The sequence below is a fragment of the Isoptericola sp. NPDC056573 genome, assembly GCF_042793335.1.
In the GTDB taxonomy this organism is placed as follows: domain Bacteria; phylum Actinomycetota; class Actinomycetes; order Actinomycetales; family Cellulomonadaceae; genus Isoptericola.
Window position 1 is genome coordinate 298,672 of the sequence record NZ_JBHTUY010000005.1, and the last position, 55,247, is coordinate 353,918.

A 55,247-nucleotide genomic window follows, 5' to 3' on the forward strand; every position below is an offset into this window, starting at 1 on the left:
CTTCGGGGCTTACTCGGGGGTCCCCGCCCCCGCCCCGCGGGGGGGGGGGGTCCCCGCCGCCCTCGTGGGCTCCTTCAACACCTCACCCCCCCCGCCGGCGGGCCCCCCCGCCCCGCCCGGCACCCGCACCACCCACACCGACGTGAAGGGCAACCCCCATGGCTGACTACGTCCTCGCCATCGACCAGGGCACGACGAGCTCGCGTGCCATCGTCTTCGACCACTCCGGCCGGATCGTCTCCACCGGCCAGCTCGAGCACGACCAGATCTTCCCCAAGGCGGGATGGGTCGAGCACAACGCCGAGCAGATCTGGAGCAACGTGCGCGAGGTCGTCGGGCTGGCGCTCACGCGCGGCAACCTGGCGCACACCGACCTCGCCGCCATCGGCATCACCAACCAGCGCGAGACCGCCGTCGTGTGGGACAAGAACACCGGCAAGCCGGTGTACAACGCGATCGTGTGGCAGGACACCCGCACGCAGGCGATCGTCGACGAGCTCGGCGGCTCCGAGGGCGCCGACAAGTACAAGTCGATCGTCGGCCTGCCGCTGGCGACCTACTTCTCCGGCCCCAAGGTGAAGTGGATCCTCGACAACGTCGAGGGCGCGCGCGAGGCCGCCGAGAAGGGCGACCTCCTGTTCGGCAACACCGACACCTGGGTGCTGTGGAACATGACCGGCGGGCCCGACGGCGGCGTGCACGTCACCGACGTCACCAACGCGTCGCGCACCATGCTCATGGACCTCGACACCCTGAGCTGGCGCGAGGACATCGCCGCGGACATGGGCATCCCGATGTCGATGCTGCCCGAGATCCGCTCCTCCTCCGAGGTGTACGGGCAGGGCCGCCCCCGCGGCCTCGTGCCCGGCGTGCCGATCGCCGGCATCCTCGGCGACCAGCAGGCGGCCACCTTCGGCCAGGCGTGCTTCGAGACCGGCACCGCCAAGAACACCTACGGCACCGGCAACTTCATGCTCCTCAACACGGGCACGGAGAAGGTGCCGAGCAAGAACGGCCTGCTCACCACCGTCTGCTACAAGATCGGCGACGCCCCCCAGGTGTACGCCCTCGAGGGCTCCATCGCCGTCACCGGCTCCCTCATCCAGTGGCTGCGGGACAACCTCGGCATGTTCGAGGACGCCCCCGACGTCGAGTGGCTGGCCCGCAAGGTCGAGGACAACGGCGGCGCCTACTTCGTGCCGGCGTTCTCCGGCCTGTTCGCCCCGTACTGGCGCCCCGACGCCCGCGGCGCGCTCGTGGGGCTCACCCGGTACGTCAACCGCAACCACATCGCCCGCGCGGCGCTCGAGGCCGTGGCGTTCCAGACCCGCGAGGTCGTCGACGCCATGAAGCTCGACTCCGGCGTCGACCTCACCGAGCTCAAGGTCGACGGCGGCATGGTCCAGAACGAGCTGCTCATGCAGTTCCAGGCCGACCAGCTCGGTGTCGACGTCGTGCGGCCCAAGGTCGCCGAGACGACGGCGCTCGGCGCCGCCTACGCCGCCGGCATCGCCGTCGGGTTCTGGAAGGGCGAGGAGGACGTCACCGCGAACTGGGCCGAGGACAAGCGCTGGTCGCCGGCGATGGCCGAGGACGAGCGCGAGCGGCTCTACCGGTCCTGGAAGAAGGCCGTGACGAAGACCTTCGACTGGGTCGACGCCGACGTGCAGTAGTCCGTAGACCGAAACCTCGGTGCTGGCGCTGAGGGGACGGCATCGCTTCGCCCGGACGCGTTCACGGGCGCCAGGGCGCCCTCCACTTCGGGAGGGATACGTCCGGGCGAAGCGATGCCGTCCCCTCAGCTTGTCGTTTCGGTCTCCTGCACGTGGGGATGCTGCCTGCTGGTGCTGTGGACCGTGCGCGGGTGGTCGTCAGGGGCCGACGACGAGGAGCGAGGCGGCGAGGGCCAGGGCGAGGCCGAGGGCCTGGCGGCGGGTGAGCCGTTCGTGCAGGAGGGTGAGGCCCACCAGGACCGGGACCACCGGGTAGAGCGCCGACAGGGTCACCGCCACCGCGACGAGCTCGGTCCGCGCGGCGAGCAGGTAGCAGACGAGGGCCGCGGCGGCCAGGACGCCGCTGGAGGCCGCCGCGAGGCGCAGGGCCGGGGTGGGCGCCGGGCGCGGTTCTGCGGGCGGGCGCCGGAGCGCCAGGAGCGCGAGCCCACCGACGCACGCGACCGCCGTCACCCGGCCCGCGGCCACGGGCCAGACGCCCGAACCTCCTCCGGCCTGGGCGAGGGCGAGGTACTGCACGCCGATGCCGACGCTCGCGGTCAGGCCGTCGCGCACCGCCAGGGCGTCCCCCGCCGGCGCGCCCGGGCCGCCCCGCGCGACCAGCCAGAGCGCGGGCAGCGCCAGCAGCACCCCGGCCCACGTCCACGCCCCGGGACGCTCCCCGAGGACCAGCGCCGCGGCGACGGCCGGCAGGGCGAGGCCGCCCACGGCGCTCACGGGCACCACCAGGGACATGGCGCCCCGGCTCATCCCCCGGAACAGCGCGACCATCGCGACCCCGGTGCCCATGCCGGACAGCCCGCCCCACAGCAGGTCGGCCGACGCCGGCCCCGTACCGCCCGCGAACGGCGCCGCGAGGAGCGTCGCGACGAGGCCTCCCCCCTGGCCCCAGAGCGCGACCCGGACGAACGGCATCCGCCGCGAGACGACGCCGCCCACCACGTCCGACACGCCGTACAGGAGCGCCGACGCGAGCGCGAGCAGGACGCCCACGTTCACCGGGGCGGACGGAGGGCGGGACGACGGCGGTGGCCGGGCACCCCTCCTGCCTAGCGGCGCGGCCCCGTGGTCGCATCCGCGGCTCCCCTGGGGTCGGCCAGGAACGCCCGCGCCGTGGCGAGCAGGAGGTCCCGCTCGCCGTCGACGGTGAAGCCGGGGTCGGTCGCGACCCGTTCGAGGAAGCCTCCGGAGAGCAGGGCGAGCCATGAGGCGATACGGGCGGGCGGGAGGTCGGCGCGGACCTCGCCCGTGGCCTGGCCGCGCTCGATCCACGGCAGGAGCAGGTCGCGCTGGGCGCGGTCGTCCGCCGCCAGGGCGTCGGCGACGGCGGGCAGGTGCATGACTCCCGCGACGGCGCGGACGAACCCGGGGATGCGCGGGTCGGCGGCGTCGTCGGCCCACGAGCCCACGAGCTCGAGGAGGACGGCGAGCGGGTCGGTGCGGCCCTCGAGGGCCGCCGCCTTCTCGACCGTGTCGGCCGTACCGAGCTCGAGGATCGCCAGGACCAGCTCCGTCTTGGTCGCGAAGTAGTGGAAGAACGTCCCCGACCCGATCCCCGCCTCGCGGCAGATCGCCGCCGTCGTCGCGCCCTCGTAGCCGCGCTCGGCCAGCACCGTCAGCCCGGCCAGGACGATCTGCAGACGGCGCGCCTCGTGCCGCTCCGGGTCAACCCTGCGCGCCACGGGCGTCCTTCGCGGGCACGACGCCGACCCTCCGCACCTGGAGCCGGTCGTCGCGGACGCGCGCCGCGAGGCCGTGGGCGGCGAGCGCCTCGTCGATCTCCGCCACCGCCGCGGCGTCCTTGCGCTCGGCGAGCCGACGGCGCAGCAGGGCGTGCTCGGCGGCCGAGAACCCGGGCCGGCCGTCCATCCACCGCTCGTACGCGCGCTCGTGCGGGTCGGCGTCGCGCCACGGCCATCCGTGCCCCTCGAACGCGGCCCGGAGCTCGTCGGGCCGCAGCGTGTCCGCGTCCAGGCGTTCCCGGGGGGCGCCGGTCGGGCCGAGCAGGACGAGGTACCGGCCGTCGCGGAAGACGTCGCCGACGTCAGCCCGCTCGACCCAGCCCTCCCGGTCGTCCGTGCGGTGCTCCAGGTGGTCGTCGGCGACGGTGAGCCGCAGCGCCTCCCCGACCGTGCTCAGCGCCAGGAGGACACCCCCCACCACGCCCAGCCCGCCGAGGACGGGCACGGACCAGACGAGGGGCAGGCCCGCGAGGAGCTCGACGGGGCCGAGGCTCGGCAACGGGGTGCTCTCGAGGACCCCGTGCAGCCACCGGGCGAGCGGCGGGAGCGCGAAGCCCAGCCCGACGCCGACGGCGACGGTCGCGAGCAGCAGGAGCAGCGGCACCCAGCGGGGCTGGCGCACCTCGGACGGAGCGGTGATCGGCACGGCACAATTGTTGGAGCACGCACTCCAATAATGCAACCCGGCCTACCCTTGCCCCCGTGAGCATCACCGGCACCGCGACCACCACGACCGCCTCGGCACCCACCTCGGTGCGCGCGTACACGCTCCCCGGCGTCCACGTCACCGACCGCACCCTCACGGTGCCGCTGGACTGGGCGCACCCCGACGACGGCCGCACGATCTCCCTCTTCGTCCGCGAGCTGGTCGATCCGCCGCGGAAGGCCGACGACCTGCCGCTGCTCGTCTTCCTCCAGGGCGGCCCGGGCGGCAAGGGACCGCGCCCGACCGGCCCCGACGGCTGGGTGGGCGAGGCCCTCAAGCGGTTCCGGGTGGTGCTGCTCGACCAGCGCGGCACCGGCCGCTCGACGGCGGTCCGGGCGGGTGCGCTCACCGCGCTGGGCCCGGCCGAGGCCCAGGCCGAGCACCTGGCACACTTCCGCGCCGACTCGATCGTCGCCGACGCCGAGCACGTGCGGACCACCGTCTACGGCGGCCGACGCTGGTCGACGCTCGGCCAGTCCTACGGCGGGTTCCTCACCCTCACGTACCTGTCGCGGGCCCCCGAGGGGGTGGCGGCGTCGTACGTCACCGGCGGCCTCGCCGGGCTCACGGCGAGCGCCGAGGACGTCTACCGCCGCACCCAGCCGCGCGTCGTCGCCAAGAACGCGCTCTACCGCGAGCGCTACCCCGACGACGTCGATCGCGTGGCACGCATCGCGGACCGGATCGCGGCGGGCGACGTCCGCCTGCCCGGCGGGGACCTGCTCACGGTCGAGCGGTTCCAGACCCTCGGGATGGCGTTCGGCATGGGGCCGGGCTTCGAGCGCGTGCACTGGATCGTCGACGAGGCGTTCGACCACGGGTCGGACGACCTGAGCGACACGTTCCTCGCCGAGGTCGAGGCCGCCACGGGCTTCGCCACCAACCCGATGTACGCCGTCCTGCACGAGTCGATCTACGCGCAGTCCGGCACCGGTGCCACGGCGTGGGCGGCGCAGCGGGTGCGCGAGGACGACGCGGCGTTCGACGCCGGCGCCCGCCCCCTGCTGTTCACCGGCGAGATGATCTACCCCTGGATGTTCGAGCAGCTCGCGGAGCTGCGCCCGTTCCGGCCCGCCGCCGAGGCGCTGGCGGCGCGCACCGGCTGGGACGACCTGTACGACCTCGACGTCCTCGCCCGCAACGACGTGCCGCTCGAGGCCGCCGTCTACCACGACGACATGTTCGTCGACGCGGGCCTCTCCCTGGAGACCGCAGCGCACGTCGGGAACGCGCGCGCCTGGGTGACCAACGAGTTCGAGCACGACGGCCTGCGCCTGGGCGACGTGTTCGGCAAGCTCCTCGCCCGCACGGACGCCCGCGGAGGCGCGCGCCCGTGACCGTGCGGGCGGGACGGCGTGGCGCCGCTCAGGGCGACGCCGTCCAGGCCTTCCCCGGCCAGTACGCCCACTCCTCGAAGTCGGTGACGCGTCCGTCGTCGGCGAAGCGCAGCACCCACAGGTCGCGGTACTCCTGCTCGTCGGGCGCGGTGTAGCGCACCTCGAGCCGGACGACGGCGACGTCGCCCTCGACGGCGAGCGGCTCGGCCGTCATCGTGAACGCGGCGTCCTCGTCGACGGTCCAGAACCCGCGGATCGCGTCGTGGCCCACGAGCTCCTCGGCGTCGTAGGGCGAGCGCGCGTACCGCGCGTCGGGCGTGAACAGCCGCGCGACGGCGTCGGCGTCGCTGTCGCGCCACGCCGTCTCGTACCCGGCGACCCACCTGCGTACCGACTCCCGGTCCACCATCCACGCAGTATGACCTCCGCGCGGGTCGCTCACCCGAGCGGGACGTCGCTGCAGGTGGAGGGACATTTTCGCTACCGTGCGGTGCGTCGACCCCGAACCTCAGGAGCTGATCGCCGATGACCCACGACCCCGTGCCCACACCCCCTGCGCCTGAGGACCTGGTGCTCGAGGACCCCGTGCTCGAGACCGACGTCCTCGTCGTCGGGACCGGCCCCGCGGGCGCCTCGGCGGCCCTCTTCCTGGCGACGTACGGCACGCGCGTCATGGTGGTGACCAAGTACGGCCGCCTCGCCGACAGCCCCCGCGCGCACATCACCAACCAGCGCACGATGGAGGCGCTGCGCGACATGGGCCTCGAGGACGCGCTGCTGGCCGAGGCGACGCCGTGGGACTCGATGGGCAACACGACGTTCTGCACGAGCCTGGCGGGCGAGGAGCTCGGCCGCATCCCGTCCTGGGGCACCGACACCGCGCGCCGCGCCCGGTACGAGCTGCAGAGCCCGTGCCCGATGGTCGACGCCCCGCAGACCATCACCGAGCCGATCCTCGTGCAGGCGGCGCAGGAGCGCGGTGCCACCGTGCGCTTCGACACCGAGTACGTCGACCACGTGCAGGACGCCGACGGCGTCACCACCACCGTCCGCGACCGGCTCACCGGGGCGACCTACCGGGTGCGCTCGCGCTACCTCGTCGGCGCCGACGGCGCCCGGAGCCGGGTGGCCGAGCACCTGGACCTGCCCTACGAGGGCCCCGGAGCGGTCGGCGGGTCCCTGAGCATCGTGTTCGAGGCGGACCTCTCCCGCTTCGTGGCCCACCGGCCGTCCGTCCTCTACTGGATGCTCCAGCCGGGCGCGGAGCGCGAGGGCGTGGGGCTGGGCGTGCTGCGCATGATCAAGCCCTGGAACGAGTGGATGGTCATGTGGGGCTACGAGGTCGCCGCCGGGCCGCCGGAGCTCACCGACGAGTTCGTGCGCGAGCTCGCCGTGAACCTCGTGGGCACCGACGACTTCGAGATGCGCGTGAAGTCGGCGTCCCCCTGGACCGTGAACCACCACTACGCCACGACCCTGGCGAAGGGGCGCGTCTTCTGCGTGGGGGACGCCGTCCACCGGCACCCTCCGACGAACGGGCTGGGCTCCAACACCTCGATCCAGGACTCCTACAACCTCGCCTGGAAGCTCGCCCACGTCGTCGCCGGGACGGCGGACCCGGCGCTGCTCGACTCCTACGACGCCGAGCGGGCCCCGGTCGCGAAGCAGATCGTCGAGCGCGCCAACCAGAGCATCGCCGACACGGGCCGCATCCTGGCCGCGCTGGAGCTCGAGGACACGAGCGACCCCGCGCGGCTCGAGGCCCAGCTGGAGCTCCGCAAGGCACCGGGCGCGGACGGCGAGCGGGTGCGCGCCGCGCTGCGCGAGGCGATCGCGTACAAGCAGTACGAGTTCGACGCGCACGGCGTGGAGCACAACCACCGGTACGCCTCGGGCGCGGTCCTGCCGGACGGCACGCCGGAGCCGGAGTACGCGCTCGACCCCGAGCTCTACGCCCAGCCCACCACGTGGCCGGGCGCGCGGATCCCGCACACCTGGGTGACCGTCGACGGCGCCCGGACGTCGACCCTCGACCTCGTCGGGCAGGGCCGGTTCGCCGTCGTCACCGGGATCGGCGGCGAGGCGTGGGTCGACGCCGCACGGGAGCTCGGCACGGAGCTCGGGCTCGACCTCACGACCGTCGCGGTCGGACCCGGCCGGCCCGTCGAGGACCCCTACGGGACGTGGGCGGACCTGCGGGAGACCGAGGACTCCGGGGTGCTCCTGGTCCGCCCGGACCTGCACGTCGCCGCCCGCCGGGCGAGCGCGCCCGCCACGTCGGCCGAGGCGCGGGAGTGGCTCGCGCAGGCCCTGTCCGCCGTCCTCGGGCGGGGACCGGCCGTGGCGCCCGAGGGTCCCGAGGAGCCCGCCGAGGCGGTGCTGGCCGGCGTCTGACGATGCCGTCGTGACCACGCCGTGAGCAGTCCCGCCGCCCTCGGTCGCCGAGGGCGGCGGGAACCGCGGGGTACCGTCGTTCGTCGGACAACCGGGCCGGCCCCGTCGTCCGGCGCACGCACACACGAAGGTGACACCAGCATGAGCTCGACCTCCCCCACCCCGATCCTGCGCGCGACCGACCTGGTGGTCGGCTACGGCGGCCCCGCGATCCTGGAGGGGATCGACCTGGAGCTGCTGCCCGGTGCGGAGCCGGTGGGCGTGGTGGGCGAGTCGGGCGCCGGGAAGTCGACCCTGGTGCAGGCGCTGCTGGGGCAGCTGCGCATCCGCGAGGGGCACGTGACGTTCCAGGGCCGCACGGTCGCCAAGCTCGGCCGGCGGGACAAGAAGAAGTTCCGCGCGGCGGTGCGCACGGTCGCGCAGAACGGGCTCGACGTCGACCCGCGCTGGACCGTGGAGCGCGCCGTCTCCGGCGCCCTGACCGACGCCCGCAAGGCCGGCCGCGCCAGCGGCCGCACCGTGGCGGACCTGCTGGACGACGTCGCGCTCGAGCCGCAGCTCGCGAGGCGCGCCGTCTACTCCCTCTCGGGCGGGGAGAAGCAGCGCCTCGCGCTCGCGCTCGCGCTGGCCACCCGCCCCCAGGCGCTGCTCCTCGACGAGCCGCTCACCGCCGTCGACCCGGCGATGCGCGGCGAGATCGTGCGCCGGCTCACCGACGCCACCCGCGCCGAGGGCACCGCCGTGCTGCTGGTCTCGCACGACGTCGAGCTGGTCGGCCGGCTGTGCCCGACAGTGCACGTGCTCGCGGACGGCACGTTCGTGGCGTCCGGCCCGATGAACGACGTCCTGGCCGGCGGCACCGACGACGACGCGCACCCCGCCGTGCGCGGCCTCGCCGAGGCGGCTCCCCTGGCGGCGCAGCGCTTCCGCTGACCCGCCCGCCCGGTCCGTCGGAACCGGGCCGCACCGCGACGCGTTCACCGGGTGACGACACCGGGGCGACCGTCGGCGCCTCGGCCGGCGACCGACAGAGAGGACCCCGGTGGACGCGGACACCTGGTGGAACATCGCGCTCGTCCTGCTCTTCGTGCTCCTGGGCGGTGTGTTCGCCGGGACCGAGTTCGCGCTGGTCTCGCTGCGGGGCACGCAGATCGACCAGCTCGAGCGCAGCGGCCCGCGGGGCCGCCGGGTGGCGGCGATCGCCCGCGACCCGAACCGCTTCCTGGCGGCCGTGCAGATCGGCGTCACGGTGGCGGGCTTCTTCTCCGCCGCGTACGGCGCGTCCACCCTGGCGCCCGACGTCGCCCCCGCGCTCGAGTCCGCGGGGCTCCCCGAGGGCGCCGCGGCGACGGTCGCGCTCGTCGGCCTCACCCTCGTCATCGCCTACCTGTCGCTCGTGCTCGGCGAGCTCGTGCCCAAGCGGATCGCGCTGCAGCGCACCGCGCAGGTCGCGCTCGCCGTGGGCCCGCCGCTGGACCGCTTCGCCGTGCTGATGCGGCCCGTCATCTGGCTGCTGTCCCGGTCGACCGACGCCGTCGTCCGCCTGCTGGGCGGCGACCCGAGCCTGCGCTCGGAGGAGATCAGCGAGCAGGAGCTTCGCGACCTCGTCGCCGCCCACCCGGGCCTGCACGAGGACGAGCGGCGCATCCTCTCGGACGTCTTCGCCGCCTCGGAGCGCACCCTGGGCGAGGTGATGCGGCCGCGGGGAGACGTCGTCTTCCTCCGGGCGGACCTGTCGCTCGCCGAGGCCGAGGAGCGCACGCGCGACCTGCCCTACTCGCGGTACCCCGTCGTCGGCGAGGACGTCGACGACGTGCTCGGCTTCGTGCACGTGCGCGACCTCGCCCGCGGCGCGGGGGCGCCGACCGGCACCCGGCGCACCGTGCGCGACGCGGCACGCCCGGTGCTCGACCTGCCCGCGACCGGACGGCTGCTGCCGACCCTCGCCGAGATGCAGCGCACCCGCACGCACCTCGCCCTCGTCGTCGACGAGTACGGCGGGACCGACGGGATCGTCACGCTCGAGGACCTCGTCGAGGAGCTCGTCGGCGACATCCGCGACGAGCACGACCCGCTCGCCGCGGTGCACGTGGCGGGGACCTACGACGCCGGCCTCACCATCGAGGACTTCGCCCGGCTCACCGGCGTCGAGCTGCCCGACGGCCCCTACGAGACCGTCGCGGGCTACGTCCTCGCCCGGCTCGGACGGCTCGCAGACGAGGGCGACAGCGTCGTCGTCGACGGCCGCGACGACGGCCATCACGACGGCGAGGACGACGGGCACGTCCTGCTGGTCACGGCGGTCGAGGATCGTCGCATCCGCGAGGTTCGCCTCGACTGAGCCGCACGGCTACGACAGCACGCGCCGGAGGAATCTGCGCAGGTAGCCCGCGACGACGTCCAGGTGGCTCTCGAGCAGGAAGTGGCCGCCGTCCACGAGGTGCACCTCCGCGTCCGGGGCGTCCCGGGCGAAGGCCTCCGCCCCGGCGGGACCGAAGATCTCGTCGTCACGGCCCCAGACCGCGAGCACCGGGATCATGCCGGTGCGCAGGAGCTCGTGCAGCCGCGGGTAGAGCGGGGGGTTGGTGGCGTAGTCGCGGAAGAGCGCGAGCTGGACGCGGTCGTTGCCCTCGCGGGACAGGAGCGCGAGGTCGTGCTCCCAGGTGTCAGGGCTGACGAGGCTCGGGTCGGGCACGCCGTGCAGGTACTGCCAGCGGACGGCGTCCGCGCCGAGCGCGGCGCGCACGCCCGGCTCGGTGGCGGGCCCAGGGTCCGCCGCGTAGGCCCAGAGGTCGGCCCAGAACGACTCGACGAAGCCGTCCTCGTAGCCGTTGCCCGACTGGGTGACGACGGCGGTCACGCGCTCGGGGTGTGCGAGCGCGAGGCGCCAGCCGACCGGCGCGCCGTAGTCGTGCACGTAGAGGGCGTAGCGGTCGAGCCCGAGGAGGTCGAGCAACCCCGACGTGAGCCCGGCGAGAGCGTCGAAGGTGTAGTCGAACTCCTCCGCCGACGGGGCGTCCGAGCGACCGAAGCCGAGGTGGTCCGGAGCGACGACGTGGTAGTCGTCCGCCAGCAGCGGGATGAGCTCGCGAAACATGAACGAGCTGCTGGGGTAACCATGCAGCAGCACGATCGTGGGCGCGTCGGCACGGCCCGCCTCACGGTAGAAGATCTCGTGGCCGTCGACGACGGCCGTCCGGTGGTGGACCGCGCTCATACCTAACCCCCTTGAAGGACTGATCTGGTGAGCGACAGGCAAGCACGGGTGCGCTAACCTGTCAACGGCAACGATCCGGTTAGGGGGAGCCATGGACGCGCTGCTGGACCTGCTCAACAGCAGACCGGTGCTCGACGGCGTGGAGCACGACGCGCTCGCGGAACCGGGGGCCGGGAGCCGCTGGGCGCGCGAGCACGGGGGCGACGGCAGCGCCGCCGAGCTGGCGCGACTGCGCGACGTACGGGACGCCCTCGACGGCATCGTGCGCGGCGGGCTCGCCCCCTCCGCGCTGAGCCCGCTGCTCGAGGGGGTCCACCGGATCCCGGAGCCCGCGGCCGACGGCCTCCGGTGGACGCTCGAGACACCCCGGCACGCCCGGCTCGCCGTCGAGCTCGTCCTCGCCTGGGCGGAGACCGAGCAGCGGACGCCTGGCCGGTTGCGCCCGTGCGCCAACGACGAGTGCCGGCTGTTCCTGCTCGACCGCAGCCGCGCCGGACGCGCCCGGTGGTGCTCGATGGCGACCTGCGGCAACCGGGCGAAGGCGCGCCGCCACTACGAGCGCACGCACTGACCCGTCGCCACGGTCGTCATCGCACGACCTCGCCGGCCGGGGCGTGGCGCTGCAGGAACGCGAAGACGTCGGTGTCGTCGACGCCGGGGAACGCGCCGCGCGGCAGGGCCGCGAGCACCTGCTGGTGCATCCGCGCGCTGGGCCAGGCGACGCCGTCCCACCGCTCCGCGAGCTCGGCCGGCGGCCGCTGGCAGCACGCCGGGTCGGGGCAGGTGGAGGCGTGCCGCACCTGGGTGTCGCGGCCGCGGAACCACTTCGCGTGCGCGTACGGCACGCCCACGGTGACGGAGAACTGCCGCCCGTCGGCCCCGGTCCCGGTCTGGACCGAGTCCCAGAACGTGCCCGCCGGGGTGTCGGTGTACTGGTAGGACTCGGTGGCGCGGTCGCGGCGCGTGAACGCCTCGCGCCCGGCCCACCAGCGGCACACGAGCTGCCCCTCGATGGCTCCCGTCACGTCCTGGGGCAGCGGCAGCCCGTCGTTCGCGTACCCGCGGAACAGCGCGCCGTCGTCGCCCACGCGCAGGAAGTGCAGCGGGATGCCGAGATGCACGGTGGCGAGGTTGGTCAGGCGCATGGCGGCGGCCTCGTGCGTGACGCCGAACGCGTCGCGGAAGTCCTCGACCGCCAGGTCCTTCTCGCGCTTGCGGCGCTGCAGGAACTCCACGGCCACCGACTGGGGGATGAGGCAGCTCGCCGCGAAGTACGTGATCTCCACCCGCTGGCGCAGGAACTCGGCGTAGCTCCGGGGCCGCTCGTGCCCCAGCACGCGGTGCGCGATCGCCTGGAGGGCGAGCGACCGCAGCCCGTGCCCGCCCGGGATGGACGCCGGCGGCAGGTAGATCCGGCCGTTCTCGAGGTCCGTGACCGACCGCGCCGAGCGCGGGAGGTCGTCCACGTGCAGGAGGGTCAGGCCCAGCTGCTCGGCCATGCGCGCCACCGTGCGGTGCGTGAGGGCGCCCGCCCCCGCGTACCCGGCGCGGTGGGTCAGCTCCTCGCCGAGCGCCTCGATCTGCGGCAGGTAGTTGTCCCGCTCCTGGCGTTCGTGGCGCAGCTCGGTGTTGGCGCGCCGCGCCTCCTCCGGGGTGGCGATCGCCTCCTCCTCGCGCCGCGACAGCTCGGTGTGGAGGCCGACCAGCTGCTCCAGCACGGGCATCGGCAGCTTCTGGCTGGGCTTGACCGACGGCAGGCCGAGCGCCCCGAAGAGCGGGCCGCGCTGCGCGCGCTCCAGGGCGATCTCCAGCTCGGCACGGCGCGACGGCGGCTCGTCGGCGAGCAGGTCGGGCACGGCCACGCCGACGGCGTCCGCGATGGAGCGCAGCAGCGACAGCCGCGGCTCGCGCCGACCGTTCTCGACCAGGGACAGCAGGCTCGGCGCCGAGCCCACCCGCTCCCCCAGCGCCTCGAGCGTGAGCCCGCGCGCCGTACGCGCGTGCCGGATGCGCCGGCCGAGGGTGATGAGGTCCGGGGAGTCCGCCCCGGCGGCGTCCTTGGCAGTCATGGTTTGACGCTACGTGAAGATCGGCAGATCTTCACGGCCGATCCGGTGGAAAGTAGGCACGGGCGGGAGGGACGCTGGAGGCAGCCCACCCGGCAGCGCTCGCCGGGGCCTCGATGGACGGAGCACCCGATGACCTTCACCGCGAACCCGCGCCGCACGCGACTCGCGATCGCCGAGCTCGCGCCGGACGCCCTGGCCCCCAGCACGACGACGCCGCGCGGCCAGGTGGGCGCCGGGCCTGCGTCCGGGGCGCCCGGGGCGCGCGGCAAGGACTTCCGCGCCTGGGTGCGCCAGGTCGCCGAGCTCACGCAGCCCGACGAGATCGTGTGGTGCGACGGGTCCGCCGCCGAGAAGCAGCGCCTGCTCGACGAGATGGTCGAGGCCGGCACGCTGATCAGGCTGGCCGAGGCGAAGCGGCCGAACTCCTACCTCGCCCGGTCGAACCCGTCGGACGTCGCCCGCGTCGAGTCGCGCACCTTCATCTGCTCGGAGCGCGAGGAGGACGCCGGCCCGACGAACAACTGGCGCGCCCCCGCGGAGATGCGCCAGGAGCTGACGGGGCCGGACGGGGTCTTCGCCGGGTCGATGCGCGGCCGCACCATGTACGTGGTGCCGTTCTCCATGGGCCCCGTCGGCGGGCCGATCTCGCAGGTGGGCATCGAGATCACCGACTCGCCGTACGTCGTCGTGTCGATGCACGTCATGACCCGCGTCTCGCCGCAGGTCCTGGACCTCGTCGACGCCGGCCGGCAGTGGGTTCCGGCCGTGCACTCGGTGGGCGCCCCCCTGGCGGACGGCGAGGCCGACGTGCCGTGGCCCTGCAACGACACGAAGTACATCGTCCACTACCCCGAGACGCGCGAGATCTGGTCGTACGGCTCCGGCTACGGCGGCAACGCCCTGCTGGGCAAGAAGTGCTTCGCGCTGCGCATCGCGTCGGCGATGGCGCGCGACGAGGGCTGGCTCGCCGAGCACATGCTGCTCATCCGCGTCACGTCGCCGGAGCAGCGCCGGTACCACCTCGCGGCCGCGTTCCCGAGCGCGTGCGGCAAGACGAACCTCGCCATGCTGCGACCCACTATCCCCGGCTGGACGGTCGAGACCCTCGGCGACGACATCGTGTGGATGCGCCCCGGCCCCGACGGCCGCCTGCGGGCCATCAACCCCGAGGCGGGCTTCTTCGGCGTCGCGCCCGGCACGGGCGTCGAGACCAACCCGACCGCCGTCGAGACGTTCACGCACGACACGATCTTCACCAACGTGGCCCTGACCGACGACGGCGACGTGTGGTGGGAGGGGCTCACGCCCGAGCCGCCCGCGCACCTGATCGACTGGCAGGGGAACGACTGGACGCCCGGTTCCGACACCCCGGCCGCGCACCCGAACTCCCGGTTCACGGTGTCGGCGGCGCAGTGCCCGTCGATCGCGGACACCTGGGAGGACCCGGCAGGCGTGCCGGTCGACGCGATCGTCTTCGGCGGCCGCCGCGCCACCAACGTGCCGCTCGTGACCCAGGCGACGAGCTGGGACCACGGCGTCTTCATGGGCGCCACGATCAGCTCCGAGCGCACCGCCGCGGCCGAGGGCACGGTCGGCGAGCTCCGTCGCGACCCGTTCGCGATGATGCCGTTCTGCGGCTACAACATGGCCGACCACTGGTCGCACTGGCTCGCGGTGGGCAAGGGCCTCGAGGCCGGCAAGCGGCCCAAGGTGTTCCAGGTGAACTGGTTCCGCAAGGGCGAGGACGGCAGCTTCCTGTGGCCCGGGTTCGGCGAGAACTCGCGCGTGGTCGAGTGGATCGTCACCCAGCTCGACCGGGCGCGCGGCCTGCGCACCGACGCCGGCGCCGTGCACTCCCCCGTCGGCCTGCTGCCCGCGGAGGGCGCGCTGCGCACGGACGGCCTCGACCTGTCCGACGCCGACGTCGCGGCCCTGTTCGACGTCCCCGTCGAGGCGTGGCTCGCGGAGACGGCCCTCACCGGGGAGTTCTTCGAGACCTTCGGCGACCGGGTGCCCGACCAGCTCTGGGCGCAGCTCTCGCTGCTGCGCGACCGGCTCGGCGCCTGACCCACAGACCCGGGCCCGCCGGAGAGGCACCGGCGGGCCCGACCCCTCTCGCTCGGAGCGGTGCCCGCGGTCAGGCGTAGACCGTGCCCATGAGGTCGCGGACGTCGGCGAGGGTGCGCTCGGCGACCTCGTTCGCCCGCGCGTTGCCGCGGGCGAGCACGTCGCGCACGACGGCGGGACCGTCGGCCGCGAGCGCGGCACGCCGCTCGCGCAGCGGGCGCAGGCCCTCGACGACGGCGTCGGTGACGACCGCCTTGAGCCGCCCCGCGCCGGCGTCCCCGACCGACGCGGCCAGGTCCTGCGGCGTCGTGCCCGCGAAGTGCGCGCCGATGCGCAGCAGGTTCGCCACCTCGGGCCGCGCCTCCGGGTCGTAGGAGATGTGCCGCTCGGAGTCGGTGCGGGCGCGCCGGAAGAAGCGCACCGTCTCGTCCTCGCCGGCCCGCAGCTCCAGCGCGTTGCCGCGCGACTTGCTCATCTTGGCGCCGTCGTTCCCGAGCACCGTCAACGACGGCGTGAGCAGGGCGTCCGGCTCCGGGAAGTACGGGCGGGCGCCGGCGTAGCGCTGGTTGAAGCGGCGCGCCACGGTCCGCGTCGTCTCGAGGTGCGGCAGCTGGTCCAGCCCCACGGGCACGAGGTTGCCGTGGCAGAACAGGATGTCCGCCGCCTGGTGCACCGGGTACGTGAAGAGCAGGCCGGACATGCCTCGGCCCTGGCGCCTCTCGGCGTCCGCGGCCTCCGCCTTCACGGTGGGGTTGCGCTCCAGCTCCGCCACGCTCACCAGGGACAGGAACGGCAGCAGCAGCTGGTTCAGCGCCGGCACGGCCGAGTGCGTGAACACCGTGGAGCGCGCCGGGTCCACGCCGGCGGCGAGGTAGTCGAGCACCACCTCGCGCACGACGGCGGGCAGGTCGCCCGCGTCGTCGCGGTCGGTGATGACCTGGTAGTCGGCGACGACGAGCACGACCTCGACGCCGGCGTCCTGCAGACGCACCCGGTTGTCGAGCGTGGCGAGCAGGTGGCCCAGGTGCAGGGCGCCGGTCGGCCGGTCGCCGGTGAGGACGCGGAAGCGGCCGGGGTCGCGCGCCAGCTCGGCCTCGATCTCGGCGGAACGGGCCTGCGCGACGGCGGCGGTGGGGGTGGGTGTGGGCGTGGTCAGGACGGACGGTGCGGTCATCGGGTCGGCTCCTCTGGGGGATCGCCGCCCGTCGGTCCGGTCCGGACACAGAGGCGTCCCGGCTGCGACGGGCAGCTCGGGACGGGGACGTGGGCGCGTCGGGTCAGGGCTGCGGAGGCAGCCACCACCAGCACGCGCGCGTCGTCATGGCGCCAGGATACGCCCGGTCGGACGAGGCACGACGCCGGCGACGGCCCTGGCCGAGGACCCCGGACGGCCAGGCAGAATACGGTCGTGATCCGCTGCCTGTTCGCTCTGTCCCTCGGCGTGCTCGCGGCGTCGATCCTCGGCGACGCCCTCACGGGCGATCCCCGGTACGTCACCCTGCGCATCGTCGCGATCGTGGTGGCGAGCCTCTGCCTGCCGCTGACCATCATCGGCAGCGTCACGAGCGGGATGGGGCTCAAGGACCCGAAGAAGGTGGCCGAGGCGAAGGCCGCGGGCCGCACGACGCTCGCCCGCGTGACGGGCATCAGGGCCACCGGGTCGGCGGTCGACGACCAGCCGGTGTGCGAGATCGGGCTGCTGGTCGTCCCCCGCCAGGGGCACGGGCCGTACCGCACCACGGTCCGGCAGGTCGTGAACCTCGCCCAGCTGCCGTCGATGCAGCCGGGGGCGGTGCTCGTGGTGACGCAGCTCCACCCGGAGCGCCCCGAGGTCGTGCTCGACGACGCCCCCGACCCCGACTGGGTGCGACGTGCCGGGTCCGACCGCCAGGTCCGCGAGCTGCGCGACGCCGACGTCTGGGCGCTGCCGCAGAAGGGCCGCTCGGCCGGCGGTATCCGGCACATCCCGTTCGTCGTCTTCCCCGTGCTGGCCGTCGTCGGCTTCGCCGCGGCGCTCTACCCCGTGTGGGACGACGCCGGCCGCCTGGTGGAGACGCGGTCGATCGACACCGTCCGCGCCGAGCACGACGCCGCCGCGGCCGCCGAGACGTCGATGTTCACGCCGGGGAACCTGCGGCCCGCGATCGACGCCGTCCTCGCGCTGTCGGGCGACGAAGTCACGGAGGTCTACGTGTTCGACCAGTGGGTGCAGGTCACGGCCCCCACGTCGCCGGGCGCCACCACGACCGACGAGTGGCACTACCGCGACGGCGAGGCCACCCACGAGGGCGCGTCCCTCATCCAGCCGGAGCCCGAGGACGTGCCCCGGGAGCTGTTCGACGCCTCGGAGATCGGCTGGGAGGACCTGCCGCCGCTGTTCGACGAGGCCGAGCGCCTCACGGGGATCGACGACACCGACGACCCGATGCTGTGGGTCGCGCGCGAGGTCTGGTCCGACGAGAAGCCCAGCGACCCGCGGGTCCGCGTCTCGGTCTCCGACGACTACTACGACGGCTCGGTGGTCTTCGCCACCGACGGCACCGTGGTCGGCACGAACGGCGGGGCCCCCGGCTCCGAGGCGGCGGCGGGCGACGCCTGAGCCCGCTCAGGCGGGCGGCGTGAGCAGCGGCTCCAGGTCGGAGGCGTCGACCAGCGGGTCGTCGAGGTCCACCGTGATCTGCGAGCGCGCCATCACCCGCGCCGCGCCCGTGACGGCGGAGCGCAGCGCCGGGTAGTCGCCCACCCTGGTGCGCTCCAGCACCGTGCCGACGAACCGGCTGCCGCGCGGCGAGACCGTCTCCAGCGACTCGCCCTCGCGGATCTCCCCGCGCGACGCCATGAGGGCGAGCCGCGCCGAGGTGCCGGTGCCGGTGGGGCTGCGGCAGAGCACGCCGGGGTGCACGTAGGTGGCCGACGGCGACTCCCAGCGGCCGTCGCCCGCCCGGCGCAGGGGACCCATGAAGTGCGCGAACGGCAGCGGTCCGACGTCGCCCAGGTCGGGGTGCTCCCGGCGCAGGCCGGGCCGCGCCGCGCGGACGAAGGCGTCCCCGAACGCGGTCAGCGCGACCTGCTCCGTCGGTCCGATGTCGAACCCGTAGCGGGACGCGTCGATCAGCGCGTAGTACGCCCCGCTCCAGACGAGGTCGAAGAGCACGTCGCCGTGGTTCGGCACCTCGACGCTCAGCGCCTCGTCGGCCACGTACGCGGGTTCGCCCTCGGTGGTGATGGACACGACCCGCCCGTCGACCACCCGGGCGCTGACCCGGGCCAGGCCTGCCGGGGACTCCAGCGTCACGTCCTGCAGCCCGTCGCCGTCGCGCAGCGGGATGGCCCCGCTCTGCAGCAGCGCGGTGGCCGTGCAGATCGTGTTGGAGCCGGAGTACAGCGGGTACCCCATCGCCTCCATGATCACGTAGCCGGCCTGCGCCCGGGGGTCGCTGGGCTCCACGATCAGGTCCACCGACATCGCGGGGTCGCCGTACGGCTCCGAGAGCAGCAGGCGACGCAGCCCGTCGCCCTGCCGCTCCAGGTAGCGCGCCTTCTCCAGCACCGTCCGCCCGGGCAGCGGCTCCACGCCGGACATGACGACCCGGCTGACGTCGCCGCCCGACTGCGCGTCGATCAGCTCGATGGTGCGCTCACGGCTGCGCATACGGTGCCCCCACGGCGTCCCAGTGCCGGTCCGGCACGACGACGAGCTTGCCGACGTAGGACTTCGCCAGGAACGCGCGCTGCGCGTCGTGCAGGGCGGAGAGCCGGAACGTGCGGTCCAGGAGGGGCCGGACCTCGCCGTCGGAGATGTAGCGCACCAGGCGCCGGAACGCGGTGCGCGTGCCCTGCGACGAGCCGTGCAGCTCGAGCTGCTTGAGGTACATGGTGCGCAGGTCGAGCTGCACGACCGGCCCGCCGATGGCCCCCGCCGTCGTGTACCGGCCCTCGGGCCGCAGGATGCGCAGCAGGTCGTTGAACATCGGCCCGGCCACCAGGTCGGCCACGACGTCGACCGGGCCGTCCACGACGCGCTCCACCTCCGCCGCGAGGTCGGGCACGTCGCGCAGGACGACGTCCTGCGCGCCGATCTCCCGCAGCGCGGCCTCCTTGCCCGCGCTCGTCACGGCGTAGGGGACGGCGCCGCGCACGCGCGCCAGCTGGACGATCGCCGAGCCCACCCCGCCGGACGCCCCGGTGACGAGCACCCGCTCCCCCGCGCCGAGCCGGGCCCGGTCGAGCATCTGCTCCGCGGTGAGGTAGGCGCAGCAGAACGTCGCGAGCTCCGCGTCCGCGAGGTCTGCCGTGATCTCGTACGCGTTCTCCGCGGGGGCGGTCATGTACTCGGCGTACCCGCCGTCGCGTCCGTGCCCGATGTAGTCGATGTCCGCGAGGCTGTCGTCGCCCTCGGGCCGGTGGTAGAGCGAGAAGTCCACCATCACGCGCTCACCGACCCGGTCGGCGGGCACGCCGTCGCCGACGGCGGCGATCACGCCGACGGTGTCCGCGCCCTGGATCCGCGGAAAGGTGAGGGTGGATCTGCCGCGTCTCCACGTCGAGACGGAGCCCGGGTCCGTCTCCGTGCCGTACGCGCCCTCGCGGACCCACACGTCCGTGTTGTTCATGCCGCAGGCATGCACGTCGATCAGGACCTCGCCCGCCGCAGGCACGGGCGTGGGCACGTCGTCGCGGTACACCAGCCGGTCGAGGCCACCGTGGCCGACGAGCTGGACCGCTGCCATCACCGCCGGGATCTCCGCCGTCAGTGTCGCTCCCATCATGTGAGCCTAGGGGCGGGAGGCCCGTCGCGTCATCGGGACGGCCGCACGTCGCCCGGCCCCCGGGCGACCGGTGGGAGAATCGGGCCCGTGCCCGACCAGCTCCCGCCCACGCCACCGGTCTCCCCCGAGCCGTCCCCGTTCGCCCACGTCGTGTACTACGAGCCGCGCATCCCGGGGAACACGGGCTCCGCCATCCGCCTCGCCGCCGTGACCGGCGCGCGCCTGCACCTCGTGGAACCGCTGGGCTTCGACCTCTCCGAGGCGAAGCTCAAGCGCGCCGGGCTGGACTACCACGACCTCGCCGTCATGGACGTGCACCCCACTTTCGACGCCGCGCTCGACGCCCTGCCCGGGGCGCGCGTCTTCGCGTTCACCGCGCACGCCGACACCACGTACACCGACGTCGTGTTCCGGCCCGGCGACGTCCTGCTGTTCGGCCCCGAGCCGACCGGCCTGCCCGACGAGGCGATGGACCACCCGCGCGTCACGGACCGCGTGAAGATCCCCATGCTGCCCGGACGGCGCTCGCTCAACCTCACGAACGCCGCGTCGATCGTCGTGTACGAGGCGTGGCGGCAGGCGGGCTTCCCCGGCGCCGTCTGATCCCGGGACGGCCGCGGCACGGGCCGCCCCTCACCCCGGCAGCGCGTCCAGGGTCCCCCGGGCCACCATGCTCACGGCGCCGCCGACGCGGACGTCGCGCAGCGCGTCGGGGCTCCCCTGCGGGAGCACCGACAGCAGGCTCGGGCGTCCGGTGAAGCGGCCCTGCCGCAGGACGAGCTCCTCCCCGACGGGCACGACGCCGTGGCGGGCCAGGTAGGCGCCGACGCAGCCCGCTGCGCTGCCCGTCGCGACGTCCTCCAGCACCCCGTCGTTGTTCCAGTGCCGGCCCTCGAGCGCGTCGACGTCGAGCACGTACGCGTACTGCGCGCCGTACCGCGCGAGCAGCTCGGCGAAGTCGGGGCGGACGATCCTCGCCTGCGCCAGTCCGTCCACGACGGGCACCACCAGGTAGCGCAGACCGGTGGAGACGACCTGCAGCGGGAGGTCGGCGAGCGCTCCGGCGGGCAGGTTCAGCGCCGCCGCCACCTCCGCCCGGTCCTCGGGCGGCACGGTCGCGAGGAACGCGGGGGCACCCTGGTCGAGCTCCGCGTGGTACCCGGTGGCGGTGGGCCGGGTGGAGACCTCGACCGTCCTGGTGGGCAGCCGGAGGGACCAGCGCCGCGGACCGGCGGAGCCGTCGCGCTCGTGCAGCACGGCGGCCGCGCCCAGCAGCGGGTGCCCGGCGAACTCGAGCTCCCCGAAGAGGTCGAAGACCCGGGCGGCGACGGCCTCCTCACGGTCGTCCGTCCGCAGGAAGATCGCCTCGAAGTGGCGCAGCTCCTGGGTGATCGCGAGCATCTGCGTGGCGGTGAGCCCCGGGGCGTGCGGGAAGACGGCCAGCGGGTTTCCCGTGTACGCCCGCGCGGCGAAGACGTCGACGTGCCGGTACGACAGCGGCGCACGATCGTGCACGTTCTCGCCCGCCCGAGTCATGCGCCGGCCCCCACGACACGGACGAGCTCGCCGAGCCGACCCATGACCTCGGAGCCCGGGGCGGCGTCCGTGACGAGGCCCGCGACGGCGTCGAACCCGATCACCTCGTACGGCGACGCGGCCCCGATCTTCTCGGACGAGCCCAGAACGTACGTCTCGGCGGCACGCCCGGCCAGCGCCCGCTTCATGGCGGCCTCGTCCGGGTCGCCGGTGGTCAGTCCGGCGTCGGGGTGGATGCCGGTGACGCCGAGGAGGAAGAGGTCCGCCGAGACCCGCTGCGCGGCCTCGACCGTAGCCGCGCCGCTCGCCACCGCGGAGTGCTTGAAGAGCCGGCCACCCAGCACGAACACCTCGGCGACCGGGTGCGCGACCAGCGCCGCCGCGACCGTCGGGCTGTGCGTGACGACGGTGCAGCGCAGGCCGGGCGGCAGCGCCCGGGCAACCGCGAGGGCCGTCGTCCCGCCGTCGAGGATGACCGTGCTGCCCGGGTCGATCAGCCGCACCGCCGCCGCGGCGACACGCTGTTTGCCGGTCACCTCGACCCGCTGCCGGCCGGCGTAGTCGGCGACCGCCGGGGACACCGGCAGCGCCCCGCCGTAGACCCGCTGGCACAGCCCCTCGGCCGCCAGCTCGCGCAGGTCCCGGCGGATGCTGTCCTCCGAGAGGCCGAGCTCGGCCGCGGCCGTCTTCGCCACGACCTTGCCGTCGCGGCGAAGGGTCTCGAGGAGGTGGTCACGCCTCTCGGCAGCGAGCATCGTGGTTCTCGTTTCTTCGTAGTTCTGCATGTTTGTGTCTAGTCTACGGGGATGATCCGACCACTGCTCATCCTGATCGCCGGCCCCTATCGCTCCGGCACCGACGGCGACCCCGCCGCGATGGAGGCCAATCTCCGCCGGCTCGAGGAGGCGGCCTGGCCCGTCTTCGCCGCGGGACACGTCCCCATGATCGGCGAGTGGGTGGCGCTGCCGGTGCTGCGCTCGGCCGGCGCCACGCTGGACGACGAGCTCGCGGACGACGTGCTCTACCCGACGGCGCAGCGGCTGCTCCAGCACTGCGACGCCGTGCTGCGGCTGCCCGGCGAGTCGACCGGGGCCGACCAGGACGTCGTGATCGCCGAGAGCCGGGGTCTCCCGGTCTACTACGACGTCGCCGACGTGCCGCGTCTCGCGGACGCCGACCGGTGACCGGGCGGCCCGGGGTCGACGTCCCCGACCACCGTGGCCGGACGGGGCTCGACCGGGTGGGGCGGGCGCTGGACCGCAACCCGGACGTCGTCGTCCGCGAGGTCGAGGTCACCTCCGACGGCTGGCACGTGCTGCGCCGCACGACCTTCGACCACCGCAGGCGCGACGGGAGCTGGCACACCCTGCAGCGCGAGACCTACGACCGCGGGGACGGTGCCACGATCCTGCTGCACGACGACGCGCGGTCCACCGTGCTGCTCACGCGTCAGTTCCGGTTCCCGGCCTACGTCAACGACCACCCCGACGGCATGCTGATCGAGACGGCCGCAGGCCTGCTCGACGACGACGACCCCGAGACCGCGATCCGGCGCGAGGTCGCCGAGGAGCTCGGTGTCGCCGTCGGGCCGGTCGAGCACGTCTTCACCGCGTACATGAGCCCCGGCTCGGTCACCGAGAAGGTCCACTTCTACGCGGCGCCCTACACGCCGCACGACCGCGTCGGCCCGGGCGGCGGGGTCGCCCACGAGGGCGAGGACATCGAGGCCGTCGAGCTCCGCCGCGACGACGCCCTGGCCATGGTCCGCGACGGCCGCATCGTCGACGGCAAGACCATCATGCTGCTCCAGTGGTGGGCACTACGGGGCTGACGACAAGATGTCCACCATGCGCAGCAGCCTCTTCCACCACACCGAGCCGCAGGGCGAGCCCGGCAGCTTCCAGCTCGTCAACCCGCGGATGCTCAAGGTCGACCTCGCCGGCTCCGGCGGGTTCTTCTACGCCAAGCAGGGGTCGATGGTCGCCTACCAGGGCGACGTGGACTTCGCCTACGAGGGCGCGGGCGGCATGACCAAGCTCTTCAAGAAGGCGTTCACCGGCGAGGGCATGTCGCTGATGAAGGTCTCCGGGGGCGGCGACGTCTTCCTCGCCCAGGACGCCGACGAGGTGTTCGTGCTGTACCTGGAGAACGAGAGCGTCACCGTCTCCGGCAGCAACATCCTCGCGTTCGAGAGCACGCTGACCTGGGACATCAACCGCGTGCAGGGCGCGTCCATGCTCAGCGGCGGGCTGTTCAACACCACGTTCACCGGCTCGGGCGCGCTCGCCGTCACCGCGTACGGCACCCCCGTCGTGCTCGAGGTCGACGAGCCCACCTACGTCGACATGCAGAGCGTGGTGCTCTGGTCCACGACTCTCTCCAGCACCGTGCGCAAGACGGCGAAGCTCGGCGCGGCCATCGGCCGCGGCTCGGGCGAGGCGTACCAGCTCGGGCTCACCGGCCAGGGGATCGTCGTCGTGCAGGCCTCCGAGGGCCACCCGCTGCCGAACCAGGGCTGACGAGGCCTACGGCGGCGCCGCGGCCGTTTGCACATCCGGGGGCTCCTGGGATGCTCGGCCCATGACGCCTCGCGACCGTGCGCTGCCGAGCGACCCCGAGCGTTCCCGCGGACTGGTCCTGCGCTGGGCCGGTCCGACGACGACGCGGCCCGACGTCGAGCACCTCGCGGTCGACCTCGTCAACCTGGGCGACGAGCGATGGACACCGCTGGGTGAGGAACGCCTCGTCGCCGCGGGAATCCTGCTGTCGGCGGGGCACGAACGCGAGGGGTTCGGCTTCGCTCTCCTCGGGAGCCAGGGCATAGCGGTGCCCCTGGACCCCGGCGACTATGCGCGCCTCCCGGTGTCGATCGGCGGCTCCGAGTGGGCGCGTGCGAAGCCCGGCCCGGCACACGTCCGCGCCGTGCTCCCCGCGCTCAGCCTCTGGACGGAGGATCCCCTCTCGGTGGACCTGAGCGTCGATGCCATCGCACGGCACCGACCCCCGGACCGGCCGAGCACCGACGGGCCGAGCACGGACCAGCAGGACGAGGCACGGCGCACGCTCGACGTCGTGTCCGCTCTCCTCTCCGCGCGCGACCGGCTGGCGCGAGTGATGGACGAGGCGCTCACGGCCGCGTCCGACGACGAGGCCGTCGCTCGCGTCGCTGCGCTGCTGGGTTGCGAGGACGCGTCCGCCCGGACCGTCCTGCACGCCGGGCTCCTGCGGTTCCGGTCGAGGGAACGTCTCGAGGACGCGGTGACGACGCTCCGCGAGGAGCTCGCCGCCCCGCCGTCCTGAGCAAGGGCCACACGGTCGTCAGGCGGGGGCGAGCACCTCGACGCGGTTGCCCGCGCCGTCGCGCGTGTGGAACCTCAGGTAGCCGGCGAAGCTCTCGCGCTCGGAGCGGTCGACGGCGAAGCCCGCGGCCTCCAGCCGGTCCGCGGTCTCGTCGAGCGCGGCGACGTCGTCCACCACCAGGGCCGGGTGCGCCTTGCGCGCCGGCGCGAACGGGTCCTCCACGCCGACGTGGATCTCGGCGACGACCGCACCGCCGTGGTCGACGCCGCGGAACCAGCAGCCGCCGCGGCCCGCCAGCTCCGGCGGCTTGGCCACCTCCGTCAGCCCCAGACCCGCGGCGTAGAACGCGCGGGCCGCGTCCTCGCCGCCGGGCGGGCACGCCACCTGCACGTGATGCAGCCGCATCGGTCCCCCTCGCCGTCGAAGTATCTTGACGTCAAGATACCTCGTCGCTCCACCGCTCCCGACGACGGCGCTCCGCGGCGGCCCGGACGGCCCATCCGCCGCCCACGAAGATCGGCACGCTGACCAGGAACCGGCCGAACGGAGAGAGGTCGGGCGCGAGCGCCTCGATCACGTAGACCGACGCGCCCGCAAGGGTCACGAACAGCGCGCCGATGAGGAAGACACGCACCACCTCACCCCTCCAACAGCCAGGTCGCCGCGCGCCGCAGCAGCTCGGCGTGCGACGACGAGTCGTAGGCGCGCACGTCGTGCCCCAGCCCGGAGTACACGGTGCGGCCGCCGTGCGCGTCGGCGACCCAGACGGCGGGGTGCCGCTCGCCGTCGTCGTCGCTCACCCACCCCAGCACCTGCGACGAGGGCGCCACGCGCAGGTGGCAGTACCGCTCGTCGACCACGTCGACGGCGCCCAGCCCCTCCGTGATCGGGTGCGCGCCGACCGCCAGCGGCACCGTCGTCGGGCCCAGCGGCGGGTGCATCGACTCACCCGGCACCCATCGGCCGCCGAGCACCTCCTCCCACTCCGGATGGTCGCCGAACGCGTTCGCCGCCTGGTGCACGGCGAGGATCCGGCCACCGGCGCGCGCCCAGACGTCGAGGCGGGCGTGGAACGGGGCCCATGCCGCGTCGTCAGGGCCGATGCCGGCCTCCCGCAGCCCCGGCCACGGCGTGCCCGCGTTGACCACGAGCAGGTCGACGTCGTCCAGGTCGTCGAGGCTGTCGGGGAACGTCGAGCGCACGACGACGTCAGGGGCACCCGCGGCGAGGTCCAGGCCCGCGAGCACCAGTGCCAGCCGGTGCGAGGTGGCCGCGTGGTCGTGCCAGGGGTCCTCGTGGCGGCCGCGGCCGGCGAGGATGAGGATGCGGGGCGGTCGGGAGTCGCGCGTCGTCGTCACGACGCCCCATCCTGCCCGGCCGCGCAGGTCCGCGGCCACCGACCGCACAGGAACGATCGCCCGGTCGGGCGATCCCGCGGACGACTCAGCCGACGACGAGCCGCACGAGCGCCTCGACCCGAAGGTCGTCGTTCCCGGCCGACAGACGCCCCGCCCGGTGCAGCGCGACGAGGCCGTGCACAGCGCCCCACAGAACCTCGGCCGCGGTCGCCGTGTCGGGGGGCGGCGCTTCGAGCCCCGTCAGCGCGCCCTCGATCGCCACGAAGCCCGCGCGGACGGTCTCCGGCGTGTCGTCCGAGGCGAACGGGATCACCACCGGCAGCAGGAACATCGCGTCGTAGGTCGCGGGGTGCTGCGCGGCAAAGTCCAGGTATGCCGTCACCAGCGCGCGCACCCTCTCGGCGTCCGCGCCGGCCTGCCCGGACGTCGCGGACGAGAGCACGCTTGCCAGCTCCTCGAAACCCGCCATCGCGACGGCGGTGACGATCTCCGTGCGCCCCTGCGGGAAGTGCCCGTAGAGCACGGGCTGGCTGTACTCGATCGCGCCCGCGAGCCGGCGGGTCGTCACGGCCTCCCACCCCTGCTCTTCCGCGAGCGCCCGGGCGGCAGTCACGATGCGCTCCCGGCGGTCGGCCACCTCGCGGGCTCGGCGTGCTGCGGCAGGCGTCGTCATGCCGGCGACTCTAGCACTGCTAGAAGTTCGCTGATATGTTCTCTAGCGCTGCTAGATCTAGCAGCGCTAGACACCAAAGGGAGCGTGGGTCATGGAGTGGTTGCCGATCGTCGCCGTCGTCGTCACCGGGCTGCTGGTCGGCGTGGAGGCGTCCGTCGTGTTCGTCATGAACCCGATCTTCGACGGCCTGCCCGACGACGCCGCGGTCCTCGCCCGCGCGCACGGCGGCCGGATGCTCGGGCGCCTCATGCCGTTCTGGTACATCGGCGCGACGCTGCTCATCGCCGGCACCGTGGTGGTCGTCCCCCAGGCCGCGGCGCTCGCCTGGACCTCGGTGGCCCTGATGCTCGTCAGCGTCGTGATGTCCGTCGCGCTGCTCGTACCGATCAACAACCGCTCGAAGACGTGGACGCCCGACACGCTCCCCGCGGACTGGCGCGAGCAGACGGACCGGTGGAACCGCCTCCACCTCGTGCGCGTCGCCGTCATCGTCGCAGCGTTCGTCCTCGTGACCGCGGCCGCCGTTCGCTGAGCTGCCACGGCTCCGGCACGCTCGATTCATGGTGCGGTCCGGGCGGTCAGGCCTCCAGCAGCACCGCCGACCCCTGGCCGCCGCCGCCGCACAGCGCGGCGGCGCCCACCGACCCTGGCCCGAGCAGCTCCAGCCGCCGCGCGAGGTGCCCCACGACGCGCGCCCCGGACGCCCCGATGGGGTGCCCCAGCGCGATGGCGCCGCCGTGCGCGTTCACCAGCTCCGGGTCCAGCCCCAGCAGGTCGACCGACGCGAGCACGACCGCGGCGAACGCCTCGTTGATCTCGACGGCGCCGAGGTCGCGCGGCGCGACGCCCGCACGCTCGCAGGCGGCCGTGATCGCGTTCGCCGGCTGCGCGTGCAGGCCGACGTCCGGCCCCGCGACCAGCGCGTGGGACCGCACGCGCACCCCGGTCAACCCCCGGGCCTCCGCGACGTCGTCCGCCACGAGCACCAGGGCCGCCGCGCCGTCGGAGATCTGCGACGCGTTGCCGGCCGTGATCGTGCCGTCCTCGCGGAACGCCGGTCGCAGCCGCGCGAGGCCGTCGAGCGTCGAGTCCGGGCGGACGCCGTCGTCGGCCTCGACGCGGACCGTGCCGCGCCGGCCGGGCACGTCGTAGGGCGCGATCTCCTCGGCGAGCAGCTCCGCCGCCTTGGCGGCCCGCGTGTGCGACGCGACGGCCAGCGCGTCCTGCGCCTCGCGCGTGTTCCAGGCCGCGGCGGCCATCGCCTCGCCGTGCCGCTCGGTGCTCAGCCCCATCGAGTCGTGCTCGAACGCGTCGGTCAGCCCGTCGTGCGCCATCGTGTCGATCAGCTCCACGGGGCCGAACTTCTGCCCCGCGCGCGAGCCCACCCAGGCGTGCGGCGCGAGCGTCATCGACTCCATCCCGACCACCGCGACGATCCGCGCCTCCCCGCCCGAGATGAGGCGGTGCGCCTGCACCACCGCCTCCGCCCCGGACAGGCAGACCGCGTTGAGCGTCACTGCCGGCACCGTCATCGGCACCCCCGCGCCGACGGCCGCCTGGCGGGCCGGGTTCTGCCCGGCGCCGCCCTGCAGCACCTGCCCGCCGACGACGACGTCCACCTCCCCCGGCCCCACGCCGGCCGCCGCGAGCGCCGCCGCCAGCGCGTGCGCGCCCAGCGTCGTCGCCGGCACGGCCGCGAACGCCCCGTTCGCGCGCACGAACGGCGTCCGCCGGTACCCCGCGATCACGGTCATCGTCGTCCCTCCTCCGCCACGGCCGGCGAGCCGTCGCCCGTCCCGGCCTCGTCCTCCAGCTCCACGACCAGCTCCGCCTCCGTCGCCTCGCGCACCTCGTCGACCGTGACGCCCGGCGCCAGCCGGCGCAGCACGAACGCTGCCTCCAGGCCGTGGTCGGCGACGTCGAGCACGGCGCGGTCGGTGACGATCCGGTCGACGACGCCCTCCCCGGTCAGCGGCAGGGTGCACCGGCGGCGCAGCTTGGGCGAACCGTCGCGGGCGACGTGGTCCATGAGCGCGACGATGCGCCGCGCCCCGACCACGAGGTCCATCGCGCCGCCCATGCCCTTGACGAGCTTGCCCGGCACGGTCCAGCTCGCCAGGTCGCCCGTCGCGGACACCTGCAGCGCACCCAGGATGGCGATGTCGATGTGGCCGCCGCGGATCATCGCGAACGAGTCGGCCGCGTCGAAGAAGCTCGCGCCCGGCACGGCGGTGACCGTCTGCTTGCCCGCGTTGATCAGGTCGGCGTCCTCGGTGCCCTCGACGGGGAACGGGCCGATGCCGAGGAGGCCGTTCTCGCTCTGCAGCGTGATACCGACCCCCGGCGGCAGGTGGTTCGCCACGAGCGTCGGGATGCCGATGCCGAGGTTGACGTAGTCACCGTCGCGCAGCTCCGCCGCCGCGACGGCGGCCATCTCGTCGCGCGTCCAGGTCATGCCGCACCTCCCTGCTCGACGGGCTCGACAGGCTCGACGGGGTCGGCGGCCTCGCCCCGCGGGCGCACCGTGCGCTGCTCGATGTCCTTGACCCGCTCGCGCGCCAGCACGAGGCGGTGCGTGTAGATGCCCGGCGTCACGACGACGTCCGGGTCGATCGGCTCGTCGGTGATCTCCTCCGCCTCGACCACCGTCACGCGCCCGGCCGTCGCGATCACCGGGTTGAAGTTGCGCGCCGTGTACCGGTAGACGAGGTTGCCGAACCGGTCCGCGCGCCGCGCGTGCACCAGCGACAGGTCGGCCACGATCGCCCGCTCCAGCACGTACCGGCGACCGTCGATCTCGTCCACGGGCTTGCCCTCGGCGACGGGCGTCCCGACCCCGGTGGGCGTGTAAAAGGCGGGGATGCCGGCACCGCCCGCCCGCAGCCGCTCGGCGAGCGTGCCCTGCGGCACGAACTCGACCTCGAGCGCGCCGTCCAGGTACCGCTGCGCGAACAGCTTGTTCTCCCCCACGTACGACGACAGCACGCGCCGCACCTGGTCGTTCTCCAGCAGGATGCCGAGCCCCTTGCCGTCCACGCCCATGTTGTTGGACACGACCGTCAGGTCCTTGACCCCGGAGTCGCGCACCGCCTCGATGAGGTCGGTCGGGTTGCCGCTCAGGCCGAACCCGCCGACGGCGATCGTCATGCCGTCGCGCAGCAGACCGTCCAGCGCGGCCACGGCGCTGGGCTGCCGCCGGTCCACCGTCCTCGACACGGTCCTGGTCATCGTCGTCCCCCGTTCTCCTCGACCGTACGTCCGACGGCGGGGCCGTCGGGAGTGTCTTCCACGCCCTGCTCCGCCCGCTCGGACCGGCGCAGCACCGCTTCGGCGTGCCGCAGCAGCGGCGCGTCGACCATCTGGCCGCCCACGGTGAGCACGCCGGCGTCCGCCGAGCGGCCGGCGGGCAGGTCCGCGAGCGCTTCCGCCCGGCCGGACGCCGCGGCGAGGACCTCGCGCGCCCGCTCCACCTCGGCCTCGGACGGCGCGAACGCGGCGCGCACGACGGCGACGTGGCTCGGGTGCACGCACAGCGACGCGACGAAACCGCTGGCCGCGGCGTCGAGCGCCTCGGCACGCAGCCCGGCGAGGTCGTCGAGCTCCAGGTGCACGGCGTCGATCGCCGCCTTGCCCGCCGCGCCGGCCGCGAGCAGCACCGCCGACCGGGCGTGCCGCGCGACCTCGCGGTAGCGGCCGTCGTCGAACCGGCTGGACGTGCCGTGCAGGGACGCCACCAGGTCCTCGGCGCCCCACGCGAGCGCGACGACATCCGGCCGGGCGGCCAGCGCGGGCGCGGCGAGCACGCCCGCGGCCGTCTCGCACAGCGCGACGACGGCGTACGGGCCGCCGTCCGGCGCGAGCAGGGGCCCGACGAACCGGCCGTCCGCCTTCGGCAGCATCACCGTGCGGTACGGCGTGCGCGCGAGAGCGGCGAGGTCGGCGTCGTGCTCCGAGGTGCCGACCGCGTTGACCCGCACGATCACGCGTTCCGGGTCGAGCACCGTGTCGACGAGCGCGGCGCGGGCCGCGTCCTTGCGCCCGGGGGCGACGGCGTCCTCCAGGTCGAGGATCGCCGCGTCGGCGCGGTCCAGGGCCTTGGCGAACCGGTCGGGCCGGTCGGCCGGGCAGAACAGCAGCGCCGGGCCGAGCGCGAACGGGACGGGGTTCACAGCACGCCCCCGCCGTGCTCGCTCGCGTTCTTGTGCTCGTGCTCCTCGTGGCCCTCGCGCGTCCACATCAGCATGGTCCGCCCCGCCTGGGCCACGACCTCGCCGTCCTGGTTGCGGCCCACGTGCTGCACGGTCACGACGCCCGTGCCGGGGCGCGAGCGCGACAGCCGCCGGTCGACGACCGTCGTCTCCCCGTACAGCGTGTCGCCGTGGAACATCGGGTGCGGGAACGCCACCTCCGTGAAGCCGAGGTTCGCGACCAGGGTGCCGCGCGTCAGGTGCGCGACCGACAGCCCCACCAGGGTGGCCAACGTCAGCATGGAGTTCACCAGGGGGCGGCCGAACGGCTGCGTCGCCGCCCACGCCGCGTCCAGGTGCAGACCCTGCGGGTTCATCGTGACGGACGTGAACAGCACGTCGTCCGCCTCCGTCATCGTGCGACCCGGCCGGTGCACGTACCGCACGTCCGGCTCCAGCTCGTCGTAGTACAGCCCGCGCTGCACCTCGTCACGCATGACGTGCTCCTTCCTCCCTGCCGACCAGGCGGTTCTGCACCTTCTGAGCCGTCAGAACGTGCGGAACCACCTGTTCGACGCCGGACCTGCTCACGACGCCAGCCCCAGGTCGCGGGCGATGATCATGAGCTGCACCTCCGTGGTGCCCTCGCCCACCTCGAGCACCTTGGAGTCCCGGTAGTGCCGGGCCACCGGGTTCTCGTTGAGGAAGCCGTAGCCGCCGAAGATCTGCGCGGCGTCGCGGGCGTTGGCCATCGCGGCCTCGCCGCCCACCAGCTTCGCCACCGAGGCCTCCGCCTTGAACGGCTTGCCGTGCACCTGCTTGAGCGCGGCGTCCAGCCAGCACAGCCGCGCCGAGTGCACGCGCGCCTGCATGCGCGCCAGCGTGAACGCGATGTGCTGGTTGCCGCCGATGGCGTGGCCGAAGACCTCCCGCTCCTTGGCGTAGCGCAGCGCCTCCTCGAGACAGCCCTGCGCGGCGCCCGTCGCGAGGGCGGCGAAGGCGATCCGGCCCTCGTCGAGCGCGCGCAGGAAGTTCGCGTACCCGCGGCCCTGCTCGCCCAGCAGGTGGCCGGCCGGGACGCGGACGCCGTCGAGCGTCAGCGGGTGGGTGTCCGACGTGTGCCAGCCGACCTTGTCGTAGCTCGGTCCCACGGTGAGGCCCGCCGTGCCCGCGGGGACGAGGAACGACGAGAGCTCGGGATGGGTCGCGCCGTCCGCCCCGGTGCGCGTGCCGGTCACCGCGGTGACCGTGATGACGCTGGTGATCGACGTGCCGGAGTTGGTGATGAACTGCTTGGAGCCGTCGATCACCCACTCGCCGGTGCTCTCGTCCCGGCGCGCGGTGGTGCGCGTGGCGCCGGCGTCCGACCCGGCCCCCGCCTCCGTGAGGCCGAAGGCCGCGAGCGCGCGACCGTTCACCAGGTCGGGCAGCCAGCGCTGCTTCTGCTCGTCGGTGCCGTGCCGGAAGATCGGCATGATCCCCAGCCCGACGCCCGCCTCGAGCGTCACGGCGATCGACTGGTCCACCCGCGCCAGCGCCTCGACCGCGAGGCACAGCGACACGTAGTCCTTGCCCTGCCCGCCGACGTCCACCGGGAACGGCAGCCCGAACAGCCCCAGCTCGCCCATCTGCTCGATGATCTCGACCGGCAGGCGCCGCTCGGTGTCGTACGTGTAGGCGGCGGGGGCCACCACCTGGTCCGCGAACTCGCGCACCACGGCGCTGAGCTTCCGCTGCTCGTCGGTGAGCACGGTGGACTGGGTCTCGCTGATCATGACGCTCCTCGGGTGGCTGGGTCTGCCGGAGTGTGTGCTGCCGCCACGGCGGGGTCTGCCGGCGCGGGAGCGTGGTCTTCGGGGGTGTCGACGGGTGGGTCGACGGGTGGGTCGACGATGGCGACCACCTGGTCCAGACGCACCTGGTCGCCGGCGCGCACGTCGAGGCGGACGACGCCGGCGACGGGCGCGAGCAGCGGGTGCTCCATCTTCATCGCCTCGACCACGACGACGGGCTGGCCGGCGGCGACGACGTCGCCGTCCGCGACCGGCACGGCGGACACCGTGCCGGGCATCGCCACGCGCACCACGGCACGGGTGGGGCCGTCCGCCGCACCGTCGTCGCCGAGCGCGCGCTCCTCGCGTCGCCGTGCGGCCAGCGCGGCGCGGTCGAGCACGGTGAACGACGCCGTCCGCCCGTCCCCGTGCACCCACACCACCGCGGGCGCCGCGGTGAGCGGGGTCGTGGCGCCGTCGGCCGGCGTGTCGTGGGCCGTTCGTCCGCTCACGGCGCCGACCTGGCTCCTGGTGGAGCCGTCCACGGTGAGCAGGTGGCGGCCGTCGGCGAGCGGGCGCAGGCACGCACGCACCGGCTCGCCCTCGTCGAGGACGACGACGGCGTCCTCGGGCCTCCCGGTGAGGGCGACGGCGTGCTCCGCGCCCGCCGCGTCGACGAGCACCGCGCGGCGCGGCGCCGGCGAGCCGTTGAGCCGCCAGCCGTCGACGGCGGCCCAGGGCCCGGACGCGCCCGCCGTGCTCGGGGCCACGGCGAGCAGCGCCGCCGCGACCAGCGCGCCGTCGGACGCCCGGTCCGCCCCGGCGGGCTTCGAGTCCGGCATCGCGCGGACGAGTCGGTCGATGAGGCCGGTGTCGAGCCGGCCGGCGCGCACGTCGTCGTCGGCGAGCAGGTCGCGCAGGAAGCCGGCGTTGGTCTCGACGCCCAGCACGACGACGTCGGCCAGCAGGCCGTCGAGCCGCGTGATCGCCTCGTCCCGCGTGGGCGCCCAGGCCACGGCCTTGGCGAGCATCGGGTCGTAGTCGCCGGTCACCTCGGCGCCCGGCACCAGCCCGCTGTCGAGGCGCAGCGGCGTCGCCCCGGGGCCGGCGGGCACGCCGGCGTCGTCGTACCGGAGCACGTGCCCGGCGGCGGGGAGGAACCCGCGCGCGGGCTGCTCCGCGTACAGGCGTGCCTCGACGGCGTGCCCGTCCAGCCGGACGTCCTCCTGCCGGAGGCCGAGCGGCTCCCCGGCCGCGACGCGCAGCTGCTGCTCCACGAGGTCCAGGCCGGTGACCATCTCGGTCACGGGGTGCTCCACCTGCAGGCGGGTGTTCATCTCGATGAACCAGAACGTGCCGGGGTCGTCGCCGGGCGCCAGGAACTCCACGGTCCCCGCGCCCACGTAGCCCACCGACCGCGCCACCGCGCACGCGGCCTCCCCGAGCCGGGCCCGGGTCGCGTCGTCGACGACGGGCGACGGCGCCTCCTCCACCACCTTCTGGTGGCGGCGCTGCAGGGTGCACTCGCGCTCGCCCAGGTGCACGACGGCGCCGTGCGTGTCGGCCAGCACCTGCACCTCGATGTGCCGCGGCCGCTCGACGAGCCGTTCCAGGAGCAGCCCGTCGTCGCCGAACGACGCGGCGGCCACGCGACGGGCCGAGGCCAGCGCGCCGGGCAGCTCGTCCCCCGCGCGCACCACCTCCATGCCCTTGCCGCCGCCGCCCGCGACCGGCTTGACCAGCAGCGGGAAGCCGACGTCGCCGGACGCGGCGACCAGGGCCGCGTCGTCCAGACCGTCGTCGAGCGTGCCGGGCAGCACGGGGACGTCGTGGGACGCGACGAGCCGCTTGGCCGCGGCCTTGTCCGCCATGGTCTCCAGCGCCTCGACCGACGGCCCGACGAAGACGATGCCGGCGCGCTCGCACGCCCGCGCCAGGGCGGGGTTCTCGGACAGGAAGCCGTAGCCGGGGTGGATCGCGTCGGCGCCGGTCGCGACTGCCGCCGCCACGACCGCCTCGACGTCGAGGTAGCTCTGCGGGGCGGGCGCCGGGCCGAGGCGGACGGCCAGGTCGGCCTCCCGCACGTGCCGGGCGTCCGCGTCGGCGTCGGAGTACACGGCCACGGAACGGATCCCCAGCCGGCGCAGCGTGCCGATGACGCGGCACGCGATCTCGCCGCGGTTCGCGACGAGCACGGTGCGAAGCTCCCGGGTACCCATCCCGCTCACATCCGGAAGAGCCCGAAGCGGGGCTCGGTCGGGTCGGGTGCGGGCAGCGGCGTGCGGGCGCAGACGCCCAGCGCCAGGCCGAGCACACGACGGGTGTCGGGCGGGTCCACGATGCCGTCGTCCCACAGGCGCGACGTGGCGTGGTACGGGTCGCCGGCCACCTCGTAGCCGTCGCGGATCTGGGCGCGGAACGACTCCTCCTCGCCTGCGTCCCACTCCTCGCCGCGGCGCGCGAGCTGGTCGCGCTTCACGGTGGCGAGCACCGACGACGCCTGCGCCCCGCCCATGACGGAGATCCGGGACCCGGGCCACGACCACAGGAACCGGGGCGAGTACGCCCGCCCGCACATGGCGTAGTTCCCCGCGCCGAACGAGCCCCCGACGATGACGGTGAGCTTCGGCACGCGGGTCGTCGCGACGGCCGTCACCATCTTGGCGCCGTCCTTCGCGATGCCGCCCGCCTCGGCGTCGCGGCCCACCATGAAGCCCGAGATGTTCTGCAGGAACAGCAGCGGGACGCCGCGCTGGTCGCACAGCTCGACGAAGTGCGCCCCCTTGAGCGCCGACTCGCGGAACAGCACGCCCGCGTTGGCCAGCACCCCGACCGGGTGGCCGTGGATGCGCGCGAACCCCGTGACGAGCGTCGTGCCGTACTCCGGCTTGAACTCGTGCAGCTCGCTGCCGTCGACGATCCGGGCGATCACCTCGCGCGGGTCGTAGGGCTGCTGCACGTCCACGGGGACCGCGGCGTACAGGCCCTGGGGGTCGACGACGGGCTCGCGGGAGGGCGCGACGTCCCACGCGGGCTCCGGGTCCGGCGGCAGCGTGCCGACGATGTCGCGGACCAGGTCGAGCGCGTGCTCGTCGTCCTCGGCGAGATGGTCGACGACGCCGGAGCGCCGCGCGTGCAGCTCCCCGCCGCCCAGCTCCTCGGCGCTGACGTCCTCGCCGATGGCCGCCTTCACCAGCGGCGGCCCGCCGAGGAAGATCGTGCCCTGGTTCCGCACGATGACGGTCTCGTCGCTCATCGCGGGCACGTACGCGCCTCCCGCCGTGCAGGAGCCGAGGACCGCGGAGATCTGCGGGATCCGTGCCGCCGACAGCTTCGCCTGGTGGAAGAAGATCCGGCCGAAGTGGTCGCGGTCGGGGAACACCTCGTCCTGCCGCGGCAGGAACGCACCCCCCGAGTCCACGAGGTACACGCAGGGCAGCCGGTTCTCCAGGGCGATCTCCTGGGCCCGCAGGTGCTTCTTCACGGTGAGCGGGTGGTAGGTGCCGCCCTTGACGGTCGCGTCGTTGCAGACCACCATCACCTGCCGCCCGCTCACCAGCCCGATGCCGGCGATGACGCCCGCCCCGGGCCACTCACCGGCCTCGCCCGGGCCGGCGTCGACCCCGAAGGCCGCCAGGGGCGCCACCTCGAGGAACGGGCTGCCCTCGTCGAGCAGCCGGGCCACGCGGTCGCGGGGCAGCAGCTTGCCGCGCGACGTGTGCTGGTCGCGGGCCCGCCGGGTGCCGCCCTCGGCGGCGACGGCGGTGCGCTCGCGGAGGCGGTCCGCGAGCGCCCGCTGGGCTTCGTCGTTGGCGCGGGCGGCGTCGGCGCGGGGGTCGACGGCGGAGTCGAGGACGGTCACGGGGCCTCGCTCTCGTCGGTCGTCCCGGTCGCGGGCTCGCCGCCGAGCAGGAGGACGAGCGCCGGGTCGGCGAGCACCGCCCCGAGCTCGGCGAGGAAGCGGGCGCCCTGCTCGCCGTCGACCACGCGGTGGTCGAACGTGAGGCTGAGCGTGGTCACCTGGCGCAGCGCCACCTCGCCGTCGTGCTCCCACGGGCGGCGCGCCACCTGGCCGAGGGCGAGGATGGCGGGCTCGCCCGGGTTGAGGATCGGCGTGCCCGCGTCGACGCCGAAGACGCCGACGTTGGTGATCGTCAGCGTGCCGTTCACGAGCCGCTCGGGCGTGGTGCGGCCCGCCCGCGCCGTCGTCGTGAGGTCGGTGAGCGCGGCGGCCAGCCCGGTGAGGGACAGCGTGTCCGCGGCAGGGACGTGCGGCACGACCAGCCCGCGGTCGGTCGCGACCGCGATGCCGAGGTTCACGTGCGCGGGCCGCACGATCTCCGCCTCGCCACCCGGCAGGTCCGCCCACCGGCTGGTGAGCGCCGGGTGGTTCGGCAGCAGCGCCAGGACGGCGCGCGCCACCAGCGCGAGCACCGTGATCCGCTGCCCGCCGGCCATCGGGTGCGTCTTGAGCCGGGCCAGCAGCTCCATGCTCGCCGTGACGTCCACGGTGAGGAACACCGACGCCTGCGGCGCCGCCGCGCTCGCGACCATCGCCGCCGCCGTGCGCCTGCGCACGCCGCGCACGGGGGTGCGGGACTCGCCGCCCGCCGCGCGCGCCGTCGTCGCCGGTTCCTCGACCTCCGCCGCGCCCGACGACGCCGACTCGACGTCGTCGCGCGTGATGCGCCCGTGCGGGCCGGTGCCCGTGATCGTGGCGAGGTCGATCCCGCGCTGCCGCGCCAGCGCCCGCACGACGGGCGTCGAGCGCGGCCGCTCCATGTGCCCGTCCGGCGACGAGACGGACGAGACGCCGTTCGTGGCGAGGGCGGGTGCCGCCGGCACGTCCCTCCGCCGGCGTCGCGCCGGGCGTCCCGTGCGCGCGGGCCGCGCGCCGTACCCGACGAGGTTCGGCTCGGGCCCGTCCTCCCCCGCCGGACCCACGGAGCGGTCAGGGCCAGGCGCGGGTTCTGGTGCACCTGGTCCGGACAGGTCGAAGGTGACCAGCGGCTCGCCGACCTCGACGGTCTGGCCCTCCTCGGCGTGCAGCACCCGCACGACGCCGGCGCACGGCGAGGGCAGCTCGACCAGCGCCTTGGCGGTCTCCACCTCCGCGATCACCTGGTTGAGCTCGACGGCGTCGCCCACGGCCACGCGCCACTCGACGACCTCGGACTCCGTCAGCCCCTCGCCCAGGTCGGGCAGCTTGAACTCGCGGGTCGCCATCACGCTCCCACCTCCACGCCGGCGCCCGACGCCGGCACCCGGCCGAGCGCGCGGTCGATCCCCACGAGCACGCGGTCGAGGTCCGGCACCTGGTTGGCCTCGAGCTTCGCGGGCGGGTACGGGATGTCGTACCCGGTGACGCGCACGGGCGGCGCCTCGAGGAAGTCGAAGCACCGCTCGGTGACCGACGTCGCGATCTCCGCGCCGACGCCCGCCTGCCGCGGCCCCTCGTGCAGCACGACGAGCCGACCGGTGCGCCGCACGGACGCCGCGATCGTCTCGTGGTCGACCGGGGACAGCGAGCGCAGGTCGATCACCTCGACCGAGACGCCTTCGTCGGACGCCGCGGTCGCGGCGTCGAGCGCGGTCGCGACGTGCGAGCCGAACGTCACGAGCGTGACGTCGTCGCCCGGCCGGACCACCCGCGCGGCGCCCATCGGGGGTGCGTCGTCGAGCGGCAGGTCCGCGTCCACCTCGCCCTTGACGTGGTAGAGCCGCTTGGGCTCGAAGAAGACGACCGGGTCGTCGCAGGCGACGGCCTGGCGCAGCACGGTCGACGCGTCCTGCGGGTTCGACACCGACACGACGCGCAGCCCGGCCGTGTGCACGAAGTACGCCTCCGGCGACTCCGAGTGGTGCTCGGCCGCGCCGATGCCGCCCGCCACCGGGATGCGGATCGTCACCGGGAGCGTGACCTTGCCGTTGGTGCGGGCGTGCATCTTGGCGAGCTGGCTGACGATCTGGTCGAACGCCACGTAGACGAACCCGTCGAACTGGATCTCCACGACCGGCCGGTAGCCGCGGTACGCCAGCCCGACGGCGGTGCCGAGGATGCCGGACTCCGCCAGCGGCGTGTCCACCACGCGCCGCGGCCCGAACTCCGCCTGCAGGCCGTCGGTCACGCGGTACACGCCGCCGAGGCGGCCGATGTCCTCGCCGAGCACCATGACCGACGGGTCGTCGGTCATCGCGCGGCGCAGCCCGGCGCCGAGCGCCTTGGCGAGGGTGAGCGTCTGGGCGGTCATCGGTCGGCCCCCTCGCCGCTCGTCGTCCCGGTGATCGTGCCGGTGGTCGTGTCGGCGAAGCCCGCCAGGTACGCCGCGTGCTCGGCGCGCTCGGCCGCCACCGTCGGGTGGGGCTCGGCGTACACGTGGTCGAAGACGCTCAGCGGCGGCGGGTCCGCCAGGGCGACGACGCCGGCCCGCAGCTCGGCGGCGACGGCGTCGGCCGCCGCGCGGACCCGCGCCTCGTCGCCGTCGTCGAGCAGGCCGCCCGCCCGCAGGTACGCGGCGAGCCGGGCGACGGGGTCGCGCTCGGCCCAGACGTCCAGCTCGGCCGGGTCGCGGTAGCGGGTGGGGTCGTCGGCGGTGGTGTGCGGTCCCATCCGGTAGGTGACGGCCTCGACGAACGTGGGGCCGCCGCCGGTGCGGGCGCGGTGCAGCGCCTCGCGCGTCACGGCGAGGACGGCGAGCACGTCGTTGCCGTCCACACGCACGCCCGGGACGCCGAAGCCGTCGGCCCGGCGGACGAGCGGCACGCCCGACTGCAGGGACACCGGCTCGGAGATCGCCCACTGGTTGTTCTGGCAGAACAGCACCAGCGGCACCTGCCAGGTCGCCGCGAAGACGAACGCCTCGTTGACGTCGCCCTGGCTCATCGCGCCGTCGCCGACGTACGCCACGACGGCGGCCGTGCCGTCGCCGCCCACCTCCACGGCGCCGCGCTCGACGTCCGCCTGGATCCCCAGCGCGTAGCCCACGCCGTGCAGGGCCTGCGCACCGATGATGACCTGCGGCGTCGCCATGTTCACCGCGTACGGGTCCCAGCCCGACGCCGTGATCCCGCGCCACACGCGCAGCAGGTCGACCGGCGCGACGCCGCGCTTACGGGCCACCGCGTGCTCCCGGTAGCTGGAGAACACGAAGTCGTCGCCGCGCAGCGCCGTGGCGGAGCCCACCTGGGCCGCCTCCTGACCCTGCAGCGGCGGCCACAGCGCGAGCTCGCCCTGCCGCTGCAGCGCCGTCGCCTCGGCGTCGATGCGCCGCGCCACGACCATGTCCTCGTACAGCGCCAGCAGCGCCGACCGGGCCTCGTCCGTGCCCGCGTCGACGTCCGTCAGCCAGCGGTCGAGCGCCGGGTCCGGGTGTCGCACGCCCTTCTCGTCGAGCAGCCGGACCGTGCCGTCTGCATATGCCTCGTCCGTCGTACCGGACGCCGTCTCCGTCCGCGCTCCACCCGCTCGTGACAGGTCGTCGCGGGACGTCGAACCCATGGTGCTGGGCATCGTCGCCTCACCTCGTGTGTCGCCGGCCGCTCCGCGTCGAGCGCCGGATACCGCGAACGTAACGCCGCTCACAGAGTGCGACCAGCACCCCGCGACACGTTGAGCAGAGTGCTCAGGCCGACCCCGTTAGGCTGGTCGATGTGCGCAGCTACGACGCCGTGGACCTGAGCCTGCTGACGGCGCTCGCCGACGACCCGCGGGCCACCATCGCCGCCCTCGCGGAGCGCCTGCGCCTGTCCCGGAACACCGTGCACGCACGGCTGACCCGGCTCGAGGAGTCGGGCGCCTTCCTCGACTTCGACCGCCGCATCAACCCCGCCGCGCTGGGACACCCGCTGACGGCCTTCCTCGAGGTCACCGTGCGCCAGCGCGAGCTGCCCGCCATCGTCGACCGGCTGGCCGAGATCCCCGAGGTCGTGCAGGCGTACGGGCACAGCGGCGCCGCCGACCTGCGCGTGCACGTCGTGTGCCGGGACACCGACCACCTGTTCCGCATCGACGCCGCCATCCTCGCCATCGACGGCGTGGAGCGCACCGAGACGTCGCTGTCCATGGGCGAGCTGATCCCCTACCGCATCCGCCCGCTCATCGAGGCCGCGCGGCGCGCCCTCTGAGCCGGGCCTGCGCCTGCTCGCGATCAGCCGGTGCGGCTGATCCAGCCCTCGGGACGCACGCCCGGCGCCGCCCAGACGAGGCCCAGACGGATGCCCGGGTCGACGTCCTGGGTGAACTCCAGCTCCTGGGTGCCGGCGCCCAGTCCGTTCTCCGCGGATCCCGCGACGCGCGAGGTCAGGGTCCACCCGGCGGACTCCACGCGATCCTCGAGGTCGGCGAGGTCCCCGACGACCTCCAGCTCGACGTCGACCGAGCCGGGCGGGCCCGCGGAGTCGTCGCACCAGAACTCGCCCTCGGTGCTCCCCCCGAGCGCATCGACGAGGGCCGCGGCCTCCTCGACCAGGCGGTCGCCGTACTCGTGCTGTGCCGCCGCGCACTGCTCCTCGTAGCCCCACCAGGCACCGGCCACGTCGGCCGAGCAGCCGGACACCGCCAGCCCTCCGGCCACCGCCACGACGCCCGCCCAGGCACGCCCTCTCACCCGTGCCTCGTGGGCCACGGACTGCCGACCGGAGCCTCGTCGGCGCGACGTTCTCCGGGCCGCGCGGGACCGGGCTGACGTCGTCACCCGGCCCACCGCACGACGACGTCGGCGCCGTCGCGCGTGGCCTCGATCAGCTCGGCGTTGCGCTGGTCGGAGCCGTTCGCCCAGCGGCGGGCGTCGTCGCGGCTCTTGCCGAAGGCGTGGTGCCGGTCCTCGAGGCGCGCGAGGCGGACGACGTCGGGCACGTCGAGGTACCAGACCTCGGTCATGCGGGCCCGGGCGGCGGGCCACGCGCCGGTGGGCGCGAGCAGGTAGTTGCCCTCCGTCACGACCAGCGGCACGTCGGCCGGCACGGCGACCCCCGCCGCCACGGGCTCCTCGATCTCGCGGCGGAAGACCGGGGCGTAGACGGGCGGGTCGCCCGGCCTGGCGGCCGCGAGGCGGGCCACGAGCGCCGCGTACCCGGCGTCGTCGAACGTGTCGACCGCGCCCTTGCGGTCGCCGCGGCCGAGGTCGGCCAGGACGGCGTTCGACAGGTGGTAGCCGTCCATCCCGACCTCGACGGCCAGCGCCGAGCCGAGCGCCTCGACGATCGCCCGCGCGAGCGTCGACTTCCCCGCCCCCGGCGGGCCGACGATCCCGAGGACGCGCCGCTCGCCGGGCACCGCCAGCCGCCGGGCGCGCGCGACGAGCTCCGCCGTCGTCGCCCCGACCGTCGTCACCCCTCGTCCCGCGAGCTGTCAGGGCCAGGAGCAGCAGAACCTGCACGTGGCTCTGACAGCTCGGGGAGGTGCGCGAGCCAGGCACGCGGCCCGACCTTCCGCACCCGGACGCTCGCGACGCGCACGGCGGCGGCGCAGGCGTCCTGCAGCCCGGCCCCGCGGGCGAGCGCCACGGCCAGCGCGCCGTGGAACGCGTCGCCCGCGCCGAGGGTGTCCTGCACGTCGACCCGGGGCACGGGCACGGTGCCGTGCTCGCCGACCACGACGGCGCCGTCGTCGCGCCGGCGCGGCAGCGCCCAGGTCACCGGGTCCCCGCCGTGGGTGACCACCACGGACCGCGCCCCCAGCAGCAGCGCGCCGTGCGCGGCGTCGGCCGCGCCGTGCGCGGCGTCGGCCGCGCCGGGCGCGACGTCCGCCGGCACGGTGAAGTCCGCGCTGAGGGCGGCGACGTCCGCCGCCGGCAGCAGGTCGGCGAACACGGGCCGCCACCGGCCGCCGTCCACCACGATCAGCGGCCGGGGGCGCAGCTCGTCGACGTGCGCGAGCACGGCCCGGGCGATCGCGGGGTGGTGGCCGTCGAGGAGCACGACGTCCGGTCGGGGCAGCCCCGCGAGGGCGTCGGGCCGCGGCGCGCGCACCGCGACCAGCGCCGCGTCGGGCGAGACCACGGAGCGCTCCCCCGTCGCGTCGTCGACGAGCACCGCCGAGACCGCGACCGGGAACTCCTCGTCCGGGCCCGCGACGTCGTGCACCTGCACCTCGCGGTCGTCGAGGTCCGCGCGCACCGCCTGGGCGATCGGCCCGGCGCCGAGCGCGCTGACCAGGATCGCGTGCGCCTCGAGCGCGGCCGCCGTCACGGCGGCGTTGGCCGCCGGGCCGCCGGCCGCGACGTCCTGGCGCGTCGCGGTGACCTTCTCGTTCGCGCCCGGGCGTCCCGACGCCCGGTGCACCACGTCGAGCGTCGTCAGCCCGACGAACCAGCAGACCACCATCGGCGCTCCTCCTCCCGGTCGGTGGCGACGACGGCTCAGCGGCCGGTGCCGTCCACGGCGTGCGGCTCGATGGCGGCGATCTCGTCGTCGGTGAGCGCCGGCGCGGACAGCGCGGCCACGTTGTCCTCGAGCTGCGCCACCGACGAGGCGCCGATGAGCGCCGACGTCACGCGCGCGTCGCGCAGCACCCACGAGAGAGCGAGCTGCGCGAGCGTCTGGCCGCGACCCTCGGCGATCGCGGCGAGGGCCCGCGCGCGGTCGAGGTACGTGTCCGTGAGGTTCGACGACGACAGGAACGGCGAGTCGCTGCGGGCGGCGCGCGAGCCCTCCGGCGCCGAACCGCCCAGGTACCGCCCGGTGAGCAGGCCCTGCGCCAGCGGGGAGAAGACGATCGTGCCGACGCCCAGGTCCTCGACGACGTCGAGCAGCGACTCGCTCTGGTGGCCGTCGTAGGCGTCGTCGCGGTCGGCGATCTCCACGTGCCGGTTGAACATCGAGTAGCTGGGCTGGTGGATGAGCAGCGGCACGCCGAGGTCGGCGAGCACCTGCGCCGCCTCGCGCGTGCGCGACGGCGAGTAGTTCGAGACGCCGACGTACGTCGCCTTGCCCTGCTGGACGGCGGACGCGAGGGCGCCCATGGTCTCGGTGAGCGGCGTCGAGGGGTCCGGGCGGTGGTGGTAGAAGACGTCCACGTGGTCCAGGCCCATGCGCGTCAGGGACTGGTCGAGCGACGAGAGCAGGTACTTGCGGGAGCCGTGGTCGCCGTACGGGCCGGGCCACATGTCGTAGCCGGCCTTCGTGGAGATGACGAGCTCGTCGCGGTAGGGAGCGAGGTCCTTGGCCAGGTGACGGCCGAAGTTCTCCTCGGCCGAGCCGTAGGGCGGGCCGTAGTTGTTCGCGAGGTCGAAGTGCGTGATGCCCAGGTCGAACGCGCGGCGCAGGATGGCGCGCTGGTTGTCGAAGGGGTTCACGTCGCCGAAGTTGTGCCACAGGCCCAGCGACAGCGCGGGCAGGTCGAGGCCGGAGCGGCCGGTGCGGCGGTAGGTCATCGACTCGTAGCGGGCGTCGTCGGCCAGGTACCGAGGTGCGAGAGGCATGGCCCCATCCTCGCGCACCCGGCCGACGCGTCGCGCGGTGCGATCACTCGGCGGGCGGCACCGGGAAGTTCGCACGGAACACGTTGTCCGGGTCCCAGTCGCGCTTCACCTCGCGCAGGCGGGTCAGCGTGGGCTCCGGGAAGGCGTCCGTGATCCGCTCGGGCCGGGTGTCCGTGTCGAACGAGAGGTACAGCCCGTCGGTGTACGGCGCCATCACGTCGTCCCACACGGCGTCGAGCCTGGCCTGCGACGACGACATCGCCGACAGCAGGAAGTTCTGGTGCCGGTGCGCGTACGCCGTCGCGCCCTCCTCGACGTCGTTCGCCGCGCCGCCGGTGGCGCGGACCTGCAGGAAGTACGCCTCCCCCGACAGCGCGAGCTTCTCGAACGCGCGGGCGGTCGCGGTGTCCAGGTGCGCCACCAGCCCGGAGCGCACGGCGGGGTCGCCGCCGCCCTGGTGGTGCTTCTCCCCCGCCTGCACGACGCCCGCGTAGGGCAGCAGGTACGCCTGGTGGCCCAGCAGCGGCCCGGCGCCGGCGAGCCGCTCGAGCTGCTCGACGGCGGCGTCCGTGTCGTCGCCCGCCCAGACGGTCATGAGCTGGACGACCGGGCCCTGGTCGTCGCTGCCGTCGGCGAGCCGCCCCCGACGGCCGGGCGAGAGGATGAGGAAGCTCGTCAGCTCGCGCGGCGCGGACTCGACGACGGCGCCCCACCGCTCGAGGGTGCCCGCGACGTCGGTCGCGTCGAGCGTCATCTGCGAGAACACGACGGCGCCCTGGTCCCCCAGCGCCATCGCCTCGATCTCCACCCACGTGACGACGCCCAGGTTGCCGCCCGCGCCGCGCAGCCCCCAGAACAGGTCGGGGTGCTCGTCGGCGGACGCGCGCACCACGCGCCCGTCGGCCGTGACGACCTCCGCCGCGACGACGTGGTCGATCGTCAGCCCGTACAGGCGCCCGAGGAAGCCGACGCCGCCCGCGGTGGCCAGCCCGCCGACGCCCACGCCACCCGAGTCGCCGGAGCTGATCGCCCAGCCTCGGGGCGCGAGCGCCTCGGCGACACGCCCCCACGTGGCCCCCACGCCGACCCGCACGCGCCGGGCGGCCTCGTCGACCACCTCGACCTGGTCGAGCGCGCCCAGGTCGACGACGATCCCGCCGTCGTTGGTCGACCGGCCGCTGATGCCGTGCCCGCCGGACCGCACACCGAGCGGCACGTCCTGCGACCGCGCGAACCGCACGGCCTCCGCGACCTGCGCGGTGTCGCGAGGACGGAGGACGAGGCCGGGCGCCCCGGAGCGCAGGTAGTTGTGCCGCACCGCGTCGTACGCGCGGTCGCCGGGCTCGACGGCGGAGGCCGCGAGCGCGGCGGGCACCGCCGCGTAGTCGATGCCGGGCCGGCGCAGCGCGATCGCTCGCGCGCCGCGCTGCGCGGCGGCGGGCGTCGTGCCCGACGACGCACGCTCGCGCGCCACCAGCTCGCGCACCGCCGGCGCGACCTCCTGGCCGTACACCTGGATGAGGGTGGGGTCGTCGGCGGCGAGGATCACGGTGCCGATGCCGTCCTCGAGCGCGAGCGTCGCCAGCTCGTCGACCCACTGCTCCACCGGGCCCTGGAGGAAGCCCTGCGGCTGCGCGGTGACGGCGCCCTGCACGTTGAGCAGGCGCCGGATCTCGGCCGGGTGGCGCCCCGCCTCCGCGGCGGCCTCGTCGATGATCGCGTGCCCGCGCTGCAGGTCGCCGTCCTTGAGGTACGCGAGCGAGGGCAGCCAGCCGTCGGCCTTGCGGGCGATCAGCCGCAGCATGCGGGGCTTGAGCGCGCCGAGCCAGATCGGGACGTCGTGGGCCGGCTCGGGACCGCGCTTGGCGCCGGCGACGCGGTGGTGGGTGCCGTCGACCCGCAACGAGCGGCGCTCCCGCCCGTCCCAGATCCCGCGGATGATGTCGAGCGCCTCGTCGAGGGCGTCGACGGACTCGCCGGGGGTGAGGCGCGTGCCGCCCATCGCGACGATCGGGTCCCAGAACCCGCCGGCGCCGAGGCCGAGCGCGGCGCGGCCCCCGGACAGCAGGTCGAGCGACGCGACGGCGCGCGCGAGCACGGCGGGCGGCCGCAGCGGCAGGTTGAGCACGTTGCCCGCGACGGTCACCCGCTCGGTCTGCGCGGCCACCCAGGACAACAGGGTCCACGTGTCGAGGAAGCCCGGCTGGTACGGGTGGTCCTGGAACGTCACCAGGTCGAGCCCGGCCGCCTCCGTGGCCTGCGCGAGCCGCACCGGCTGCTGCGGGTCGCGGTTCGTGGGGGTGAGGAACGTGCCGAAGACCAGGTCGTGGCCGTAGTCCGTCATGCGGGACCTTTCGCGGGAGGACCGCTCCCGTCGTCCGGGAGATCGTCTGTCGTACAGACGATATCAGCGGCAACTCTTCTGCCGCGCCGCACATTCCGCTTACCATGGCACGGTGAGCACCACCGCCGACACGACCCGCAGCACCGCGGAGACCGCCACCAGCGCGGACGCCCCGTCCCCGCTGGGCTGGTCCCTCGCCGCGCTGCTGCGCGAGTGGAGCGCCCGCGTCGCGGCCGCCTGCGCCGACGTCCCGCACGGGGGCCGCGGCTACGAGGTCCTCGCCGCCGTCACCCACGACGCCCCGCCCACCCAGGCGGCGCTCGCCGCCAGGCTCGGCATCGACCGCACCGTGATGACGTACCTCCTCGACGAGCTGGCCGGCTGCGGGCTGGTCGAGAGGCAGCCCGACCCGGCCGACCGCCGCGCGCGCCGGATCGTCGTGACCGACCACGGCCGTGCCGTCCTCGCCGACCTCGACGCCCGCGTGCGGACCGCCGAGGACGAGCTGCTCGCCGGGCTGGACGACACCGAGCGCACGGCCCTGCGCCACCTGCTCGTGCGCGCCGCCACCGGCGCCGCGCCGGGCGACGACCACTGCGCCGTCGTCGCGCGCGTCGTCGACCCCTCCTGACCCTCCGGTGGACGCGATCGAGCGTGCTGACCCGATCCCCGAGCGAACTGTCGAGGAATCAGGTCAGCACGCTCGGCGCGAGAGCCGTCAGCCGCCGATCGCCGCGCCCACGTCCTGGAGGAAGGCGTCGGCCGCCTCGTCGGGCGTCATGCGCTCGAACAGCACCTCGGTGTTGATCCGGATCATGATGTCCTGGATCTCGTTCGCGCCGCTCGGCGGCACGGCCGGGTTGTCGACGATCTCGGGCTCCAGGGCCGCCATGAAGTCCGCGACCTTCTGGTCCGCGGCCGTCAGCTCGGGCAGGATCCCCTCGCGCACGGTCAGGTTGGCCGGCAGGCCGCGGTCGGTGAGCTGCAGCTCGGCGACCTCCGGGTCGTTGAGCAGGAAGTCCACGAGCTTCGCCGACTCCTCGGGGTGCTCCGTCTTCGCGGAGACCGAGTAGTACATGGCCGGCTTGAAGTACATGCCGGTGCGCTCGAACTCCGACTCGCCGGGCAGGCGGAGCAGCTCCAGCTCGTGGCCGGACGCGTCGGAGAGCGCGCCGAGCTGGTTGGACCACCACACGCCCATCGCGCCGGCGTTGGTGCCGAGCAGCGAGCCCTCGGGCCCGGCGTTCTGGTACTCCACCGACCGCGACGCGTCGGGCTGGCCGCCGTTCGCCATGAGGTCCAGCGACGTCTGGAAGAACTCCGCGACCGTCTCCTTCGAGACGCCCAGCGTGCCGTCCGCGTTGTAGAGGGTCTCGCCCTTCTGCCGTGCCAGCACGTTGAGCCCGGCCTCGTTGAAGCCGTAGTCCTGCGCGCCCCAGACGCCGTCGCCCGCGCCCTTCGCGACCTGCCCGGCGATGTCGACGTACTCGTCCCAGGTCCAGGTCGTGTCGTCGGGCATCTCGACGCCGGCGTCCGCGAAGATCTGCGGGTCGGCGACCATCGCGTACGCGTTGACGCCCGTCGGGATCCCGACGAGCTTGCCGTCGACCTCCCCCGTGCTGAGGATGTCCTCGGGGATCTCGGACGTGTCGACGCCGCTCAGCTCGCCGATGACGCCGCGCGACGCGTAGTCGGACAGGTACCGCTCCTCCTGGGTGATGACGTCCGGGGTGTCGCCGCCCGCCGTGGCCGTGGCGAGCTTGTCCCAGTAGCCGTCCCAGTCGGTGTAGTCCGGCACGACGGTGATGCCGGGGTTCTTCTCCTCGAACAGGTCGATGATCTGCTGCGTGGTCTTGTGCCGGTCGTCCGACCCCCACCACGCGAAGCGGATCTCGACGTTCCCGTCGCCGCCGCCGTCCTCGTCGGACGGCAGGGCGCCGGAGTCGCCGGAGCAGGCGGTGAGGGCGAGCGCCCCCGCCGCGGTGAGCGCGACGAGCGCGACGCCGCGGCGCCGCGGGGCCCGGGTGGCTGTGACTCGCATGAGGTTCTCCTTCGAACGACGGGTGCGAACTACTTGATGCCGGTGGTGGCGATGCCCTTGACGAGGTACTTCTGGCCGAACAGGAAGACGAGGAACACGGGGATCAGGGAGACGATCGACATCGCGAACAAGGGCCCCCACGAGCTGTTGCTCGTGGCGTCCACGAAGGTCCGCAGCGCGATGGGCACGGTGTACATGTCCGGCTTCGTCAGGAAGATGAGCTGGCTGAAGAAGTCGTTCCACGTCCAGATGAACGTGAAGATCGCGGTGGTGGCGAGCGCCGGCAGCGACAGCGGCAGCATGATCCGCAGGTAGATGCGCACGTGCCCGCAGCCGTCGAGGCGGGCCGCCTCGTCGAGGTCCTTCGGGATGCCGCGGAAGAACTGCACCATGAGGAACACGAAGAACGCGTCCGTGGCCAGCAGCTTCGGCACGATCAGCGGCAGGAACGTGTTGATCCACGACAGCGACGAGAACAGGATGTACTGCGGCACGATGATCACGTGGATCGGCAGCATGATCGACATGAGCATGATCGCGAACCACAGGTTGCGGCCCCGGAACTTCAGCCGGGCGAACGCGTAGGCCGCCATCGAGCACGAGACCAGGTTGCCCAGCACCGAGCCGAGCACGACGATCGCCGAGTTCAGCAGGTAGTGGCTGAACGGGTCCAGCAGGGCGTTCCAGCCATCCGTGTAGTTGCCGAGGTCCCACTCGGTGGGGATCAGCCCGGGCTCGCGGAAGATGAGCTCGGTCGGCTTGAACGAGCTCGCCAGCATCCACAGCAGCGGGTAGAGCATGACCAGCCCGAAGGCGATCAGCGCGACGTGCCGCAGCACGCGGCGGACGGCGGCCCAGGCGCGGCCGCGGGGCGGACGCCGCTCGGGGTAGGTCGCCGCCACCTCGGAGAGCGTGGGACGGGGACCCGTGGGGTGCGACCCGGGGCGCGGCTCGGTCCGCGCGAGAGCGTCAGTCATCGTAGAAGACCCAGAACTTGGAGGCGAGGAAGTTCACGGCGGTCATCCCCGCCACGACGAGCAGCAGGAACCACGCCATCGCGGACGCGTACCCCATCTGGTAGGAGCTGAAGCCCTTCTCGTAGAGGTACAGCGTGTAGAAGAGCGTGGAGTCGACCGGCCCGCCCGTGCCCCCGCTGACGATGAACGCCTGCGTGAACGACTGGAACGCCCCGATGAGCTGCAGCACCAGGTTGAAGAAGATGATCGGCGTGAGCAGCGGCACCGTGATGCTGCGGAACCGGCGCCAGCGGCCGGCGCCGTCGATCGACGCGGCCTCGTAGTACATCGCCGGGATCTGCCGCAGCCCCGCCAGGAAGATGATCATCGGCGCGCCGAACGTCCAGACGTTGAGGATCATGAGGGTGCCGAGCGCGTAGTCGGGGTGCGACACCCAGCCGACCCCCTCGATCCCGAAGAACCCGAGGACCTGGTTCACGAGGCCGTCGGCCCCGAACACCTGGCGCCACAGGATGGCGATGGCGACGCTGCCGCCGAGCAGCGACGGCAGGTAGTACACGGACCGGTAGAACGCGAGGCCGCGCAGCCCCTTGTCGAGCACCATGGCGAGGGCGAGCGCGGCGGCGAGCTGCAGCGGCACCGAGACGAGCACGTAGGTGAACGTGACCTTGAGCGCCTGGAAGAACCGCGGGTCGGAGAACATCGCCGTGTAGTTCTCGAGCCCGATCCAGCCCGGGGCCTCGAGCAGGCTGTAGTCCGTGAAGGAGAGGTACAGGGACGCGACGAGCGGGAACGCCGTGACGAGGACCAGCCCGACGAACCACGGGGCGAGGAAGAGCGCCGCGGCCTTGCCGTCCCCCTTGCGCCGCTCCCGGGCGGCACCTCGGGCGCGCGCGACCTCCTGGATCACCGCCATCGCGGCACCCCGCCGGTCCCGCTGCCGATCGGCGTGCTGGTGGGCGTCATCGCCGGCCTCCTGATCTTCGTCGATCCGAGGTGTCCAGGAACCCGCTCCTCCTGGAAACCGGTTGCTTCTCGGGAACGTACCACGAGAGGAACCGGTTTCCAATGGTGTACCGTCGGCTCGTGAGCACGAGGAGGCATCGATGCCTGAGCTGAACGTCCGGCGCCCGTCCGTCACCATCGCGGACGTCGCCGCCGCCGCAGGCGTCTCGCGCGCCACGGTCTCCCGCGTGATGAACGGTCGCAGCACCGTCGACCCCGCCATCGCCGCGCGCGTGCAGGAGGCGGCGATCGACCTCAACTACCGCCCCAGCAACGTGGCGCGCAGCCTGTCCCTCGGGCGCACGGAGACCGTCGCCCTCGTCGTGCCCGACCTGGGCAACCCGGTGTTCCAGCAGATCCTGCGCGGCGTGACCTCCGCCGCCGCGGAGGACGGCTACCGCGTGCTCGTCGCCGACGCCGCCGAGGACCCCTCGGAGGAGGCGGCCATCGCCCGCGAGGCGCGCATGCGCTGCGACGCGCTCATCCTGGTCGCGCCGCGCATGCCCGGCACCGCGCTCGACGCGCTGCTCCCCCTCGTGACGCCGGCGGCGGTGATCAACCGCGCGGTCGAGCACCCCGCCACCCCCAGCCTGGTCATCGACTACGAGGACGCCACCGTCCAGGTCGTCGAGCACCTCGTCGGCCTCGGGCACCGCCGCCTCGCCTATCTCGCCGGCCCGCGGGCCGCCGCGACCGACGTCGCCCGGCGCGCCGGGCTCGCCACCGCCCGCGACCGCCACCCGGACCTCGAGATCGTCGAGCTCCCCGTGGGTGCCGACCTGGCGTCCGGCCACGCCGCCGCGGGCGAGGTGCTCGCGAGCCGCGCCACCGCCGTCGTCGCCTACAACGACCTGGTGGCGTTCGGCCTCCTGGCCGCGCTCAACGAGGCGGGCGTCGCCGTGCCCGGCGACATCTCGGTGGCCGGCTACGACGACATCGACCTCGCCCGGTACGCGACGCCCGGCCTGACCACCGTGTCCGTGCCCCAGGCCGAGCTGGGCCGCCAGGCGTGGCGCGAGCTGCACGCCGTCATCGACGACGACGCGCACGCGGCCACCACCACCCGGTTCACCGCCCGCCTCGAGGCCCGCTCCAGCACCGGCCCGGCGCCGCGCGGCATCGCCCGGGCCGTCGTCGCGGAGCCCGAGCCCGCCGCGGCGCCCGAGGCCGACGTCGTCGACCCGGGCCCGACGTGGTCCGTGGAGCCGCGCGAGATCGTGCTGCGGCACACGCGCGACCGGGTGCCCCTGGCGCGGTACGTCGACGGCGAGCGGCTGCCGGCCATCCATTCCCCGCGCCCGTACCTGCACCCGGTGCACTCCCTGGCGGGCGTGGCCCTCACCGAGTCCGAGCCGGTGGACCACCGGCACCACTACGGCGTGAGCGTGGCGGTGCCCGACGTCAACGGCACGAGCTTCTGGGGCGGCCGCACGTTCGTGGCCGACGTCGGCCCCACGCTGCTGCCCAACCACGGCCGCCAGGTGAGCACGCGCGCGGAGGTCGACCCGCTCGCGCCCCACGTGCTGCACGACGCGGTGCGCTGGGACGACGAGCACGGCAACCCCCTGCTGGACGAGCAGCGCCGGCTCGGCGCCCGCCTCCTCGACGACGGCACGTGGGTGCTCGACTGGCGCACCACGCTGCACGCGTCGTACCAGCCGCTGGAGATCCGCTCGCCGGCCACCAACGGGCGCCCGGGCGCCGGGTACGGCGGCGTCTTCTGGCGCGCGCCGATGTCGCAGAGCACGGTCGTGCTGTCGGCCGACGGCGAGGGCGAGGCGCTGGCCCACGGCAGCACGTCGCCCTGGGTCGCGTACGTCCAGCAGCACCACGACCCCTACGCCGAGGACCGCCCGACGACGCTGCTCCTCGCGCAGACCTCGCCGCCGCGTCCCTGGTTCCTGCGCGCCGCGGAGTACCCCGGCGCGGGGCCCGCGCTCGCCTGGGACACGCCGCTCGTCGTGCCCGCGGGCGGCACCGTCGAGACGGGCGTCGTGGCCGCGCTCGTGGACCGCGCGCTCGACCACGACGAGGCCGCGGCCCTCGCCGCCAGGCTGCGCTGACCCCCTCCCGGCACGCCGCCACGACACGGACAGGACGACGATGACCGACCCGACCTCCGACGGACTCGCCCCGCAGATCGCGGTCGTGGGCCTGCACGGCCACGGCGCCTCCCACGTGCGCCGGGTGCTCGAGCTGCAGCGCGCCGGACGGGCCCGGCTCGCGGCCGTCGTCGACCCGCGCGAGCCGGGCCCCGGCCACGACGCGCACGACGCCGGGGCCCCCTGGTTCCCGACGCTCGGCGACCTGCTGTCCACCCCGCAGGCGCGCGTCGACGTCGTCGTGCTGAGCACACCCATCCCCACGCACCTGCCGCTCGCGCGCGCCGCCATGGAGGCGGGCATCGACGTGCTGCTGGAGAAGCCGACGACGGCGTCGCTCGCCGAGCACGCCGAGCTCGTCGCGGTGGCCGAGCGGACGGGCCGCCGTTGCCAGGTGGGCTTCCAGACCTTCGGGTCGCACGCCCTGCCCGCGGCCGCGGACCTCCTGGCCCGGGGCTCGATCGGCGAGGTGCAGGGGCTCGGCGCCGTCGGCACCTGGGTGCGCACGGCGTCGTACTGGAGGCGCGCCGCCTGGGCCGGCCGACGTCGGCTCGACGGCCGCGACGTCGTCGACGGGGTGGTGACCAACCCGCTGGCGCACGCCGTCGCGACCACCCTGCGGCTGGGCGGGGCGACCACCGCGCAGGACGTCGCCTGGGTGGACACCGACCTGTACCGCGCCAACCCGATCGAGGCCGACGACACCTCCGCGGTGCGGGTCAAGGACGCCGCCGGCCGCCGGTACGGCTTCGGTCTCACGCTGTGCGCGGCCGAGCGCACCCCCGCGCGGGTGGTGGTGACCGGCACCCGCGGCGAGCTGGTGCTCGAGTACGAGCACGACCGCCTGCTGCTGCGCACGGACTCCGTGCAGATGGACAAGTCGTACGGGCGCGCCTCCCTGCTGGACGACCTGCTGGCCGCGCGCGCCGACGACCGCCGCCCCCTGCTGTGCGACGTCCGCGACACGGGCGCGTTCATGCGGGTGCTGGAGGCCGTGCGCACCAGCGCCGACCCGACGCCGATCGCGCCCGAGCACGTCGAGTGGCACGGCGACGGCGACGAGCGGCGCCCCGTGGTGCGCGACGTCGAGCACTGGTGCGCCGAGGTCGCGCGCACGCAGCGCACGTTCGCCGAGCTCGGGGCGCCCTGGGCCGGCTGACGCGCCGCACCTCCCCGGCCGACACCGTCGTCGGACGGGTACCGCCGGAACGAAGGAGTTTCGCACCATGCCCCCACCGTCCCAGCCCTCCCCTGCCCTCCCGGGCCGACGCCGTCCCCGCGCGGCCGCCGCCCTCGCCGCCGCCGCGCTGCTCGTCACGGCCGGCGCCGGCGCCGCCTCGGCCCACGGCGGGCACCCCGGCCCCGGCCATCCCGCGCGCACCGACCTCGGCCGCCAGGTCGTGACCCCGGGCGCGGACGGGTGGGCGTCGGTCGCCACGACGACCGCGCCCGAGGGCGTCGCACGCGACTCCGCGCCGGTCACCGGGGGCGCCGCGGCCGCGGCGTCCGAGGTGTACGTCGTCGACACGTGGGCCGAGCTCCGCGACGCCCTGGGCGGCCGTGCCGGCGCCGACCTCGACGACGGACGCGGGCTCGAGGTGCCACGGATCGTCTACGTGCGCGGCACGATCGACGCGTTCGCGGGCGCCGACGGCGCGGCCCTGGACTGCCAGGACCTCGCCGGCCGGGTGCCCGTGGCAGGCACCGGGGACGCGTTCTCCATGGACGACTACGTCGCGGCCTACGACCCCGCCGTCTGGGGCGCCGAGGAGCCCGCGGGCCCGCTGGAGGACGCGCGCGTCGCGGCCGCCAAGGTCCAGGCCGCGCAGACGCAGGTGCACGTCGGCTCGAACGTCACGATCGTCGGCGTGGGCGCGGACGCGCGGATCGTCGGGGCGAACCTGCGGATCCGCGACTCGCACAACGTCATCGTGCGCAACCTGACCCTCTCGGACGGCCGCGACTGCTTCCCGCAGTGGGACCCCACCGACGGCGACCTCGGGAACTGGAACTCCGCCTACGACAACCTGTCCGTCTGGACGTCCACCGGCGTGTGGGTGGACCACAACACCTTCGACGACGGGGACCACCCGGCGTCGTCGCTGCCGCAGGTGTTCGGTCGGCCGTTCGAGATCCACGACGGCCTGCTCGACGTCACGCACGGCGGCGACCTGGTGACCGTGTCGTGGAACCGCTTCGAGTCCCACGACAAGACGATGATCATCGGCTCGTCCGACTCACGGCTGCAGGACCGCGGCCAGCACCGCGTGACGATCCACCACAACCACTTCCAGGACATCGGCCAGCGCGCGCCGCGCGTGCGCTTCGGCGACGTGCACGTCTACGACAACTCCTACGCGCAGTCGACGGCGTCGTCGTTCCAGTACTTCTGGGGCGCCGGCAAGGAGTCGAGCCTGGTCGTGGAGAACAACGCGCTGCGCCTCGCCCGGGGCGTCGACCCGGCGCGGGCGGTGGGCACCTACGGCGGCACGATGCTG

53 protein-coding genes (1 of these 53 running past the window's edge) are annotated in these 55,247 nt (G+C 74.4%); 19 read left to right on the plus strand and 34 right to left on the minus strand.

Annotated features, from left to right (window positions below):
* Positions 1-158 precede the first annotated feature (158 nt).
* A complete protein-coding gene (gene glpK / locus ACFQ8E_RS11275) occupies positions 159-1,673 on the plus strand; it encodes a glycerol kinase GlpK (RefSeq protein WP_430550631.1) in 1,515 nt (504 codons plus the stop codon).
* 198 nt (positions 1,674-1,871) lie between these two features.
* Here the strand turns inward: glpK and ACFQ8E_RS11280 are convergent, their stop codons facing one another.
* From ACFQ8E_RS11280 to ACFQ8E_RS11290, 3 genes are read right to left on the minus strand one after another with little or no spacing between them, the layout of a single operon-like run.
* Entirely contained in the window at positions 1,872-2,732 is an 861-nt protein-coding gene (locus ACFQ8E_RS11280) for an EamA family transporter (protein ID WP_430550632.1), read from the minus strand.
* A gap of 50 nt (positions 2,733-2,782) precedes the next feature.
* On the minus strand, positions 2,783-3,415 hold the full coding sequence (locus tag ACFQ8E_RS11285) for a TetR/AcrR family transcriptional regulator (RefSeq protein WP_430550633.1): 633 nt from the start codon (positions 3,413-3,415) through the stop codon (positions 2,783-2,785).
* A complete protein-coding gene (locus ACFQ8E_RS11290) occupies positions 3,399-4,121 on the minus strand; it encodes a hypothetical protein (RefSeq protein ID WP_430550634.1) in 723 nt (240 codons plus the stop codon). Before ACFQ8E_RS11290 ends, ACFQ8E_RS11285 begins: the two co-directional genes overlap by 17 nt.
* A gap of 62 nt (positions 4,122-4,183) precedes the next feature.
* Here ACFQ8E_RS11290 and ACFQ8E_RS11295 point away from each other — a divergent pair, with 62 nt between their 5' ends.
* Positions 4,184-5,518, plus strand: a complete 1,335-nt coding sequence (locus ACFQ8E_RS11295; protein ID WP_430550773.1) for an alpha/beta fold hydrolase — start codon at positions 4,184-4,186, stop codon at positions 5,516-5,518.
* A gap of 28 nt (positions 5,519-5,546) precedes the next feature.
* Here the strand turns inward: ACFQ8E_RS11295 and ACFQ8E_RS11300 are convergent, their stop codons facing one another.
* On the minus strand, positions 5,547-5,927 hold the full coding sequence (locus ACFQ8E_RS11300; RefSeq protein ID WP_430550635.1) for a YybH family protein: 381 nt from the start codon (positions 5,925-5,927) through the stop codon (positions 5,547-5,549).
* 116 nt (positions 5,928-6,043) lie between these two features.
* Between ACFQ8E_RS11300 and ACFQ8E_RS11305 the strand changes: the two genes are divergently transcribed.
* The 3 genes from ACFQ8E_RS11305 (at position 6,044) to ACFQ8E_RS11315 (ending at position 10,253) form a co-directional block, all read left to right on the plus strand.
* Positions 6,044-7,912: an FAD-dependent oxidoreductase gene (locus ACFQ8E_RS11305; protein WP_430550636.1), complete on the plus strand. Its 1,869-nt coding sequence runs from the start codon at positions 6,044-6,046 to the stop codon at positions 7,910-7,912.
* 141 nt (positions 7,913-8,053) lie between these two features.
* A complete protein-coding gene (locus tag ACFQ8E_RS11310; protein ID WP_430550637.1) occupies positions 8,054-8,845 on the plus strand; it encodes an ABC transporter ATP-binding protein in 792 nt (263 codons plus the stop codon).
* Positions 8,846-8,954: 109 nt separating this feature from the next.
* On the plus strand, positions 8,955-10,253 hold the full coding sequence (locus ACFQ8E_RS11315) for a hemolysin family protein (protein WP_430550638.1): 1,299 nt from the start codon (positions 8,955-8,957) through the stop codon (positions 10,251-10,253).
* Positions 10,254-10,262: 9 nt separating this feature from the next.
* Here the strand turns inward: ACFQ8E_RS11315 and ACFQ8E_RS11320 are convergent, their stop codons facing one another.
* Complete coding sequence (locus ACFQ8E_RS11320) at positions 10,263-11,129, minus strand: alpha/beta fold hydrolase (protein WP_430550639.1); 867 nt, start codon at positions 11,127-11,129, stop codon at positions 10,263-10,265.
* Positions 11,130-11,220: 91 nt separating this feature from the next.
* Between ACFQ8E_RS11320 and ACFQ8E_RS11325 the strand changes: the two genes are divergently transcribed.
* A complete protein-coding gene (locus tag ACFQ8E_RS11325; RefSeq protein ID WP_430550640.1) occupies positions 11,221-11,700 on the plus strand; it encodes a CGNR zinc finger domain-containing protein in 480 nt (159 codons plus the stop codon).
* A 16-nt stretch (positions 11,701-11,716) separates the two neighbouring features.
* Here ACFQ8E_RS11325 and ACFQ8E_RS11330 read toward each other — a convergent pair whose 3' ends face one another.
* Entirely contained in the window at positions 11,717-13,198 is a 1,482-nt protein-coding gene (locus ACFQ8E_RS11330; RefSeq protein WP_430550641.1) for a helix-turn-helix domain-containing protein, read from the minus strand.
* Positions 13,199-13,327: 129 nt separating this feature from the next.
* On the opposite strand from ACFQ8E_RS11330, the gene ACFQ8E_RS11335 reads away from it, so the two are divergent.
* Complete coding sequence (locus ACFQ8E_RS11335) at positions 13,328-15,265, plus strand: phosphoenolpyruvate carboxykinase (GTP) (protein ID WP_430550642.1); 1,938 nt, start codon at positions 13,328-13,330, stop codon at positions 15,263-15,265.
* A gap of 70 nt (positions 15,266-15,335) precedes the next feature.
* On the opposite strand, the gene trpS is transcribed toward ACFQ8E_RS11335, so the two are convergent.
* Positions 15,336-16,439 (minus strand): tryptophan--tRNA ligase, encoded by a 1,104-nt coding sequence (trpS, locus tag ACFQ8E_RS11340; RefSeq protein ID WP_430550643.1) that lies wholly within the window; start codon positions 16,437-16,439, stop codon positions 15,336-15,338.
* Between the two features lie 234 nt (positions 16,440-16,673).
* On the opposite strand from trpS, the gene ACFQ8E_RS11345 reads away from it, so the two are divergent.
* Positions 16,674-17,864 (plus strand): hypothetical protein, encoded by a 1,191-nt coding sequence (locus ACFQ8E_RS11345; protein ID WP_430550644.1) that lies wholly within the window; start codon positions 16,674-16,676, stop codon positions 17,862-17,864.
* 6 nt (positions 17,865-17,870) lie between these two features.
* Here the strand turns inward: ACFQ8E_RS11345 and ACFQ8E_RS11350 are convergent, their stop codons facing one another.
* Both ACFQ8E_RS11350 and ACFQ8E_RS11355 read right to left on the minus strand, forming a co-directional pair.
* Positions 17,871-18,917 carry a proline racemase family protein gene (locus tag ACFQ8E_RS11350; protein ID WP_430550645.1) on the minus strand — a complete coding sequence of 349 codons (1,047 nt, stop codon included), beginning with the start codon at positions 18,915-18,917 and terminating at the stop codon, positions 17,871-17,873.
* Entirely contained in the window at positions 18,904-20,031 is a 1,128-nt protein-coding gene (locus tag ACFQ8E_RS11355) for an alcohol dehydrogenase family protein (protein WP_430550646.1), read from the minus strand. Before ACFQ8E_RS11355 ends, ACFQ8E_RS11350 begins: the two co-directional genes overlap by 14 nt.
* Before the next feature lie 153 nt (positions 20,032-20,184).
* On the opposite strand from ACFQ8E_RS11355, the gene ACFQ8E_RS11360 reads away from it, so the two are divergent.
* Positions 20,185-20,637, plus strand: coding sequence for a tRNA (cytidine(34)-2'-O)-methyltransferase (locus ACFQ8E_RS11360; RefSeq protein ID WP_430550774.1), 453 nt, complete (start codon positions 20,185-20,187; stop codon positions 20,635-20,637).
* Positions 20,638-20,667: 30 nt separating this feature from the next.
* Here the strand turns inward: ACFQ8E_RS11360 and ACFQ8E_RS11365 are convergent, their stop codons facing one another.
* Both ACFQ8E_RS11365 and ACFQ8E_RS11370 read right to left on the minus strand, forming a co-directional pair.
* On the minus strand, positions 20,668-21,570 hold the full coding sequence (locus tag ACFQ8E_RS11365; RefSeq protein WP_430550647.1) for a PhzF family phenazine biosynthesis protein: 903 nt from the start codon (positions 21,568-21,570) through the stop codon (positions 20,668-20,670).
* Positions 21,567-22,325 (minus strand): DeoR/GlpR family DNA-binding transcription regulator, encoded by a 759-nt coding sequence (locus ACFQ8E_RS11370; RefSeq protein WP_430550648.1) that lies wholly within the window; start codon positions 22,323-22,325, stop codon positions 21,567-21,569. Before ACFQ8E_RS11370 ends, ACFQ8E_RS11365 begins: the two co-directional genes overlap by 4 nt.
* 51 nt (positions 22,326-22,376) lie before the next feature.
* On the opposite strand from ACFQ8E_RS11370, the gene ACFQ8E_RS11375 reads away from it, so the two are divergent.
* The 4 genes from ACFQ8E_RS11375 to ACFQ8E_RS11390 all read left to right on the plus strand — a co-directional run bounded on the left by ACFQ8E_RS11375 (position 22,377) and on the right by ACFQ8E_RS11390 (position 24,870).
* Positions 22,377-22,754 carry a DUF4406 domain-containing protein gene (locus ACFQ8E_RS11375; RefSeq protein WP_430550649.1) on the plus strand — a complete coding sequence of 126 codons (378 nt, stop codon included), beginning with the start codon at positions 22,377-22,379 and terminating at the stop codon, positions 22,752-22,754.
* Positions 22,751-23,401, plus strand: a complete 651-nt coding sequence (locus tag ACFQ8E_RS11380) for an NUDIX domain-containing protein (RefSeq protein ID WP_430550650.1) — start codon at positions 22,751-22,753, stop codon at positions 23,399-23,401. The genes ACFQ8E_RS11375 and ACFQ8E_RS11380 overlap by 4 nt, the downstream gene beginning before the upstream one ends.
* Before the next feature lie 16 nt (positions 23,402-23,417).
* Entirely contained in the window at positions 23,418-24,089 is a 672-nt protein-coding gene (locus tag ACFQ8E_RS11385; protein ID WP_430550651.1) for an AIM24 family protein, read from the plus strand.
* Positions 24,090-24,150: 61 nt separating this feature from the next.
* Positions 24,151-24,870 carry a hypothetical protein gene (locus tag ACFQ8E_RS11390; protein WP_430550652.1) on the plus strand — a complete coding sequence of 240 codons (720 nt, stop codon included), beginning with the start codon at positions 24,151-24,153 and terminating at the stop codon, positions 24,868-24,870.
* Between the two features lie 18 nt (positions 24,871-24,888).
* Here ACFQ8E_RS11390 and ACFQ8E_RS11395 read toward each other — a convergent pair whose 3' ends face one another.
* From ACFQ8E_RS11395 to ACFQ8E_RS11410, 4 genes are all read right to left on the minus strand, one after another.
* A complete protein-coding gene (locus ACFQ8E_RS11395; protein WP_430550653.1) occupies positions 24,889-25,275 on the minus strand; it encodes a VOC family protein in 387 nt (128 codons plus the stop codon).
* 31 nt (positions 25,276-25,306) lie between these two features.
* A complete protein-coding gene (locus ACFQ8E_RS11400) occupies positions 25,307-25,507 on the minus strand; it encodes a hypothetical protein (protein ID WP_430550654.1) in 201 nt (66 codons plus the stop codon).
* A 1-nt stretch (position 25,508) separates the two neighbouring features.
* Positions 25,509-26,228, minus strand: coding sequence for a ThuA domain-containing protein (locus ACFQ8E_RS11405; RefSeq protein WP_430550655.1), 720 nt, complete (start codon positions 26,226-26,228; stop codon positions 25,509-25,511).
* Positions 26,229-26,313: 85 nt separating this feature from the next.
* The gene (locus ACFQ8E_RS11410; protein WP_430550656.1) at positions 26,314-26,901 is read right to left on the minus strand and encodes a TetR/AcrR family transcriptional regulator; all 588 of its coding nucleotides are present in this window, start codon (positions 26,899-26,901) and stop codon (positions 26,314-26,316) included.
* A gap of 91 nt (positions 26,902-26,992) precedes the next feature.
* Between ACFQ8E_RS11410 and ACFQ8E_RS11415 the strand changes: the two genes are divergently transcribed.
* Positions 26,993-27,433: an anthrone oxygenase family protein gene (locus ACFQ8E_RS11415; protein WP_430550657.1), complete on the plus strand. Its 441-nt coding sequence runs from the start codon at positions 26,993-26,995 to the stop codon at positions 27,431-27,433.
* Positions 27,434-27,479: 46 nt separating this feature from the next.
* Here the strand turns inward: ACFQ8E_RS11415 and ACFQ8E_RS11420 are convergent, their stop codons facing one another.
* The 11 genes from ACFQ8E_RS11420 to ACFQ8E_RS11470 form a co-directional block, all read right to left on the minus strand.
* Positions 27,480-28,655, minus strand: coding sequence for an acetyl-CoA C-acyltransferase (locus ACFQ8E_RS11420; protein ID WP_430550658.1), 1,176 nt, complete (start codon positions 28,653-28,655; stop codon positions 27,480-27,482).
* On the minus strand, positions 28,652-29,356 hold the full coding sequence (locus ACFQ8E_RS11425) for a 3-oxoacid CoA-transferase subunit B (protein WP_430550659.1): 705 nt from the start codon (positions 29,354-29,356) through the stop codon (positions 28,652-28,654). Before ACFQ8E_RS11425 ends, ACFQ8E_RS11420 begins: the two co-directional genes overlap by 4 nt.
* The gene (locus tag ACFQ8E_RS11430) at positions 29,353-30,129 is read right to left on the minus strand and encodes a CoA transferase subunit A (protein WP_430550660.1); all 777 of its coding nucleotides are present in this window, start codon (positions 30,127-30,129) and stop codon (positions 29,353-29,355) included. The genes ACFQ8E_RS11425 and ACFQ8E_RS11430 overlap by 4 nt, the downstream gene beginning before the upstream one ends.
* Positions 30,126-31,070, minus strand: coding sequence for an HpcH/HpaI aldolase/citrate lyase family protein (locus ACFQ8E_RS11435; protein ID WP_430550661.1), 945 nt, complete (start codon positions 31,068-31,070; stop codon positions 30,126-30,128). Before ACFQ8E_RS11435 ends, ACFQ8E_RS11430 begins: the two co-directional genes overlap by 4 nt.
* A complete protein-coding gene (locus ACFQ8E_RS11440) occupies positions 31,067-31,585 on the minus strand; it encodes a MaoC family dehydratase (protein WP_430550662.1) in 519 nt (172 codons plus the stop codon). The genes ACFQ8E_RS11435 and ACFQ8E_RS11440 overlap by 4 nt, the downstream gene beginning before the upstream one ends.
* A gap of 90 nt (positions 31,586-31,675) precedes the next feature.
* The gene (locus ACFQ8E_RS11445) at positions 31,676-32,863 is read right to left on the minus strand and encodes an acyl-CoA dehydrogenase family protein (RefSeq protein ID WP_430550663.1); all 1,188 of its coding nucleotides are present in this window, start codon (positions 32,861-32,863) and stop codon (positions 31,676-31,678) included.
* Positions 32,860-35,079, minus strand: a complete 2,220-nt coding sequence (locus ACFQ8E_RS11450; protein WP_430550664.1) for an acetyl/propionyl/methylcrotonyl-CoA carboxylase subunit alpha — start codon at positions 35,077-35,079, stop codon at positions 32,860-32,862. Before ACFQ8E_RS11450 ends, ACFQ8E_RS11445 begins: the two co-directional genes overlap by 4 nt.
* A 5-nt stretch (positions 35,080-35,084) precedes the next feature.
* On the minus strand, positions 35,085-36,722 hold the full coding sequence (locus ACFQ8E_RS11455) for a carboxyl transferase domain-containing protein (RefSeq protein ID WP_430550665.1): 1,638 nt from the start codon (positions 36,720-36,722) through the stop codon (positions 35,085-35,087).
* Entirely contained in the window at positions 36,719-38,089 is a 1,371-nt protein-coding gene (locus tag ACFQ8E_RS11460) for a dihydrolipoamide acetyltransferase family protein (protein ID WP_430550666.1), read from the minus strand. The genes ACFQ8E_RS11455 and ACFQ8E_RS11460 overlap by 4 nt, the downstream gene beginning before the upstream one ends.
* A complete protein-coding gene (locus ACFQ8E_RS11465; protein WP_430550667.1) occupies positions 38,086-39,111 on the minus strand; it encodes an alpha-ketoacid dehydrogenase subunit beta in 1,026 nt (341 codons plus the stop codon). Before ACFQ8E_RS11465 ends, ACFQ8E_RS11460 begins: the two co-directional genes overlap by 4 nt.
* Entirely contained in the window at positions 39,108-40,370 is a 1,263-nt protein-coding gene (locus ACFQ8E_RS11470) for a thiamine pyrophosphate-dependent dehydrogenase E1 component subunit alpha (RefSeq protein WP_430550668.1), read from the minus strand. Before ACFQ8E_RS11470 ends, ACFQ8E_RS11465 begins: the two co-directional genes overlap by 4 nt.
* Positions 40,371-40,510: 140 nt before the next feature.
* Here ACFQ8E_RS11470 and ACFQ8E_RS11475 point away from each other — a divergent pair, with 140 nt between their 5' ends.
* Complete coding sequence (locus ACFQ8E_RS11475) at positions 40,511-40,984, plus strand: Lrp/AsnC family transcriptional regulator (protein ID WP_430550669.1); 474 nt, start codon at positions 40,511-40,513, stop codon at positions 40,982-40,984.
* 23 nt (positions 40,985-41,007) lie between these two features.
* Here the strand turns inward: ACFQ8E_RS11475 and ACFQ8E_RS11480 are convergent, their stop codons facing one another.
* The 5 genes from ACFQ8E_RS11480 to ACFQ8E_RS11500 form a co-directional block, all read right to left on the minus strand.
* Complete coding sequence (locus tag ACFQ8E_RS11480) at positions 41,008-41,466, minus strand: hypothetical protein (RefSeq protein WP_430550670.1); 459 nt, start codon at positions 41,464-41,466, stop codon at positions 41,008-41,010.
* An 83-nt stretch (positions 41,467-41,549) separates the two neighbouring features.
* The gene (locus ACFQ8E_RS11485; protein ID WP_430550671.1) at positions 41,550-42,191 is read right to left on the minus strand and encodes a nucleoside/nucleotide kinase family protein; all 642 of its coding nucleotides are present in this window, start codon (positions 42,189-42,191) and stop codon (positions 41,550-41,552) included.
* Positions 42,188-43,183: a PfkB family carbohydrate kinase gene (locus ACFQ8E_RS11490; protein ID WP_430550672.1), complete on the minus strand. Its 996-nt coding sequence runs from the start codon at positions 43,181-43,183 to the stop codon at positions 42,188-42,190. Before ACFQ8E_RS11490 ends, ACFQ8E_RS11485 begins: the two co-directional genes overlap by 4 nt.
* A 35-nt stretch (positions 43,184-43,218) precedes the next feature.
* Positions 43,219-44,280 (minus strand): L-glyceraldehyde 3-phosphate reductase, encoded by a 1,062-nt coding sequence (gene mgrA / locus ACFQ8E_RS11495; protein WP_430550673.1) that lies wholly within the window; start codon positions 44,278-44,280, stop codon positions 43,219-43,221.
* Positions 44,281-44,323: 43 nt separating this feature from the next.
* Complete coding sequence (locus ACFQ8E_RS11500) at positions 44,324-46,624, minus strand: LLM class flavin-dependent oxidoreductase (RefSeq protein ID WP_430550674.1); 2,301 nt, start codon at positions 46,622-46,624, stop codon at positions 44,324-44,326.
* Between the two features lie 112 nt (positions 46,625-46,736).
* Here ACFQ8E_RS11500 and ACFQ8E_RS11505 point away from each other — a divergent pair, with 112 nt between their 5' ends.
* Positions 46,737-47,255, plus strand: coding sequence for a MarR family winged helix-turn-helix transcriptional regulator (locus ACFQ8E_RS11505; RefSeq protein ID WP_430550675.1), 519 nt, complete (start codon positions 46,737-46,739; stop codon positions 47,253-47,255).
* An 87-nt stretch (positions 47,256-47,342) separates the two neighbouring features.
* On the opposite strand, the gene ACFQ8E_RS11510 is transcribed toward ACFQ8E_RS11505, so the two are convergent.
* Genes ACFQ8E_RS11510 through ACFQ8E_RS11520 form a run of 3 tightly spaced genes read right to left on the minus strand, consistent with a single transcriptional unit; the run spans position 47,343 to position 50,558 of the window.
* Positions 47,343-48,665 (minus strand): ABC transporter substrate-binding protein, encoded by a 1,323-nt coding sequence (locus ACFQ8E_RS11510; RefSeq protein WP_430550676.1) that lies wholly within the window; start codon positions 48,663-48,665, stop codon positions 47,343-47,345.
* Positions 48,666-48,694: 29 nt separating this feature from the next.
* Positions 48,695-49,642: a carbohydrate ABC transporter permease gene (locus ACFQ8E_RS11515; RefSeq protein ID WP_430550677.1), complete on the minus strand. Its 948-nt coding sequence runs from the start codon at positions 49,640-49,642 to the stop codon at positions 48,695-48,697.
* A complete protein-coding gene (locus ACFQ8E_RS11520; protein WP_430550678.1) occupies positions 49,635-50,558 on the minus strand; it encodes a carbohydrate ABC transporter permease in 924 nt (307 codons plus the stop codon). The genes ACFQ8E_RS11515 and ACFQ8E_RS11520 overlap by 8 nt, the downstream gene beginning before the upstream one ends.
* 190 nt (positions 50,559-50,748) lie before the next feature.
* Between ACFQ8E_RS11520 and ACFQ8E_RS11525 the strand changes: the two genes are divergently transcribed.
* The 3 genes from ACFQ8E_RS11525 to ACFQ8E_RS11535 all read left to right on the plus strand — a co-directional run.
* The gene (locus tag ACFQ8E_RS11525; RefSeq protein ID WP_430550679.1) at positions 50,749-52,710 is read left to right on the plus strand and encodes a DUF6807 family protein; all 1,962 of its coding nucleotides are present in this window, start codon (positions 50,749-50,751) and stop codon (positions 52,708-52,710) included.
* 40 nt (positions 52,711-52,750) lie between these two features.
* The gene (locus ACFQ8E_RS11530; RefSeq protein ID WP_430550680.1) at positions 52,751-53,908 is read left to right on the plus strand and encodes a Gfo/Idh/MocA family protein; all 1,158 of its coding nucleotides are present in this window, start codon (positions 52,751-52,753) and stop codon (positions 53,906-53,908) included.
* A 67-nt stretch (positions 53,909-53,975) separates the two neighbouring features.
* Positions 53,976-55,247, plus strand: the 5' portion of a protein-coding gene (locus ACFQ8E_RS11535) for a polysaccharide lyase family 1 protein (RefSeq protein WP_430550681.1). The gene runs 204 nt beyond the window's last position; the window shows 1,272 of its 1,476 coding nt (coding positions 1-1,272); its start codon is at positions 53,976-53,978; its stop codon lies beyond the right edge, outside the window.

Excerpts from the sequence above, each read along its gene's own strand:
- glpK (WP_430550631.1), top strand. The coding sequence starts at position 159 with ATGGCTGACTACGTCCTCGCCATCGACCAGGGCACGACGAGCTCGCGT.
- ACFQ8E_RS11300 (WP_430550635.1), bottom strand. The coding sequence starts at position 5,927 with ATGGTGGACCGGGAGTCGGTACGCAGGTGGGTCGCCGGGTACGAGACG.
- ACFQ8E_RS11305 (WP_430550636.1), top strand. The coding sequence starts at position 6,044 with ATGACCCACGACCCCGTGCCCACACCCCCTGCGCCTGAGGACCTGGTG.
- ACFQ8E_RS11310 (WP_430550637.1), top strand. The coding sequence starts at position 8,054 with ATGAGCTCGACCTCCCCCACCCCGATCCTGCGCGCGACCGACCTGGTG.
- ACFQ8E_RS11320 (WP_430550639.1), bottom strand. The coding sequence starts at position 11,129 with ATGAGCGCGGTCCACCACCGGACGGCCGTCGTCGACGGCCACGAGATC.
- ACFQ8E_RS11325 (WP_430550640.1), top strand. The coding sequence starts at position 11,221 with ATGGACGCGCTGCTGGACCTGCTCAACAGCAGACCGGTGCTCGACGGC.
- ACFQ8E_RS11330 (WP_430550641.1), bottom strand. The coding sequence starts at position 13,198 with ATGACTGCCAAGGACGCCGCCGGGGCGGACTCCCCGGACCTCATCACC.
- ACFQ8E_RS11335 (WP_430550642.1), top strand. The coding sequence starts at position 13,328 with ATGACCTTCACCGCGAACCCGCGCCGCACGCGACTCGCGATCGCCGAG.
- trpS (WP_430550643.1), bottom strand. The coding sequence starts at position 16,439 with ATGACCGCACCGTCCGTCCTGACCACGCCCACACCCACCCCCACCGCC.
- ACFQ8E_RS11350 (WP_430550645.1), bottom strand. The coding sequence starts at position 18,917 with ATGCGCAGCCGTGAGCGCACCATCGAGCTGATCGACGCGCAGTCGGGC.
- ACFQ8E_RS11355 (WP_430550646.1), bottom strand. The coding sequence starts at position 20,031 with ATGGGAGCGACACTGACGGCGGAGATCCCGGCGGTGATGGCAGCGGTC.
- ACFQ8E_RS11365 (WP_430550647.1), bottom strand. The coding sequence starts at position 21,570 with ATGACTCGGGCGGGCGAGAACGTGCACGATCGTGCGCCGCTGTCGTAC.
- ACFQ8E_RS11370 (WP_430550648.1), bottom strand. The coding sequence starts at position 22,325 with ATGCTCGCTGCCGAGAGGCGTGACCACCTCCTCGAGACCCTTCGCCGC.
- ACFQ8E_RS11375 (WP_430550649.1), top strand. The coding sequence starts at position 22,377 with ATGATCCGACCACTGCTCATCCTGATCGCCGGCCCCTATCGCTCCGGC.
- ACFQ8E_RS11385 (WP_430550651.1), top strand. The coding sequence starts at position 23,418 with ATGCGCAGCAGCCTCTTCCACCACACCGAGCCGCAGGGCGAGCCCGGC.
- ACFQ8E_RS11390 (WP_430550652.1), top strand. The coding sequence starts at position 24,151 with ATGACGCCTCGCGACCGTGCGCTGCCGAGCGACCCCGAGCGTTCCCGC.
- ACFQ8E_RS11395 (WP_430550653.1), bottom strand. The coding sequence starts at position 25,275 with ATGCGGCTGCATCACGTGCAGGTGGCGTGCCCGCCCGGCGGCGAGGAC.
- ACFQ8E_RS11410 (WP_430550656.1), bottom strand. The coding sequence starts at position 26,901 with ATGACGACGCCTGCCGCAGCACGCCGAGCCCGCGAGGTGGCCGACCGC.
- ACFQ8E_RS11415 (WP_430550657.1), top strand. The coding sequence starts at position 26,993 with ATGGAGTGGTTGCCGATCGTCGCCGTCGTCGTCACCGGGCTGCTGGTC.
- ACFQ8E_RS11420 (WP_430550658.1), bottom strand. The coding sequence starts at position 28,655 with ATGACCGTGATCGCGGGGTACCGGCGGACGCCGTTCGTGCGCGCGAAC.
- ACFQ8E_RS11425 (WP_430550659.1), bottom strand. The coding sequence starts at position 29,356 with ATGACCTGGACGCGCGACGAGATGGCCGCCGTCGCGGCGGCGGAGCTG.
- ACFQ8E_RS11430 (WP_430550660.1), bottom strand. The coding sequence starts at position 30,129 with ATGACCAGGACCGTGTCGAGGACGGTGGACCGGCGGCAGCCCAGCGCC.
- ACFQ8E_RS11440 (WP_430550662.1), bottom strand. The coding sequence starts at position 31,585 with ATGCGTGACGAGGTGCAGCGCGGGCTGTACTACGACGAGCTGGAGCCG.
- ACFQ8E_RS11445 (WP_430550663.1), bottom strand. The coding sequence starts at position 32,863 with ATGATCAGCGAGACCCAGTCCACCGTGCTCACCGACGAGCAGCGGAAG.
- ACFQ8E_RS11450 (WP_430550664.1), bottom strand. The coding sequence starts at position 35,079 with ATGGGTACCCGGGAGCTTCGCACCGTGCTCGTCGCGAACCGCGGCGAG.
- ACFQ8E_RS11465 (WP_430550667.1), bottom strand. The coding sequence starts at position 39,111 with ATGACCGCCCAGACGCTCACCCTCGCCAAGGCGCTCGGCGCCGGGCTG.
- ACFQ8E_RS11470 (WP_430550668.1), bottom strand. The coding sequence starts at position 40,370 with ATGCCCAGCACCATGGGTTCGACGTCCCGCGACGACCTGTCACGAGCG.
- ACFQ8E_RS11490 (WP_430550672.1), bottom strand. The coding sequence starts at position 43,183 with ATGGTGGTCTGCTGGTTCGTCGGGCTGACGACGCTCGACGTGGTGCAC.
- mgrA (WP_430550673.1), bottom strand. The coding sequence starts at position 44,280 with ATGCCTCTCGCACCTCGGTACCTGGCCGACGACGCCCGCTACGAGTCG.
- ACFQ8E_RS11500 (WP_430550674.1), bottom strand. The coding sequence starts at position 46,624 with ATGACGGACTACGGCCACGACCTGGTCTTCGGCACGTTCCTCACCCCC.
- ACFQ8E_RS11510 (WP_430550676.1), bottom strand. The coding sequence starts at position 48,665 with ATGCGAGTCACAGCCACCCGGGCCCCGCGGCGCCGCGGCGTCGCGCTC.
- ACFQ8E_RS11515 (WP_430550677.1), bottom strand. The coding sequence starts at position 49,642 with ATGACTGACGCTCTCGCGCGGACCGAGCCGCGCCCCGGGTCGCACCCC.
- ACFQ8E_RS11520 (WP_430550678.1), bottom strand. The coding sequence starts at position 50,558 with ATGGCGGTGATCCAGGAGGTCGCGCGCGCCCGAGGTGCCGCCCGGGAG.
- ACFQ8E_RS11525 (WP_430550679.1), top strand. The coding sequence starts at position 50,749 with ATGCCTGAGCTGAACGTCCGGCGCCCGTCCGTCACCATCGCGGACGTC.
- ACFQ8E_RS11530 (WP_430550680.1), top strand. The coding sequence starts at position 52,751 with ATGACCGACCCGACCTCCGACGGACTCGCCCCGCAGATCGCGGTCGTG.